Here is a 51,581-nt window from a genome sequence, read left to right as displayed (position 1 = left end):
AAAAGATTCTCGACGACCACCTCGTCGACGGTGAACTCGAAACCGGCGAGGAGATTGGAATCGAGATCGACCAGGTGCTGACACAGGACACGACCGGGACGCTCGTATGGCTGCAGTTCGAGGCACTGGGGCTGGACGAGGTCCAGACGGAACTGGCGGCACAGTACTGTGACCACCAGACCTACCAGTTCGACTTCAAGAACACGGACGACCACCGCTTCCTCCGCTCTGCGGCAGGCACGTTCGGCGCGTACTTCTCGCGTCCGGGCAACGGTATCTGTCACAACGTCCACCGCGAGAACTTCGCCGCGCCCGGCAAGACGATGCTGGGGTCGGACTCCCACACCCCGACGCCCGGCGGACTCGGGGAACTCGCAATCGGTTCGGGTGGGCTGGACGTGGCCGTCGCCATGGGTGGCGGTGCCTACTACATCGAGATGCCGGAAGTCGTCAACGTCCGCCTCGAGGGCGAGCTCCCCGCGTGGGCGACGGCCAAAGACGTCATCCTCGAGATGCTGCGGCGTCTCTCGGTGAAGGGTGGCGTCGACAAGATTTTCGAGTACACCGGGCCAGGCGTCGAGACGCTGTCGGCACCGGAGCGCATGACTATCACGAACATGGGTACGGAACTCGGCGCGACGTCGAGTATCTTCCCCACCGACGAGCGCACGAAGGAGTACCTCGAGAAGGTCGGCCGGGCCGACGAGTTCGAGGAGGTCCAGCCCGACGAGGACGCCGAGTACGCGGACCAAGTCACGATCGACCTCTCGGAGCTTGAGCCACTCATCGCCGAGCCGTCGATGCCCGACAACGTTGTGCCGGTTCGTGAGGTCGCGGGTCAGGACGTCGACCAGGTCATCATCGGCTCCTGTACCAACGGCGGGTACGAGGACGTGCTGCCCGCGGCGAAGATGCTCGAGGGGCGTTCGATCCAGCGTGACATGGAGATGATCGTCGCGCCCGGCTCGAAGAAGGCCAGCGAGATGCTCGCCCGTGAGGGCTGGACGGCCGAGATGATGGCCGCCGGTGTCAACTACTCCGAGTCCACCTGTGGTGCCTGTATCGGTATCGGCCACGTGCCCGGGAGCGACTCCGTCTCGCTGCGGACGTTCAACCGCAACTTCGAGGGTCGCTCGGGTATCGAGGACGACAACGTCTACCTCTGTTCGCCGGAGGTCGCCACTGCGGCGGCCATCAAGGGCGAAATCGTCGACCCGCGTGACCTCGCCGACGAACTCGGCGACCTCGAAGACCCCGGGTTCGAACTGCCCGACGCCTACGAGGGTGCCGAGAACGACATCATCACGCCCGACGACCCCGTCGACGACAGCCTCGTCAAGGGGCCGAACATCGGCGACGTGCCGCTGAAGGACGAACTCGACGCCCACCTCGAAGGACCGGCCCTCCTGAAGATGGAGGACAACATCACGACCGACCACATCATCCCTGCCACGCAGGACATCCTGATGTACCGGTCGAACATCCCGAAGCTCTCGGAGTTCACGCTCTCGCGCGTCGACGAGGACTTCGCACAGCGCGCGCTCGACTCCGACGGCGGCTTCCTCGTCGCCGGCGAGAACTACGGACAGGGCTCCTCGCGTGAACACGCGGCCCTCTGTCCGATGTACCTCGGTGTCGAGGGCGTCCTCGCACAGAGCTTCGCCCGCATCCACAAGGCCAACCTGTTCAACTTCGGTCTCCTCCCGCTGGAAATCGACGAGGCCGACTACGAGAACATCGAACAGGGCGACGACATCGAAGTCGTCGACGACGTGGCCGAGGCCGTCCGCTCCGGGCAGGAAGAGTTCACCGTCCGCGTCAACGACGACTGGGAACTCACCGCGACGCTCGACGCCTCCGAGCGCGAACGCGAGATTCTGGCCGACGGTGGCAAGCTCTCGCACACGAAGAAGAAGGCAGACGACGGTAGCGGCGCGCCCGCAGACGACTAGAGGGAGGACGAGCGGAGCGAGTCCTCCAAACAGAGAGCGGGCCTCGCCCGCGAACCAGCGAGGCACGAGCACTGCGAGTGCCTCGGAACGGCGAACGGGGAGCGTAGCGGGTCGGTTCCCGCACTCGACCACTCACCTCGATTCTTTATCGACACGCCGCCATCGAGCGGCGACTGTACTCAAAAAACGTGCGTTAGACGACGCGACCAGTCCAGCGACAGCCGCGACAGTAGAGGAGTCCCTGTCCGTCGACGACGCGGCCCTCACAGTCCGGGCACGTCGAGCGATGCGTCACCACTCGCTCGCGGTCACGGTGCTGTGTCACTCCCCGAGAGTAGTGTTCGAGTACCATTCGAGCCCTCCGCTGCGCGTCTCCACCCGTAGACACGCTGGTCGGAGTTACGACGCTCTCGCACTTAGCCGTATCTCTACCTGTGACTCCGCCGACCCGACTGTCGTCTGACGGGACGGGCCGGTCACGAGTCGGAGAGGGCGGCTCGGGAAAAAACCTCGTCACACGGGGCTCGGTGGGGGTAACCCTCGTCACTGCCGCCCAGCGAGGGTAGACGGCGGCCGGATTTGGGTGTTGTGCTACCAGTCTCTGCGTGCCCGGTGTTGCTCGGCGACGGCCGCCACGTCGCTGGCGTCCAGCAGGCCGTCCTCGGTGATGACCCCTGCGAGCAGAGGGGCGGGCGTCACGTCGAACAGCGGGGCGTGAACCGACAGGTCGGCCGGGCCGTCGTACACGTCAGCGGAGTCGGCGGACTCGAAACGGGGGTCCGGGTCGGGGCTCACCTTGGCGGCAGCGGCGACGGCATAGACCGGCACACCCTCGTGGTCGGCGGCGAGGGCCACCGCCCGCGTTCCGGCCTTGTTGAGTACGCGCCCGTCCAGGAGGACCGTGTCGGCACCGACCAGCACGGCGTCGTAGGCGTCGGTCGCGAGTTCGTGGGCGAGCGCGGCGTCGGGACACAGCGTCACGTCGTGGTCGGGTGCGAGTCGTTCCGCGACGCCGACGCCCTCGCCGCCGGGCCGGGACTCGGCGACCAGCACGGACTCGGGGTCGGCAAGCGCGAGTGCCCGCTCGACGGTCCCCGACCGAGAGAGCGTGACGAGTCGGTCGCCGCCGACAATCGTGGCGGCCGTCTCGGCCGCGGCGTCGTCGGCGTCGAGCGCGGTTTCGATGGCCGCACTCGCGGCGCGTTCGACGGCGCGCGGCGTCCGGTCCGTGGCCGCCGCCATCGCGCGGTTGACGCGGTTCCCGAGGGCCGTCATCGTCGGCCGGGCCGCCCGGAGTTCGCGGGCCGTCTCTGCGATTGCCGCCCAGTCACCGCCGCGCTCGGTCGCGAGTCCGGCCTCGTCCCGCAAGACTTCGAGGGCGCGGACCGAGATGTAGGCGGACCCGTGGGTGCGGTCGGCCGCAACCGACTCGGCCGTCGGCCGCACGCGGTCGTAAGAGGTCCAGAGGTCCGGCACCGTCTCGCGGCGGAGGATGGCCGTCGGGGACACCCACTCGACGGCCGCCGTCTCCTCGTTGGTGGTCACGTCGCGCGAGTTACAGTCGAACAGGAAGGGGTGGACGAGCCACTCCCGGCCGAGTTCGGCGTCGGTCACGGTGAACGGGTCGCCACGGCGGACGAGCGAACACGCGTCGGCCAGTCCCGTCTCCTCGCTGATTTCGGCGCGTGCGGCGGCCTCGGGGGTCCGGTCCCGGCCCGCGTCGTCGGCGACGTGGCCCGCGACGCCGCCCCACCGTCCGGTGTACGAACCGACGGCCTCGCTCCGTCGGAGGAGGAGAACGTCGCCCCGGTGGCGGAGGAAGCAGGTGACGACGTGCGTCTCGGTCATAGCGGGCGTGGGTGCGGCGCGGAGATAAGTCCCCGGACGGTTTGTCGGTGGGGACCCAACCGGCTCGCATGGATGTCGCACTCGTCAGTGATACGCACGTGCCGTCGCGGGCACCCGAGATACCGAGGTGGGTGCGCGAACGCGTCCGGGCGGCGGACCACACCATCCACGCGGGAGATTTCGACTCCGCCCCCGCGCTCGCCACGTTCGAGGACGTGGCGACCGACCTGACTGCGGTCGGCGGAAACACCGACTACGGACTGGGCCTGCCACGCGTCGCGACAGTCGAACTCGGCGGCGTGGAGTTCGTCGTGACCCACGGCGACGGCGGTCCCCCGGGCTACGAACAGCGGGTGGCCGAGACCGTTCGTGAACACGCCGGCGACGGGCTGACCGTCGGTGTCGCCGGGCACACGCACGAGGTCCTCGACACGACAGTCGGGGGCGTGCGACTGCTCAATCCCGGCACGGCGACCGGTGCGGGGCCGGCGACGCGCGTGTCGATGTTGACTGTACGAGTCACGGACGGGACGCTCACGGTCGAACTGCACGAAGGGGAATAGAGCGTGAATGGGGTGGGGAAAGGGGGTGGTGTTGGGGGAGGTGCGTCAGGCGGTACTGGCGCGCGGTCCTCGGTCGGTGGCGTGCCAGAGGCCGACCGGAATCAACAGGTCCACTGGTGCCACGAACAGCACGTAGAACAGCGCGAAGTCGTCCATCCCGGCCAGCAACAGGACGGGCACGAACAGGACGCGGGCAACCGACAGCACGACGACGGTTTGCCACAGCGTGACGAGTTCCTCCAGCGCGTAGGCCAGCAGGCCGAGGTTCAGTGGCACGAGCCACGCGAGCGGGAGGACAGACTCGGCGCGGTTCAGCATGTACCACGCCTCCGCGGTGAACACGTACGCCACCGGAAGCAGTGTGACCGGGAGCCGCCCCGGCACACACTGCCGAACCCGAGCAACCGTTGACACCTGAAGCACCTCTACCCCTCAATCGGGCCTAAACCCACTTGTACCGACTGCCTTATTTGATAGGTCACGGCCACCGAGTCACCGTCTTTTATATGTCGATAATAAAAACTGCCGTCGTCTTCCGGCCGTATGTAAATTGATAGGTGAGGCGTCCGTGTGGGTCGTCGTCAACGCCAGCAGTGTCACGACGACCCCGCCCGGGTGCCGGCTAAAGTTGCCGGTGTTCGCCGTCCTTGCTCGTAACGCGGCGTTTTTCCCGAGGCATCGCCCAGTGCGGGTATGGAGGTTTTCGCGGTTCCGGGGCTGCCGGAGATTCGGCCGGGCGACGATGTCGGCGCGCTCGTCGCCGAGCAGGTCGACCTCCGACCGGACGACGTGGTGCTCGTCGCGAGTACCGTCGTCTCGAAGGCGGCAGGGCGGCAGGCGGACCTGACGGCGTTCCCGGCGGGCGAACGCGCCCGTGCCATCGCGCGCCGCATCGAAGACGCGACCGGCGAGTCCAAGGACCCGCGGTTCGCGCAGGCAGTCCTCGACGAGAGCGAGGAACTGCTGCTCGAGTGTCCGTTCCTGCTCGCGGTCACGCGGTTCGGGCACATCACTGTGAACGCGGGCATCGACCGCTCGAACGTTCCGGACGCGGACCTGCTCTTGCTCCCCGAGGACCCCACGGCGAGTGCCGAGCGACTCCACGCGGCACTGGGCGTGCCGGTAATCGTCACCGACACGTCGGGGCGGCCGTTCCGCCACGGCCAGCGTGGCGTGGCACTCGGATGGGCCGGGATGCCCGCGAGCAGGGACTGGCGCGGTGAGTCCGACCGGGACGGCCGGGAACTCGGCGTGACCGTCGAGGCGGTGGTGGACGAACTCGCGGCGGCGGGCAACCTCGTGACCGGCGAGGGCGCGGGCGGGACGCCCGTGGCAGTCGTCCGCGACTGGTCGTTCGGCGACCACGACGGCAGCGACGAACTCTTCCGGGACCCGGAGACCGACTACGTGCGGCAGGCACTGCGGAACTGGACTGACGACTCATGAACGCGATAGAACTCACCCCCGAACATCCGATAGCCGAGGTTACCGACTTCGCAGTGACGGCCGAGACGGTCGGCTTCGACACCGTCTTCGCCGCCTGTCACTACTTCAACCGTGACCCCTTCGTCGCGCTCTCGCGCATCGCCGCGGCTACCGACGACGTGGCACTGGGTCCGGCGGCGGCGAACCCCTACGAGACACACCCCGTTCCGCTCGCCTCCCGAGTGGCGACGATACAGGAAGTCAGCGACGGGCGCGCCGTGATGGGCATCGGGCCGGGCGACCGCTCGACGCTCTCGGCGTTGGGCGTCGACCGCGAGAAACCCCTCCGGCGCGTGCTGGAGTCGTTCAAGGTCGCACAGGACCTCTGGGACGGCGAGGCGGTGGACGCCGACGGCACCTTCCGGGCCGACGGTGCGGAACTGGAGTACGACGTGCCCGGGACGGTCCCGGTGTACGTCGGTGCCCAAGGGCCACACATGATACGGATGAGCGCGAAACACGCCGACGGCGTCCTCTACAACGGGTCACACCCCCGCGACTTCGAGTGGGCGGCCGACCAAGTCGAACAGGGGTTGGCCGACCGACCGGCCGAACGGGGCGAGTTCGACTTCGCCGCCTACGCGAGCGTCAGTGTCGCCGAGGACGGCGAGGCGGCCCGGGAGGCCGCCCGCCCGCCGGTTGCGTTCATCGTCGGCGGGGCCGCCCCCCCGGTACTCGACCGGCACGATATCGACCACGAGCGTGCCGAGGCCGTCGGGTCGGCCATCGAGGCGGGCGAGTTCACCGAGGCGTTCGGCCTCGTGACGGCGGAGATGCTGGAGGCGTTCTCCATCGCGGGGACGCCGGACGCGGTAGAAGAGCAGATGGCGGCAGTCTTGGAGTACGCCGACAGTTTCGTCGTGGGCGCGCCGCTCGGCCCGGATATCGAGCAGGCTATCGAGCTCGCTGGGGCGGCTCTCGACTCCGCTCGGGCGTAACGAGGTCGACGGCGGCACCGAGGGCCAGATACGCGAACGCCCCGACGGAGACGGCGATGAACAGCGACCCGAAGGCGAGCGAGACGGCACTCAGTGGGTCGCTCAGTGCGATGTTCGTGAACTGCGTAATCATCTCGGTGATGTTCCCGATGACGTCAACCATATCCGCGCTTACGGCCGCCGGTACTTGTGTCTCGTGGTTCCCCGTCACCTCTAAGAGCCGCGACACCCGACCACCACCATGGACGACGCCTCGCTGGACGAATTTCTCGACGACGCGGACAGCGGCGACGGGGCCGACGCGGTCGAGGACGCCCCGGGCGCGACAGTCGAGAGTGCGGACCCCGCCGTCGACCCCGCGACGACGACCTACGCGTGGTCGGCGTCGGCCGTGACCTGCGACGCCTGCGGGACCGACACCGACCGCCGCTGGCACGACGGCGACGGTCGACTCGTCTGCCCGGACTGCAAGGACTGGTAACAACCCACACAATCCGCACAATTAGGTAATCCCGGCCCGTAGAGGGGGTGTGACCGAGCGCATCTCCGGTGGTGGGGTGGTCCGGGACGCGCTAGCCGGACGGACAGAGACGGGACAAGACACTTGTTGGAGGGACTGCCGTACACGGGTATCCGCCCTCCCCGGACGCGAGACATGACAGATACAGATACATCCGTAACCGGACAGGACCACGACGGTGTCGAGGCGGCGGGTGCGTTGGCCCGCCGGGTCGTCGAGAACGTAGAGCGAGTCATCGTCGGCCACCGCGACGAAATTGCCCACATCCTCACCGCAGTACTCGGCCGTGGCCACGTCTTACTGGAGGACGTGCCCGGCGTCGGAAAGACGATGCTCGCGCGCTCCGTCGCCGCCTCCTTCGACGGGTCGTTCAAGCGCGTCCAGTTCACACCGGACCTGTTGCCCGCCGACATCACCGGCGTCAACGTGTTCAACCAGAAGACGGGGGAGTTCGACTTTCGCCCGGGGCCGGTGTTCGCGAACGTCGTCCTCGGCGACGAAATCAACCGCGCGCCGCCCAAGACCCAGAGCGCGCTCTTGGAGGCGATGGAGGAAGAGCAAGTGACCGTCGACGGCGAGACACACACCGTTCCGTCGCCGTTCACCGTCGTCGCCACGCAGAACACCGTCGAACGCGACCGGACCTACGAGTTACCGATGGCCGAACTCGACCGGTTCATGAAGAAACTCCATCTGGGGTACCCCGACGCCGACGACGAGGCGGCGATGCTCGACAGAATCGTCGGCCAGCATCCGGTCGACGACCTCACGCCGGTTGCGACGGTCGAGGACCTCCGGGACGCCCGAGACGCCGTCTCGACCGTCACCGTCGAGGAACCCATCCGTGAGTACGTGACGCGGTTGGCACGGTACACCCGCGAGGAGGCACAGCTCGGCGTCAGCCCGCGCGGCTCTATCGCCCTCCTGCGTGCCGCACAGGCCCGCGCAGTCCTCTCCGGGCGGAGCTACGTCGTCCCGGACGACGTACAGACCGAAGCCACCGTGGTCATGCCACACCGTATCAGGACCGGCCGCGACGGGCAGTCCGGGACGGAGGTAGTCGCGGCTGCCCTCGACACCGTCAGCGTGGAATGAGACCGACCGTCCGCGGCGTCGCCGTCGCCTTCGTCGCCGGCATCGCCATCGGCATGGCCGCGACATCGGGTGCCCGTGCCCTGAACGCCGTCGCCGCGCCCGCCATCGTCGCGCTCGTCGCCGGTGCGGGCCAACTCGTCCTCGCCGAGACACCGACCGTCGAGCGAACCGACCCGGACCCCGGCTTCCCCGGCGAGACGCGGACCGTCGAGTTTACCGTCGAGGGCGACACACTCGCGCGGATTGACGACGGCGTTCCGGCAGGCGTCACCACCGCCGACCACGGGCGGCGGGTGTCACTCCCGGCCACGGTTGCGTACGACGTGGACCTCACGGAGCGTGGCGCGTGGACGGTCGGGCCGCCGACAGTGACCCTCACCGACGTGCTCGGCCTGTTCGTCCGGCGGACGCGGCCCGACGCGACGGCGACCCTCGTCGTGTACCCGCCGGTTCGCCCGCTCCGGCAGGACGGTGCCATCGCGGCACTGTTCGACCGGAGTCGGGTCGCCGAACGCCAGACGTTCGACAGCATCCGCGAGTACGCGCCGGGCGACCCGCTCAGGGACGTCCACTGGAAATCGAGCGCGAAGCGGGACGCGTCGGACCTCGTGGTCAAGCAGTTCGTCGGCGAGCGAGCGGACAGCGACTTCCACCTGACCGCGAGTGCCGAATCGGGGTACAGTAACGCGATGGCCTCAGCCGCCGCGAGCGTCGCCGACGCCGCGTTGTCGGCGGGACTCGCCGTCGGCCTGACCTGCCCAGCGGGCGAACTGGCGGCCGACCGGGGCGAGCGACACCGTCACCGACTGCTCGAACTGCTCGCACGCACCGGCGACGGCGACCCGGGCGACCACGCCGCGGAGCGTGCCGACGCGACGGTCCACGCCGGGGCGACCGGTGTGACGGCTACCTTCGAGGGCAAACAGCACGTCCTCGCGGTCCCGGCGGACGGGGCAGAGACGGCCGAGGAGGTGCGCGGATGAGCGGGGCCACCGGACGTGGACGTGTCGGACGCCACGCCCGGCGCGTCGGCGAGTGGGCACTCGGCCCGCGGCCGCTCGCGCTGCTGTCGGCCGCCGTCCTCGTCGGGTCGGTGGTGACAGTCCTCTACGACATCGTCGGCGTCGTCGGCGACCCGAGTAACCTGCTGGTCGTCGTCGCCGTCACGCTCGCGGGTGCGACGGTGCTCTCCCGCGTTCTCCGGGGCCGGACGGCGATAGTCGTCGCGCTCGCCGTCCTGCTCGGCGGTCTCGGGTTGTACCTGTCCGCGCTGGACATCGACGTGGCCGCGGCCTACGGGCAGATTCTCGACGACGTGGTCGGCTTGCTGACCGGGCTGTCCGTCCTCCGACTCCAGCGCGTCGACCTGTGGGCACTGGCCTACGCACCCGCGCCGGTGTTCCTGACGTGGTACCTCGCCCTCCGGCGTCAGTACGGCGCGGCCGCCGCGACCGGCGGCACTGGGCTCGGCTTCTTCGTGTTGACCGGCGACGTGGGGACGACGGTGACGCTGTTCGCCGTCCTCGGGGCCGTCGGGACGGCCGGGTTCGGCCGCCTCGACCGGTTTTCGAGCGGGAGTCTGTCCGTCGAGACGCTGGTGGTGGTGCTCGCGGCGATAGTCCTGCTCACGACGACGGTGAGCGTCGTCCCCGGCGGAACCGCCGAGCCGGTGCAGTTGCTCGGCGGCGACGCCGACGGCGAGACACTCGAGGGGAGTCTCGTCAGTGCCGACCAGCGCGTCTCCATCCAGGGAGCTATCGAGCTCTCACCGGAGTTGCGGTTTACCGTCGAGAGCAACCGCGAGAGCTACTGGCGGGCCGCGGCGTACGACCGGTACACGGGCGGTGGGTGGGTCCGAACCGGGTCGGAGGCGAGATACGAGGGACCACTGTCGGGGCCACTGGGGCGGAGTCGGACCATCTCACAGCGGTACACCGTCGAAGCACCGGTGGACGTCATGCCCGCGGCGTGGCGGCCGGTCCGCGTCTCCGGGACGGACAACACGCTGGTGACCGAGGCCCGCGACCTGCGACCGGCCGAACCGTTCACCGGCGGAGAGACTTACGAAGTCGAGAGCCAGCGGCCCGTCGCACGGCCGGCGGCCCTCGCGACCGCCGGGACCGACTACCCAGAGGAGATTGCGGCCACGTACACACAACTCCCCGAGTCGACGCCCGACCGAGTGCGGGAGCGTACCGACCGCATCACGGCGAACGCGGACACGCCCTACGAGACTGCGCGGGTCGTCGAGCGGTGGCTCGAGAACAACCGGCGGTACTCGCTCGACATCGAACGGCCGTCCGGGGACGTGGCCGACGCCTTCCTGTTCGAGATGGAGGCGGGCTACTGCACGTACTACGCGACGACGATGGTGACGATGCTACGCTCACAGGGGATTCCCGCCCGGTTCGTCGTCGGCTACACGTCCGGCGAACAGGTCGGCGACGGCGAGTGGGAGGTCCGGGGCCTCGACTCACACGCGTGGGTCGAGGTGTACTTCCCCGACACCGGGTGGGTCCGGTTCGACCCGACGCCGGGCGGTCCACGCGAAGCGGCCGAACAGGCACGGCTCGGACAGACCAACGGCACCGACCCCGCGAACGCGACGGCGACGCCACCGCCGCTCGGGAACCAGACCGCGAGACAACCGGACGACACGAACGCGACGGTCACCGAGACGCCGGACGGGCAGGCCGGGGGGACAGTCGCCCCGCCGGGCGGAGCGAGCGGCGGCGACGGACTGCCCCTCCCGTCACGGGGGCAACTGGCTCTCGGGGCCGTCGTCCTCGCCGGCTTGGTGGCGGGGGCGCGACGGACCGGGTTGACCGACCGGGCCTACCGCGCACTGTGGCTCCGGTACCAACCGCGAGCGGACCCGGCGACCGACATCGAGCGAGCGTTCGCGCGGTTGGAGACTGTGCTCGCCAGCGAGCACCGACCGCGTCGTCCCGGCGAGACACCGCGCCAGTACGTCGCCGCAATCGACGCGGACGAGACGGTACAGGCGGTGTACGAGGCGCGCGAGCGAGCGCGGTACGCCGGGGAGGTGTCTCGGTCGACGGCCGACGAGGCCGTCGAGACTGTCGACGCCATCGTCGCCGAGCGAGGGTGGTTCAGTTTCGGTCGCTGACCGGTACGAGAGGGGTTTTCGGCCGGATGCGGGGTTTCCCGACAGTGTTTAATAGGTTGATTTCGTAGACCCGACTCGTAATGTCGGAAGTCTGCTCGACGTGCGGGCTGCCCGAGGAGCTCTGCGTCTGTGAGGACGTTGCTAAGGAGTCCCAGGAGATCAGCATCCGCATCGACGAGCGCAGGTACGGCAAAGAGGTAACGGTTATCGAAGGCTTCGACCCGAGCGACGTGGACATGGACAGCCTGTCGTCGGATCTGAAATCGAAGTTCGCCTGCGGCGGAACCGTCGAGGACGGCTCCATCGAGCTTCAGGGCAACCACACCGGGCGCGTCGAGGATTTCCTCCGCGAGAAGGGTTTCAACGTCGCCTGACCAGTCGTCTCTTCTAGAACGGTGCTGTGTCGTCGCCGGCTTCGTCGGACGAGCGACTGCTCTCGCCAGTCTCCACTTGCCCGTCCCACGCCGTGAGCCCGCCAGCGAGGCTCTCGACCCGTGCGTCGTCGATGCCTTCGTAGGATAGAATGATGTTCGCCGCCCGGACGCTGTCGTGGCCGTGGGGACAGACCGTGACGACGTGGTCGGCCCCGGCGAGGTCGGCGACACCGGTTGTCAGTTGCGGGAACGGGATGTTCTCGCTCCCGGGGATGTGCCCGCGGCGGAAGGCAGTCGGGGAGCGGATGTCGACGATGCGGACCGGTTCGTCGTCGTCGAGCACGGACTGGAGTTCGGTGACGGAGATTTCCGCGACCATCAGAGCAGTCCCTCCGCTTTGGCCAGCAGAACGCCCTCGATGGTGGCGTCGTTGGCGGGCCTGCGACGGGCCACGTCCAGCGCGTCGTCGACGGGAACGGTCGTCACCGTGAGGAACTCGTTGTCGTCTAAGTCGGCGTCGACGGGTTCGAGGCCCTCCGCGAAGACGATGCCCCGGCGGTGGCGCAGGACGCCGGTCGAACACCAGAACTCCTCCAGCAGGGAGACGCCGGCAGCCTCGAAGCCGGTCTCCTCGCGGAGTTCCCGTGCTCCGGCCTCGGTGTAGGACTCGCCGTCCTCGACGATACCGGCCGGGAGTTCCAAGCACTGTTCGCGGATGGTCGGGCGGTACTGGTCGACCATGACGAGGTGCTTTCCGTCCGGTCCGTCGGCGAGGGCGACGACGACGGCGGCGGCGGGCAGGTCCGCCCAGTAGTAGTCCTTCTCGGAGCCGTCGGGTTGTTCGACCCGGTCGTAGCCGCCGGTGTACCAGCCAGTCTCGTACTCGGCCTCGGAGGCGAGGACGGTCCAGTCCTCGTCGGGCGGGCGTTCCGGGTGCCGGTCGGGGTCGTACTCCCTGATGGAGTCGTCGGTCATGGTTGCTGTGTCACCGCCAGTCTGTAAAGCGTGCCGTTCTGTCGGACGAACACCCCGTCGCCGTCGACGGCACTCACGTTGCGTGCCCTGACGGCGTCCACCTCGTCGAACGGCGAGTGGGTGAACGCACCCTTGAACCCGAACGGCCCGCGGTAGTAGGCATCCGACCGCCCGGCCCGGTTCGGGGCCGCGTCGGCGAGTGCCGCGCTCGCGTACGGGTAGCGGTCCGTGGTGACCAGCGAGGCGTCGACTGCCGTGTGGTTCCCGTCGGCCGGCGTCGCTGTCAGGTAGTACGGGTCGCCGGTCTGGAGGTAACTCGGAAGGGCACCCAGCGCGAGCAACAGCGCGAGGGCGACGAGGAGCGCGAACGTCACCCGGCGCGTTATCTGTCGCATACCTGCAGTACGGGGGTCACACCCTTGACCGCGTCGGAGTCCGGGCGGCTCCAGCGGGACTGTTAATACCCACGGAGGCGACGGTCGGCGTATGCCCGGCCGTGCCTCAGATTCGAGCGTCCTCCAGTATCTCGGCGCGCTCGTCGCCGTCGTCGCCGTCGTCGGGTACGTCGGCTTTGGCTGGCGGTTCGAGTCGGCCGACGGACCGCTCCCGGTCGCCATCGCGGCAGTCTGTGTCGCCGTCGCGCTGGGCTACACGCTCCTCCGGCGACGAACCGAGTGACTACACGTCCGTGACGACGCGCCGGTAGATGCTGCCGAACGCCTGCCGCCGGAGCGTGCCGACGGCCGCGGTCTCGCGCTCGTGGAACGTGGCGGCGACCACGGTGTCGGCGAAGGGTGCGGCGTGCCAGACCACCCGGTCGACGTTCTCGTTGCCGATGACCTCACGCTCGTAGTCGGGGTTGTCCGCACACCACGTCTCGAACTCCTCGCGGGACCCGACGGTGACTTCGAGCAACGACGCGAAGATGGCCTCCCGGGCCGTCTCGACGACGGCCGACGTGACGCGCTCGTCGTACTCCGCGCTGTCGAAGTCCATCGCCTTCGTCACCTCACGGACGGTCGTCTGTGCGGTCGGCCCGACCGCCTCGAACTGTTCGCGCGCACGCTCGGCCGTCTCCGGCGAGAGAAACCCCTCAGTGTGCATGGTCGTCGGTGGGTCGGCCAGCCGTTACTCCGTTTCGGCTTCGTCCGTCCCGTCGTCCGCATCGTCGTCGGCCCCGGCGTCGTCCATCATCTGTCGCGTCATCTCGCGGGCGTCTTCGAGCGTCTGTCTGGCCTGTGCGTCCAGTTCGGCGTCGCGAGCCGTGTGTTCGCGGGCACCGTCGGGGAGGTCGGCGTCGTGGCCCGCCGTGTGGTGGTCGTGGCCGTCACCGGGCGGGTTGGCGGTGTCCTCGAACACCTGCGGGAACTCGACCTCCTCCGCGTGGTCGGTGACGACGGGTGCGAGGGCGGCGGCGTCGCTCTCGTTCCACTCCGGCGCGTGGTCGTCGAGCCAGTCCTCGTGGGCGTCGTCGCCGAGCATGGCGGTGAACGCGAGGTGGTTTGCGAGGTGGTCCGCGTCGGCCTGCGGGTCGCCACACACCGGGCAGGCATATCCCATACCGGAGGGTGGTGTTCCCGACGGAAATCAGTATCGCGCTTCGGTGGGGTCGGTCACCAGCACCAGCGCGTCCTCGCCGTCGTCGTAGTAGCGGGGAACCGTCTTGCGGTGAGTGAACCCGAACTCCTCGTACAGCGACCGGGCCGCGTCGTTGGACTCCCTGACTTCGAGTTTCACCGACCGGGCACCCTCCGCCGCGAGGACGCCGAGGGCACGGTCCAGCAACAGCGACCCGATGCCCGCCCCGCGGTAGTCGGGGTGGACGGCGATGTCCTTGATGTGCCCCAGCGGGCGGCCGTGGTTGGGCATCGAGTCCGCGACGACGTACCCGGCGACGCCCGGCCCGACCTCGGCGACCAGAAAGCCCGGGTCCCCGACGAACCGCTCGAACGCGGCGAAGGGCCACGGCTGTGGGAACGAGGCCTTCTCGATGCGAAAGACCGCGAGCAGGTCGGCGTCGACGGCCTCTCTGACCGTGGGGACTGGCTGACCGGACTCGGACGCGGGCGTCGTCACGGCGGACGCTACGAGACGGGGGCACTAAGCCCTTTCACCGCTGTGGCCGTCAGAAAAAGCCCAGCAGGTCGTCGCGTTTCTGCTCGTGGAGGTGGTCGCGGACGGCCTCGGTGAGCGCGTCGATGTTCCCCCGCTTCGCGCTGATGGGCGCGATAGTGTCCTGCCACTGTCGCCACGGCGGCGCGAGGCCGAGGCGGTCACACAGCGCGTCCAGTCGTTCGTCCCGGTCGTCCACCTTGTCCATCTTGTTGACGGCGACGACGACGGGAATCCCCAACTCGCGCAGGAAGTGGAACATCTCCACGTCGTGCGGTATCTCGTCCGGGCCGGAGTGACGGTCGATGATGTCGATAACCGCCTTCCCGTCGACGACCAGCACCGCCGCGAGAATCTGCTCGGCGTTGACCTCCAGATACTCCACGATGTTGTCCTTGATTTCCTCCCGCACCTCGTCGGGGACACTCGACATGAAACCGAAGCCGGGGAGGTCCGAGATGACGAAGTCCTCGGCGGTCCAGTCGTAGTGGTTGGGTTGCTGGGTGACGCCGGGCCGCTGACCGGTGTCGAAGGTGTGACCGGTCAGTTCCCGCATCAGCGTCGATTTGCCGACGTTGGAGCGGCCGACGAGGACCACCTCCGCGCTCCGGTCGGGCCGCGAGTCGAACATACTTGCCGTAGCGCGGTCGGCGGGATAAGCGTGACGAGGCGTCCCGTCACGTATTTGCCGCCGCCGTCCGACGGGCGAGTTGTGCGCCTCCTGCAAGTCGCCGTCCCGACGGGCAAGCGCGACACGGTCCTCAAATCACTGGACGGGGAGGGCGTTGACTACGTGGTCACCGACGAGACCAGCGGCCGAGACGTGACGGCGGTCGTGTACGCGCCCCTCCCGACGCCGGCCGTCGAGCCAGTCCTCGAACGGCTACAGGAGGCCGGTATCGACGACTCCTCGTTCACCGTCGTCCTCGACGCGAGTACGGTCGTCTCCCGGCAGTTCGACGAACTCGAAGAACAGTACGCCGAGGACAGAGACGAGGACCGCATCGCCCGGCAGGAACTCTACAGTCGTGCGTCGGACCTCGCGCCGACCACCCGGACGTACGTCGTGATGACGGTCATCAGTGCCATCATCGCGACGGCCGGCCTGTTGCTGGACTCCCCTGCAGTCGTCGTCGGGTCGATGGTCATCGCACCGCTCATCGGCCCGGCGATGGCCGCCAGCGTCGGCACCGTCATCGACGACCAAGAGATGTTCGCCCGCGGCGTGAAACTGCAAGTGGTCGGGATGTCCATCGCAGTCGTCAGTGCCGCCGCCTTCGCGGCGTTCGTGCGCTACCTCCACCTCGTGCCACCGGGCCTCGACATCGTCTCGATTCCCGAGATACGCGAGCGGTTGGCCCCCGATTTCCTCTCGCTCGCCGTCGCCCTCGGCGCGGGCGTGGCGGGCGCGCTCTCGCTGTCCTCGGGCGTCTCGGCGGCTATCGTCGGCGTCATGATAGCCGTCGCGCTCATCCCGCCGGCCGCCACCGTCGGCATCGGCCTCGCGTGGGGCCTCCCGATGGTCAGCCTCGGGTCCGGCGTCCTCGCGTTGGTCAACGGCCTCTCCATCAACCTCGCCGCGCTCCTCGTGCTGTGGTACAACGGCTACCGGCCGGAACACTGGTTCCGGCAGGACGAAGCACGCACCAGCACGCTCAAGCGTGTCGCCGTCCTCGCCGCCGCCATCGCCGTCCTCTCAGTGTTTCTCGGCGGCGTTACGGTCAACTCCTTCCAGAACGCCGCCGTCGAGGAGGACATCCGCGTCGAAGTCGAGGGGGCCGTGGCCGCGACGCCGGACGCGGCACTCTTAGAGACGGACATCGAGTACGACGGCGGTGTCATCCGCCGAACCCCCACGGGCGTCGTCGTCACCGTCGGCGTCCCACCCGGGGAGCGCGTCGGCGGCCTCGCCGACGAGATAGACCGCCGCGTGGACGCGGCCGCCGGGCGCGACATCTCGGCGGAGGTCCGGTACGTCACGACAGAACGAAGCACGGCGTAGCCAGCTATCGGTCGTCGAGTGGCAGTTCGGGTTCGTACCCGACGGCGTCGACGGCCGCGTCCAGCACGCCGTCGACGTTCTCGTCCTCGGTGACGCTCATGTAGTGGTCGGCCTCGACGTCCCGCGAGCGGTCGGCCTTGTTACAGACCGTGAGGACGGGCGCGTCGAAGCGAGCGGCGAGGGCGTCCCGCAGTTCGAGTTGCACGTCGAGCGGGTACCCACACTCGCCGCTGGCGTCGACCAACACGAGGACGGCGTCGGCGAGGTGTTCGAGCGCGCTGACGGCTTGGGACTCGATTTCGTTGCGGTCCTCCGGGGGCCTGTCGAGCAGCCCCGGCGTGTCCACCAACTGGTAGCGGATGTGGTCGCGCTCGATGTGGCCCACCCGGATTTCCGTCGTCGTGAACGGGTACGAAGCCGTCTCGTTGCGCGCGTTCGTGACCTCGTTCACGAACGAGGACTTGCCGACGTTCGGGTAGCCCGCGACGACGATAGTGGGTTCGTCGGGCCGGATGTCCGGCAGGCTACGGAGGTCGTTTCTGGCCGCGCCGACCGCTTCGAGGTCGGCTTCGACTTCCTCGACCACGTCCGCGAACCGGGCGAACGCCTGTTTGCGGAGTTTCTTCGCGCCCTCGGCGTCGACGCCGCGGAAACGGGCCTGGTACTCGTCGCGAATCTCGCTGGTCTTGCGCGAGGCCCACCCGATTTCCGAGAGGTGCTGGCGCAGTTCGTCGACACCGACGACGGCGTCGACGAGTTCGCGGTAGAACGGGTCGAGTTCGTCGAAGTCGGGCCACGACGTCACGACGTTCTCGAGGTTGTCCGAGAGGACGTTCGCCGCCGTCTGGAGCATCGACTGCTGGGCCTCGAACCCGGATTTCGCTCGCCCCGACCGGGCCGCCCGGGAGAAGGCTTGGTCGATTAGCTCCGCCGACGTCGGCGTGGTCGGCAGGTCCTCGAGAATCATGTGCCAGCGGTAACACAGCCGCACATAAAAGCACACGCTTTGGCCCTCGGCCCGACTCCGGCCGGCGATTCGGCCCCACCGATAGCCATTTGCGCCGGGCCGTGGTAGCACCGGGTATGACCAACTGGCGCGCAGTTCTCGTGGGCTTTGGCGTCGAAGTCGTCGTGGGCATCTTCGCGTTCGCCATCCCCGTCATCGGCCACGCCGCGGCGGGGTTCCTCGGCGGCGTCGTCGCCGGCTACATGGCCGACGGTGGCCTCGGGCGCGGCGCGTGGCACGGCCTGCTGGCCGGCGCGCTCGGTGGCATCGTCCTCGCACTCCTGTTCGGCCTCGTCGTCACTCTCGTCGGCTCTGTCGGCCTCGGCCCCGTCGGTGGCCTCCTCGGTGCCGGTGCCGTCGTCGTCGGCCTGTTCGTCGCGCTCGCGCTCGCCATCGACTCTGCCATCGGCGGCGTCGTCGGCGCGCTCGTCGCCTGAGACCTACCGCCGGTCCCGCAACTCCGCCCGCAAGTCCGCCACGTCCATCCCCTTCATCGAGAGCAAGACGAGCATGTGATAGACGATGTCGGCAGCCTCGTGGGCGATTTCTTCGTGGTCGTCGTCTTTCGCAGCCAGCAGGAGTTCCGTCGTCTCCTCGCCGAGTTTCTCCAGCACCGCGTTCTCCCCTTTCTCGTGGGTGAACAGCGACGCGGTGTAGGAGTCCTCCGGCAGCGTCTCCTTGCGGTCCTCGACGACGGCGAACAGTTCGTCGAGTACCTCGTCGGTGTCGCTCATCCGCCCATCGCCTCCCGGATGTCGTCCAAGTCGTCGAACTCTTCGGGGTCGCGGCGGCCGTCCTCGAAGACAGCTTCTGCGACTTCGATGGGGGCGTTCGTGCGGGCCGCGAGCGCGAGTGAGTCGCTCGGGCGCGCGTCGACGACGAGTTCCTCGCGGGGGCTGTCGATGTGGAGGTCCGCGATGTAGGTGCCGTCCTCGACGGCCGAGACGACGACGCGGGTGACGCGCCCGCCCAGTTCTTCCACGATGTCGAGCGTGAGGTCGTGGGTCAGCGGGCGGCCGATGCCGTCGGCGTCGAGGCCGCGGGCGATACTGACTGCCTCGTCGAACCCGACGAAGATGGGGAGTACGTCGTCCTCCTCGGGGGTAGCGAGGAGAACGACGGGGACGGGGCCGGTCGGCGTTCCGGCGACCCGCACGGCCTCGATAGTAGCATCCATACCCACAGTCACGGCGACGCGGGGCAAAAACCCTCCCGACTTCCGGGTCAGGCGGGCGTGCGGTCGAAGAAGGCGAGACGGTGGAGACGCGCGTCGTCCGTGAGTTCGGGGTGGAACGACGTGCCGACGACGGGGCCATCCCTGACGGCGACGGGGCGGCCGTCCCACTCCGCGAGTACTTCGACGCCGTCGGCGTCCGTGCGTGAGTCGTCGCCGTCACCGACCTCACCGATGAGGGGTGCGCGGATGAACACGGCGTGGAACGGGTCGTCGAGACCCGCGACGGAGAGCGGTGCCTCGAAACTGTCCTTCTGTCGGCCGAAGGCGTTGCGTTCGACGGTCACGTCGAGGATGTCGAGCGTGTCCACGCGTTCGTCGTTCGCGTCCGTCGAGGCGACGATGAGACCGGCGCACGTAGCCAGAACTGGCTTCCCGGCGGCGACGTGGTCGCGGATTTCCGCGTCGATACCCTCGCGTTCGAGGAGTCGCGAGATGGTCGTGGACTCGCCGCCGGGCAACAGGAGGATGTCACAGTCGGGGACCAGTCCAGACGTGCGGATTTCGACCACTTCGGCCGTCTCGCCGTGGGCCTCGGCCGCACGGCGGACGGCGGCGGCGTGTTCGCTCACGTCGCCTTGGACCGCGACGACGCCTGCTTTGACGGTCATTACCCAGTGTATGGGCGGCACGTCAAAAACCGCTCCGCTTCCGGCGTGGGTCGCGTCGGAACAGGCCGACCAAAGCGTTAGGTGCGCGCCCCCCGTCCGGCGAACCATGGGCGAGCGACGGGACCCGGTCGAGGCCCGAGACGACGGGACGATGGACCTCTACGAGATATCCCAGTGGGAAGTCCGGTCACGGCTCGACCGATTCTCCGTCTGGCTCTACGGGACCGCCGTCGCCGCAGTTCGGTTGTTCGTGGTCGGCCTCGCCGTCCTCATCCTCGTCGGCCAGTTCGCGCTCGGCGGCCTCGGCCTCGTGACGGACCCCGTCGTCGGGGCGTTCGTCGTCCTCTCGGCAGTCCCGGCGGGCTTGCTCGCCGCGTACCTCTGGTACGCCGACGTAACGACGTCCGAACCGCTGGAACTGCTCGTCGCGACGTTCCTACTCGGCGTCCTCTTCGCCAGTTTCGCGGGCATCCTCAACACCGAGTTGGGACCGTACGTCGCCGGTATCGGCTCCGGGTTCGGGGCCGTCCCGATTTTCGGGGCCTTCGCGCTCTTTTTCCTCGTCGTCGGCCCCGTCGAAGAGGCAGTGAAACTGCTCGCGGTCCGCCTGCACGCCTACCGCTCGCCGTCGTTCGACGCCGTCATCGACGGCGCGGTGTACGGCGCGGTCGCTGGCCTCGGCTTCGCGACCATCGAGAACGCGCTGTACATCACCCGCTCCATCGAGGGCGCGGCACAGATGGTCGGGGTGGTCACCGCGGGCAGCGACATCGCCGCCGTCCGCGCGCTCGCCGGGCCAGGCCACGTCATCTACTCGGCGTTCGCGGGCTACTACCTCGGGTTGGCGAAGTTCAACCGCGACCACGCCGGCCCGCTGGTCGTGAAGGGTATCATCGTCGCCGCCGCCGTCCACGGAACGTACAACGTCTCGGCGACGGTACTGGTTCCGGGCATCACCGAACTGTTCGCCGTGGGCGAGTTCGTCGCGTTCCTCGGGTTCGTCGTCCTCTACGACGGACTGTTCGGCTATCTCCTGCTCCGAAAGCTCGCGAAGTACAACGCCGCCTATCGGCAGGTCAACCATCCGAACGGCGGCGAGGCGATACAGCCCGACCGGACGGAGTTCGAGTGACTACTCCCGGTCTGCGTAGGGCGTCTGACTCGCCGTCACGTCCTCGCCGGCGGTGAGCAGTCGTTCGACGTACTTGGCCACCACGTCGACTTCGAGGTGGACCGGGTCACCGACCGACTTCGCCGAGAGCGTCGTGAGGTCGTAGGTGGCCGGGATGATGGCCACACCGAAGTCGTCGGCCCCGCGGTCCGCGACGGTGAGACTGATACCGTCGACGGTCACCGATCCCTTCTCGACGAGGTACCGGCCGAGTCCGTCCGGGACCGAGAACCGGAACTCCCAGTCGTCCCCCAGTTGCTCCACGGCAGTCACTTCCGCCGTCCCGTCGACGTGACCCTGCACGATGTGGCCGTCGAGTCGCCCGTCGGCGGGCAGTGCGCGCTCGACGTTCACACTGTCCCCGACGCCCAACTCGCCGAGATACGTCCGTTCGAGGGTCTCTCGGGAGAGAAAGAGGTCGAACCAGTTCCCGGGAGACTCCGTCTCCCGACGTGCCGAGTCGTCGGACTCGGCACCCGTCCCGAACTCCTCGACGGTCAGACAGGCACCGCTGATGGCGATGCTCTGCCCGTGGTGTAGGCCGTCGAGGGCGGCCTGTACGCGGACCCGCCGCCCACCCTCGTCGTCGGTCACGTCGACGATTTCACCTGTCTCCTCGACGATGCCAGTGAACATACCCGGCCTAGGGAGTGTGTGCCTAAACGCGTTGTTCATTCGTCCCCGACGAGGGTGGCCCGGTACTGCTCGCGGGCGGTGATGCCGACCGGGACGGCGAGGAGGGCACACGCCACGCCGAGGAGTCCCCACCGCTCCGGCGGGCCGGTGTTGACCGCCGTCCCGAACACGACCAGTGCCGACAGCCCACAGCCGGCCCAGACGTGCCGGCGGACCATCGCCTCGTCGTCGCTCCGCCACGCGAAGTACGCCTGTGGCAGGAGGAGGGTAAAGCCCGGAAACACGAGCAAGCCGACGAGCAACTCGCCGAACGGCAACGACGCCGAGATGCCGAGGGCGGCGTCGGCCACGACGACGAACAGGGCAGCCAGAAACGAACTGAGTATCGTGCGGTTCGCGGGGGAGACCATACCGGCCTCTCGGCGCGGGTGGTTGTCAGCGTTGCGGGGCGGTCGAACTGTTTTTGCCCGCAGACCGCAAACGCCCGTCCGAGATGGGTCGTGGTATCCTCGGGAGCGTCGGCTTGCTGGTGACGCTCGTCCTCGCCGCCCACGTGGCGTTCGTCGGCGTCGACTTCCTGCTCCGCGGGGAGACGCTGTTCGGTGCCGGGTTCCTGCTCCTCGCGGGGCTGATGATTGCAGTCGAGGAGTACGTCCTGACGCCCGGCGACCTCCCGGGACTCGTGGCCGGACGGGTCGTCGACGCGGTGGTCAAGGAACCGGACGACGGGGAGTGACGGAGAAAAGACGGCCCGAAACGCGGTCTACTTCACGGCGACGGCGTTCTCGGCTTCGTCGACGAGTTGCTCGATGGATTTCTCGCTCGGTTCGTTCTCCAGCAACACGTCGATTGGGAGCGTGGGCGCGCCGTCGACCAACCCCTCCAACAGGACGAGGCGTTCGCGGGCACGGCTCATCCCGACGTAGAATACGCGGCGTTCGTTGTCGGTCAACGTCGGAACGGGGTCGGTGTGTTTGGTGAACTCGTCGGTCCCGGGTACCTCCCGGTCCTCCTGTTCGACGGTGGCAGCCATCTGCTCGACTACCTTCTCGGTGAGGTCGGTGGCGACGAACACGTGGTCGGCCTCGCGACCCTTCGCGGAGTGGATGGTACCGAGACGCACTCGGTCACGGTCCACGTCGCGGTACTCGCCCGAGAAGTACGCGTCCACGGAGCGTTCTTGGAAGTTGGTGACTTTCCGGAGCATGTCGGCGGCCGAGCGCGGGTCGGGCGCGAACGGAACGTGGTCGCGGACGAACTCGGGGTCGACGAGTATCTCGGCGAGGTCGTCGGTGTCGGCCGCCTCCTGACGCTCGTCGATGGCGTCGAAGAAGTCGTCGCGTTCGCCGGTGCCGAACGCCGAGTCGGCGAGCATGTCCGCCAGCCTGCGGGCCTGCAGGGCGGTGATGGGTTCGTCCTCCGCCATCCCCTCGACGGCGTCGACGTACTGGGTGAGGCGGTCGGTCCACATCCGCTGGTCAGTGAGACACTGGAACGGAATCCCCTCGCCGATGAACTCGTCGATGAACTGGAACATCTGGTACCGGGCGCGGAACAGTATCATGGCCGTCCCGTCGGCGTCCTCCTCGACGGTCGAACGGACGTTGCGGACCAAATCGAGCATCGACGGGCCACGGACGGCCGTGACTCGGCCCCCCTCCTTTCGCGGTTCGAGGTCTTTCTCTTGGCGTTTGTCGATGTGGCTTATCTCCCGGTTGACGACGTTGAGGATGCTGGAGGGCAGGCGATAGGAGTTGGGCAGGACTTCGTCTTCGGTCACGTCCTCGTCGAGCAGGAGGTCCGGGTCGGCACCCTGCCACGCGTAGACGACCTGGTCGTCGTCGCCCGCGATGAGTACCTTCTCCATGTGTGATTTCCACTCCTCGTACACGTCGTACTGGAGTGTCGTGATGTCCTGAAACTCGTCGATGACCAGATAGTCGACGTTCGGGAGCATGGAGCGTTGCTTGACCCGTTCGAGCATGTCGGCGAAGCCGATGAGGTCGTGTTCGCCCTTGTAGGCGCGCCACGCGCGAATCGACTCCGGCACGTCGGTCCGGTCGTCGTCGGTGGGCCACGTCGGCGTGTACTTGTTCCCCGTCTGGGCGTTCTGGTCGATGTCCGGCGGGAGCCGAACCTCCTCCTCGTCCCACTTGAACGGAACGTCGTACCAGTCGGCCACGTCGCGGCGCGTCCGCTGGAGCCACTGGCTGGTGGCGATGACCTTGTTCCCGATGGTCGTCGAGCGCGCGCTCCGGCGGCGCGCGCCCTTGTTCTCGTCCTCGTACTCGATGCCGTACTCCTCACAGAACTCCTCTTTGTCGGACTCGCCCACCACGTCGCCGCGGGAGAGGTTGAGGAGTTCGTAGGCCTTGGCGTGCATCGTGCAGACGTTGCCACGGAGGGCACGGGGCGTCGTGTCGAGTCGGTCGGCCAGTCGTTCGCGTATCTCGGCGGCGGCGGCGCGGGTGTACGAGACGACGAGGATGTCTCGCACGTCGACACCGTCGGCCTGTAGCTCCTCGACTCGGTCCAAGAGAGCCGTCGTCTTCCCACTCCCCGGCCCCCCAAACAGCCGGACTACTTCGGGCGTTGCGTCGGTCATTGAACCATTTATAGGCCTGCTAACTCATAAACGGCGTGGCTTGGCGTCGCTACCGGTACAGCGAGAGGTACAGCATCGTGAAACCGACGATGAACGGAATCGTCTCCGTCATCTGGAGGAACACGAGCGGGAGTTCGTTTCCGCCAGCCTCCGCACCGAGTTGCGTGATGACGTTGGTGACGGCAACGCCCATACTGATGAACGCGAAGCCGATGAAAGCCGTCTGGAGTTTGTCCGAGCGTTTCTTGCGATAGGCTTGGAAACTGATGAGCGTCAGCCCGAGCGTTAGTCCGAAGGTAACGAGCCGCATCAGAATCAAGACTCCGCGGGCGATTGCCACCACCTCGACCATACAGTTGGTTGCTCGTGCGCCCGGTATAAATATAAGCAGTTCGGCCGCGAGTCAGGTCAGTCTGTAAGCAGTTCAGCCACGGGTCGGGTCAGTCGGGATTGAGTTCGTCCCAGAGTTGGCTGAACCGGTCGGGCAGGTTCTCTTCGCGGTAGATGCGGACGCGGTACTCGCCCTCCTCTTCGAGCGAGATGACGGTCGAGTCGAAGTTCGACTCGTATATCTTGTAGTGGTTGCCGTCGTCGGCGACCAGCGTCCGGTCTTTGACGAGTTCGTGTTCTTCGAGTATCTCGATGCGACGGTAGACAGTCGGCAGCGACAGTCCAGTCTCCTCGGCGAGTTCCTTCGCCGACTGCGGCTCGATGCTTATTGCAGCGAGTATCGCACGTGCGTGTTCGTCCCCGATGGTGTCGAGGACTTGTTCGATGCTACGTTCCTCGTCCACTATCGGGACATACTGGCCACCCGCGTAAAAAGATATTGCGTATGGGTTCGCCCCCCTTCAGCCGGTCACCGACCGAGCCTAGCTACATCAAAGGCGGGGTGTTTTCAGCGGCTGAAATCGCCTTTATATACCCGTTTTCGCGGGGAGAAGTTGCGGGATGGGGGTTATGTGTGTCGGGGGCAGAGGGGAAGACGTGGTGCGAGTCCACGTGATGTGTCATGTCCGGAGATAACGTGAGTACGAGTCGGCTGGTGAACACGCTGATACGAGAACTCTCTGCTGGCGGCGACACCGCGTCGCCCGGTGAGCCGGGAGCAGACGAGAGAGAGCCCGAGCAGGTGTTGTCTTCGGTCATGGAGACACTCGCCGTCGAGGAGTCGTTCGCGTTCGACGACGAGATCGTCAAACAGAATCTCGACGAAATATTGGTCGCGCTCATAACGCTTCGGGATGGAACGCACGGAAAGGCACTCATCGACGACCTGTCGCGGCTGTTCGACGCACAACTCAGCCCCGGAACGGTCTACCCGCGACTGCACGACATCGAGAGCGACGGCGTCCTCTCGATGCACGAACTCGTTCGGACCAAAGAGTACTCCGTGGACGACACGACCGACGCGCGCGAGCGCGTCGAGAACGCGATGTACCATCACCTCGCGCTGGGCCTGTTCCTGCACGACTCGCTCGACGACCTGTAGCGGTACGCCCCTCCCCCCATTCTCCCATTCGCGCGACGCTCGAGCGGCTGCTCTCCGTAGACGTACGAGTCAGTCCATCGGCTACGAACGACACGACGACGAAGAGGGGGGGTACCTACTCGTCCGGGACCCACCCACACACCGAGCACTCTGTCGCCGCCGTGTCGTGGAGTCCGCCGCAGTCGGGACACTGGAGTTTGTTGTAGCTCTGGTCCCAGCCGACTGCTTCGGTTTCGTGGCCACGGTTCGAGAGAAACTGGTCGAACATATCGTCGTCGCTCGGTGCTGACGCCATACATGGTATGCTATACCACACCAGCATATAGCTCTTGTGCCACACACGAGCGTCGAGGGGTGCTAGCGATGGGCTTTAGCGACGGAGGGGCCAAGGCAGAGACGAGATGGTCGAGCGGATATCCGACGCGACGCTCCAGGAGAAACTCGCGCGTGGTGACGACGTGCAGGTAGTCGACACGCGGTCGCCGGACGCCTTCGCGGCGGGGCACATCCCCGGCGCGAGGAACCTCCCGTACGCGGAACTCGCGGACCGCATCGACGACATCGAGTGGGCCGAGGAGGTCGTTCTCGTCTGTCAGGAAGGGGAGAGTTCGGTCCAGGCGGGCCGCATCCTCGAATCGTACGAGGGAGTCGACGACGATGCTGTCGTCGCCAGTCTCAGCGGCGGCTACGACGAGTGGGAGTACGACCTCGAAACGGCGTGAGTCACTCCTCGGCCTCGAACACCTGCAGTTGCAGTTCGAGGTCGGTCACCACGTCCTCGGAGACGAGGAGTTCGACTTCCACCCGCTCCCCGAGGTGGTCGCTCGCCCGGTCGGTGAACTCCCGGGCACGGTCCGGCGGCATCGAGAGCGGGAGGCGGACGCTCCCCCGCATCGCGGCGAGGTGTGCGGTCAGTAAGCCGACCAACGCGTCCCGTTCGACCCCGGCCGCCTCGGCGTCGGCGAACAGGTCGGTGAGTCGGTCACGTACGTCGTCGATATCTGCGACGGTGTCGTCCGAGTCGGTCATCGCGGCCGACTACGGGGGCGCGGTGGAAAACGGTACGGAACGCGTGTCGCGGGCGGCGTGTGGCTTAACACCACGACCGGCGTACACACCGGTATGGGACTGTTCGAGACACTCGGACGCGTGTTTTCGCCGTCCCGGGAGGAGGCCGTCCGGTACCGTTGTCCGAACTGTGGCCGCGAGTTCGTCTACCGGGCCGACCTGCGCGACCCCGCGTGTCCGTACTGCAGTACCGACGCGCTCGAACGGGTCGAGTGGGCCGGTTAGCTCTCGACTTCCGGCTCTGCATCGTCCTCGTCGACGACGAACCCGCCGGCGAACAGGAAGGAGACGAGCGCGAGGAGGAAGATGAGTATCCGGCCACCCGGCGGGACTATCGCACCACGCGCGCCGTAGGCAACTGCCAGTTCGACGGCGAACCCGAGCACGAACACGACACCGCCGCCCAGTGCGATGGCCGTCGCCGGTTCCGACGGTGGATACCGGGCGAGCACCGGCGGCAGGAACGAGGAGGGCGACCGGTCAGATACGTCGATGTACACCTCCACGAGCGAGGCGACGATGAGCAAGACGATGGACGCGTCGAGCAGTATCCGTGCCGCCTGGCTAAAGACCATCGGCACCTCCTCCGGCAGTTCGGTGCCGTCCAGCGAGAGATGCAGTCGTCGGGCGTGTGCGGTAACTCATCGGTCGGTTCTACGTTTCAGTGGCGACGGTAAAACGTATGAAACTTTGGGTCCGAAACAAACCGGTGACCCGCGCCGTCCGCGCTCAGTGTATCCCGACCGTGTCGGGTGTGGACCGACTCACTCGTAGATGAGGACCGTCGCGAGGTCGCTCTCGACGACTGCGACCTCCTCACCGGATTCGGCGCGGTGTTCCTCGACTATCTCCACGGCGTCGCCGGGGACGGTCACCGTCTCCCCGTCCACGTCGAGTGCTATCTCGCCGTCGAGCCGCTGTTGTTGTTTGATGTCTTCGGGGTCGGCTCGTTCGAGCGCGCCGACGACAGCACCGGCGCGGTCACGGAACTCCGGCCCGATGACCGAGTGGTCCGGGTCGACTTCGACCGGGACCAGCGAGACGGCGGGTTCGCCTTCGAGGACGTGGACGGGCGCGTTGACCCCTTCGCTCAAGTCGTAGGTGTCGACGTGATTCTCCGGCGTGTCGTCGGGGTACACCTCGACGTTTTCGAGGTCGGTGTTCAGTGCCATCCCCTCGTCGGACTTCCAGCCACGCACCGTCGACGCCACGTCCGCGATGAGTGCCCCGACTTCCTCGGCCGCCTCGTCGGCCATGTCGATGTCCGGCCAGTCGGCGGCGTGGACGCTCCCCTCCGTGTCGGGGAGAGCGTCGTACGCCTCCGCCGTCAGGAAGGGGGCGAACGGCGAGAGCATGCGCAGCGACGCCGAGAGCGCGGTCGAGAGTGCCTGCCGGGCGGCGTTGCGCTCGCCGGGACGCCCCTCGTAGAGGCGACCCTTGATGAGTTCGAGGTAGTCGTCGGCGAGGTCGTGCCAGACGAACTCCCGCAGTTCGCGTAGGGCGGCGTCGAAGCGGTACTCGTCCATGTGCTCGGCCACGCTGTCGGCGACCCGCGACGCCCGCGAGAGAATCCAGCGGTCCGCGTCGCGGTAGGCCGGGTCCTCGATGGCCGGGTCGGGGTCGAGGTGGTCGGCGGCGAAGCGGGTGATGTTCCAGACCTTCGTGCCGAACTTGCTGGCCGACTTGACCTCCTTCCACTGGAACTGGATGTCGCTCCCGGGTTGGCCGCCCATCGCCATCGCCTGCCGGAAAGCGTCGGCGGAGTACTCCTCGACGGCCTCCTCGGGTTGGACGAAGTTGCCGCGGGACTTGGACATCTTGTTGCCGTCCTCGCCGAACACCATCCCGTTGATGAGTGCCTCGTCCCACGGAATCTCGTCCTCCAGTGCCGCCGTTCGGAGGATAGTGTAGAACGCCCACGTGCGGATGATGTCGTGTCCCTGCTCGCGGAGGCTGGCCGGTTGGAAGTCGCCCTCGGGCCAGCCCTGCACGTACAGCGGCGTGATGGACGAGTCCATCCACGTGTCCATCACGTCGGTTTCGCCGTGCCAGTCGGTCCCGCCACACTCCGGGCAGGCGTCGATGGCGGGGTCCTCGTCGGTCGGGTCGACGGGGAGTTCGTCTTCGGTGGCGACGTGGATGTGGGCACACTCGCCGCAGAACCACGCCGGGATGGGCGTGGCGAAGACGCGCTGGCGGGAGATGACCCAGTCCCACTCCATCCCCTCGGTCCAGTCTTCGAGGCGGTCGTACATGTGCTCGGGAATCCACTCCACCTCGCGGGCGCGGCCGAGGATTTCGTCCTGCCGAACCTCGACGAACCACTGCTCTTTCGAGAGGATTTCGATGGGTGTGTCACACCGCCAGCACTGCCCGACGTTCTGTTCGGTCGGTTCGGTGTCGGTCAGGTACCCCTCGGCGTCCAGGTCGGCCGCAATCTCCGCTTTCGCCTCGTCGATGGAGAGGCCCGCGTACTCGCCCGCGTCGTCGGTGAGGTGCCCGTCCTCGGTGAACACCATCCGCAGGTCGAGGTCGTGTTCCATCCACCAGTTCACGTCCTGTTTGTCCCCGAAGGTGCAGATCATGACCGCGCCGGTCCCGAAGTCGGCGTCGGCCTCATCGTCGGCGATGAGTTCGACCTCCTGCCCGAACAGCGGCACCTCGAACGTGTCGCCGATGCGGTCCTCGTATCGCTCGTCGTCGGGTGCGACCGCCATCGAGACACACGCCGCCAGCAGTTCCGGGCGGGTCGTGGCGATTTCGATGTCGTCGTTGCCGACGCCCTCGAAGGTGACGTAGTACAGCGTCCCCTCGACGCCCTCCTCCGTCTCGACTTCCGCGTCGGCGATGGCCGTCTCACATCGCGGACACCAGTTGACGGGGTGTTCGTCGCGGTAGACGTACTCGGACGCTTCCATCTGGACGAACGACCGCTGGGTCTCGCCCCAGTACTCCGGGTCCATCGTCTTGAACTCGTGGGACCAGTCCTGTGAGAACCCGAGGGTGTGCATCGTGTCCTTCATCGCCGCGATTTGCTCTTCGGTGTGTTCGATACACATCTCGCGGAACTCGTCGCGGGGCACGTCCGTCCGGTGAATATCGTTGTTCTCCTCGACTTTCACCTCGGTCGGGAGGCCGTGACAGTCCCACCCCTGCGGGAAGAGAACGTTGTCGCCGACGAGGCGGTGATAGCGGGCGGCGAAGTCCATGTAACACCACCCCAATGCGTTCCCGATGTGGAGGTTCCCCGTGGGGTACGGCGGGGGCGTGTCCACCACGTAGTCGGTACTCCCGTCGGCAGACTCGCTCTCGTCGTACTCGTAGAGGTCGGTCTCCTGCCACTGTTCACGCCGTTTCGGCTCTACCCGGTCGGGGTCGTAGGTATCCGGTAAGTCACTCATGATTCAGACTCCGCTGATGCGTCGTGTGGCGGTCGAAAACAGTGCGACCGTACGCTACCGTACTACCGACGACATCAGGCCCATATCATAGGGTTCGGTCGGTCCTGTGTATAACTTTTCGCTTCGAGCGAACCGCAACCACTACCACCGCCGGCACCGACGCCGCGAGTATGCACCTCGGCGTCATCGGACTCGGACGGATGGGACGAATCGTCGTGGACCGCGTCCTCGACGCAGGCCACGACGTGACGGCGTTCGACGTCGACGAAGCGGCCGTCGCGGACGCCGCCGACGCGGGCGCGACTGCCGCCGACTCCATCGGCGACCTCGCGGAGCGTCTCGGTTCGGAGAAACGAATCTGGCTGATGGTCCCGGCGGGCGACCCGGTCGACGCCGCGCTGGACGAACTCGCACCCCACGTCGACGGCGACGACATCGTGGTCGACGGCGGGAACTCGAACTTCCACGACTCCCTGCGCCGGGCCGAGGCGACCGAGGCCGCGTTCCTCGACTGTGGGACCTCCGGCGGCCCCGCGGGCGCGGAACTGGGATTCTCGCTGATGGTCGGCGGCCCCGAGTGGGCCTACGAGGAGTTGTGCCCCGTCTTCGACGCCGTCGCCACCGGCCCCGACGGCCACGACCGGATGGGACCGGCCGGGTCCGGCCACTATGTCAAGATGGTCCACAACGGCGTCGAGTACGCGCTGATGCAGGCCTACGGTGAGGGGTTCGAGTTGCTGGCCGACGGCCGGTTCGACCTCGATTTAGAGGCCGTCGCGCGCACGTGGAACAACGGGGCGGTCATCCGCTCGTGGCTGCTGGAACTCTGCGAGGAGGCGTTCCGCGAGGAGGGGAGCGACCTCGGCGACGTCGCCGACCACGTCGCCGGCGGGTCGACCGGGACGTGGACCGTCCAGGAGGCACTCGAACAGGAGGTCCCCGTGCCGCTCATCTATCAGGCACTCGCCGAGCGGTTCGGCAGTCGGGCCACCGGCGAGGGCGAAGTGCCTGGTCGGTTCGCCCGCCGTCTCGCTAACCGCCTCCGGTACGGGTTCGGACGGCACGAAGTCGCACGCCGAGAGTGAGTGTCCGCCGGGGTCCGCGAGCGAGCGACGGCGAGCGTGGCGGGAGAGCGTCAGTTAGTTAAACCCGTACTCCATACCGGCGCGTATGGTCGATCCACTGGGTATCGCAGCCGGGGCCGTGCTGACGGCGGTCGTCGTCGCCCTGCACTACTCGTCGGGAACCGGGTGGGAACCCAACGAGGACATCGCACAGGAAGTCCTCGAGAAGCGTGCCGAGAGCGTTCCCGAGACGGAGTTCGCCGAGCCGATGAACCGCTCCATCGGCGGTGGCGGCGTCCCCGCCGGTGCCGTCGAGGCCGGGAGCGAGGGCGAACTCGCGGAGGGCGAGGAGACCGAGGAAGAGGAAGGGTTCGACCCCGACGCCATCCCCGAGGACGAGGTCGAAGTCTACGAAATCGAGTTCGCCAAGGAGGGCGAAACTATCGAAATCGCCAACAACGAGAACATCCTCGACATCGGCGAGGACGAAGGCTGGGACCTGCCCTACGCCTGCCGTGAAGGGTCGTGTCTCTCCTGTGCCGGCCACATCGAGGACGGCGCGGCCGACGAGTACATCCGCCACTCCAACAACGACACCCTCAACGACGAGGAGATGGACAACGGCTACTGCCTGACCTGCACGGCCTACCCGACCGCGGACTTCACGCTGGAGACGGGCGAACAGCCCTGAGTTCACAACGGTTATACCGGCTCTTCTGTTACCCACATTCGAGGGCGGCTAGTTCAGCGGACAGAACGCCTGGTTCCGGACCAGATGGTCGGGGGTTCAAATCCCTCGCCGCCCGCTCCGTTCTGCTGCGAGCAATCCGCGAGCAGCGAACGGTCTCCGGCGAGGATTTGAAGCAGGGAGTGGAGCGACCGACGGGAGCGGAACGAGTGGGGTTCAAATCCCTCGCCGCCCGCTCGATTTTGCGCCGAACAACTCGTGAGGCGCAAATGTGCGCCGCGAGGGTTTGAATTACGCGAGACGAGCGAAGCGAAGTCTCGCATTCGGGTTCAAATCCCTCGCCGCCCGTCGACAGCGTATCGCCGAAATTTCGGCCCAGCAGCCACTCTCTGTGGGGTTCCTGTGACTGCTGGCGAAGTGGTCTTCATTTCGTTCAGCGCAACCCCGGTGAACGCCCGCACTCGGTGAGAAGTTTCAGCACGCTTGCTGTATACAGAGCGCGTCTCCAACAGTCACGGACTCCCGAGGCGTTTTCAGGTTCGGTCAAGTACTGAGGCACATGGCACGGGCTGACGCCGGCGATTCGGATTCGGGACAGCGGAAGATCCGTCTCGTCGAGGAGGAAGACGGCCGGTGGTCAGCAATTGACGAAGGCGTGGGCGTGGCGAGTCAGGGCGAGACACGCTCCGAGGCACTTGCCAATCTGGACGAAGCAGTCGCACTGCACAGGGGAGATATCGGGGAACCAGTAACGGATGCCGATTTGCGTGATCTCGGGGTCGCTCCCGACGCTGTCCCGGACGAACCGCAGGAGCCCGACGCACCGTGGTTTTCTGAGTAGCTGTGCCGGCCCCGTATTCGTCCCGGGAACTGGTGAACGCACTTACCGAAATGGGATATCAACCAGTCGACCGAGCGGGGAGCCATCTCAAACTCCGGTACATCCATCCAGAGACTAGTGAAGTCTGAAACGTCACAATACCTATGGGTAAAGAAATCAGTGGCGACACGCTCTGAACAGTGGCGACACGCTCCGAAATATCGCCAATCAATGTGGGGCTGAGGACTTCCAGCAGTGGTGTGACTGGATCGGTGACATTCTCTGACGCCGTGCTGCATACATCCTCTGAAGTCAGCACGGGCTTTGCGTGTAGACAGCCGAAGTGTACTATCGAATGACAGAACAGGTGTACGTCGCCTATGACGTCGAGTTCCTCCCAACCGGGAGTGCGGTCACGGTGGCGACGGTGGTGGCCAGTTTCGTGGTTCTCGTATTCGGCGAGATAGTCCCGAAATCGTACGGTCTCGGAAACGCTGGACAGTGGGCACGCAGAGTCGCGGTCCCCATCTCCCTCGTGGAGCGACTACTCTACCCACTCGTCGCCGTCTTCGACTTCATCACTCGGTGGCTAAACGCACGTCTCGGTGGCGACTCCGGCATCGAACAGCCCTATCTCGACGAGTGACAACCCGGTCAGGTGCCCCGTTGCGGCCACCGGACTTGCCCGACCACGAGAAACGGCACCAGCCAGCCACAGACCACGAAGAATCCGACGAGCATCGCGACCACGGCGTCCCGAGTTCGCTCGCTCTCGAAGCAGAGAGAGAGAAGGGGTACCGAAACGGACGGTAACACCCGCGTAACCACCGGACACAGGTGTCCGCGAGCGACTATGTGGTTCCCGCCACTACGGGTGTATGCGAACCAATTCCCCATGTCACAACAAAAGTCAGACTACGTAGACGACGCAGAAATCGACACAGCACTGGACGAACAGCCGGACGAGGAGACGCTCGAAGAGACCGTCGCCAACCTCGAAGCCAACGGGTTCGAGGTCGTCGTCGTCGAGTCGGCCGCGGAAGCACTCGACACCATCCAGTCCCACATCCCTGCGGGTGCGTCCGTGATGAACGGACACTCGACGACCCTCGAAGAGGTCGGGTTCGTCGACTACCTGAACGAAGGAGACCACGAGTGGGAGAGTCTCCCCGACGAAATCTGGGGCATCGACGACGACGAGAAACGCCAGACTGCACGTCGAGAGGCACAGACGGCGGACTACTTCCTCGGCGGCATCAACGCCATCGCGTCGACGGGTGAACTCGTGGCGGCCGACCGGTCGGGAAGTCGCATCGGCGCGTACCCCTTCGCCGCCGGGAACGTCGTCATCGTCAGCGGCGTGAACAAAATCGTCCCGACACTCTCGGACGCCTTCGCCCGACTCGAATCCGTCGCGTACCCGCTGGAGAACGAGCGGGCGAAGGAGGCCTACGGCGTCGATTCGGCCATCGCCAAGCAGCTCGTCTTCCGGCAGGAACTCGAGGATGGCCGGACGACGGTCGTTCTCGTCCGCGAACAGTTAGGGTACTGACGACGGGACGAACACCCCTGTCGTCGCCCCACTCGGTGGCCGCGAACCACACGCCGACCGACAACCGACGCCAGTCCAGCGACGGGGCCGCCGAGCAACTACTGGATGTCCGGGTCGACGGCCTGCTCGAAGGCGTAGCCCGCCCGGAGGACAGTCGCGTCGTCGAACCGCTCGCCGACGAACATCAGGCCGACCGGGAGGCCGTCAGATTCGCCCGCAGGTACCGACAGTGCCGGGTGGCCGGTCACGTCGAAGGGTGCAGTGTTCGGGAGCATGCTCAGTGCCCTGTCGATGACTTCCAACCGGGAGAGGTCGGTGCGGTGTTCGTGGGCCGTCTGTGGCGTCGTCGGCATCGCCAGTACGTCGACGTCGGCGAGGGCCTCGTCGTACGTCCGCGCGAGGTCGCGGCTGAGGTTCTGTGCCTTCGCGTAGTAGTGGCTCCGGTACTCGTCGGCGAGGTACTGCCCGAGGATGAGCGTCAACTTCACCGTCGAGAGGTAGTCGTCGGCACGGGTGCGGCGTGCTTGGGCGAACGCCTCCATGAACTGCGTGTCGTATCTACCGGACCCACCGTACCCGACGCCCTCGCCGTTGACCGTGGCGGTGGTCCCCTCGATGGCGACGCCGTTCCAGATGGGGAGGCCGTCGAGGTGCATCGGCACCGAGACGGCGGTGACATCGGCACCCAGTTCCTCGAACTCGTCGAGTGCGTCCCGGACCGTGGCGTCGACGCCGCGCTCGCTCTGGTCGTGGCCGAACCCCTCTTCGAGGACGCCGACGGTGAGGGTGGATGCGGAGTCGTCCAAGGCGTCCGTGTACTGGTCGGTCGGAACGGCACCCTGTCGGGGGTCGGCGGGGTCTTTCCCGGCGATAACGTCGAGAACGCGGGCGCAGTCTTCGACGGTTCGTGCCATCGGGCCGGTGTGGTCGAACGTCCGGCCGAGGCCGGCGATGCCGGTGTAGGGCACGAGGCTGTGGGTCGGCTTGTGTCCGACACCGCCGCTCCAGGACGCCGGAATCCGGACCGACCCGCCCTGGTCGCCGCCGATGGCGACATCGACATCCCCGTTCACGACGGCGGCGATGGACCCGCTGGAGGAGCCACCGGCGATGTAGTCGGTGTCACGCGGGTTGCGTACCGGCCCCGTCGCCGAGAGTTCGCCGCTCCCGGAGAACGCCATGTCTTCCATGTTGAGTTTGCCAGTAATCGTCGCGCCAGCGTCGAGCAGCCGCGTGACGAGTGTCGCGTCCGTCTCCGGGACGTATCCCTCGAACAGTTTCGACCCGCACGTCATCTCGATGCCGGCGACTGCGATGTTGTCCTTGAGGCCTACCTCGTAGCCCGCGAGCGGCCCCGAGTCGGCACCCGCGACCGTACACTTCCGGACGAACGCGTTGAGCGGGTCCTCGTCGGGACCGGGTTGATACCCCGGGTCACGGTCCGTGTACTCAAGTCCCGGTTTCGGGTCAGCGAGTTCGTCCAACCGCTCGTACCCGGCGAGCGTGTCCGCGATGGCCGCGGTGAAGTCCTCGACTTCCTCCTCTGAAAGGTCCATGTGGTGTTTCGCCGCTTTCTCCCGAACTTCCTCGGGCGTCGGTGCGTGAATGTTCGGTGGAATCTCCGACATACTGTCTAGTCCAGAGACAAAGTGTGAACATAAATATACGCATATTCAAAGTTTTCAACCAATTTACCTCGGTATACCCGAACATGCATTGTTTTATTGCCGCTATAGGAGTTGGTAATCATATTTTTATCGCCCGTGCGTCGGCGGCAGTCAGTTGACGCGCGCGGCGGGGCTACAGTGAGGGGGTGGGCGGGAACTCGGCGTCGGTCGCCGGTCGGTTCGTGTCGAGACGGTCGGGCCGCCGTCAGTGGTTGTGTTCGTTCTGAATCGACGCGCCGTGAATCGTCGTGTAGTCGGGGACCCGGAGGTCGATGCCGGTCAGTTCGTCACCGTTGGCGATGTCGGCCGCCGAGCAGGCGGAGACCGCGACCAGCGCGTCTCGGTCGGCCTCGAACTCGACCACGTCGCCGGGGTCGGCGGGACTCCGGCCCAGTTCGAGTTCCTGTTGGTCGCCGCTGATAGTCGACTTCTGGAAGACGTTCAGCGTGTTCGGTACCTCCTCCTCGGAGATACCTTCGGGTTGGACCGCCACCCAGAGGTTCTCCCGACAGCCGCCGGGTTCGGACTGGAAGAGGTCGTTCAACAGCCACTCGTTACACGGCCCGTACAGGATGTCGTGGACCCCACAGTCGTCGTGGGTGATGGTCAGAATCGGGTTCCCTTCGTTCGTGTACAGGGAGTCGCCCTCCGAGATGCGCAGTTTGTCGTTGAGGTGTCTCGTGTACGCTTGGGAGTACTTCTCCGAGAAGTCCTCCCGGGTGAACGCCACGAGGTCAGCTATCTGCTCGCCTTCCGGGTTGCTCACCTCGAAGCACTCCCCCTCGTCCACGTAGAACGAGGCCCCGCTTTTTTTGGGTATGCTGTACTCTTGCATCCACGTCCGACAATAGACGGGCTTTACTTTACTTTGTTGGTCATTTAGCCATAATGTTAGACAATTGAACGTGTTTTACCGAAAATTCTTTGTGTAGTTGTTGATTACTCGGCTACGAGTTCAAACATGGGCAAAGTAGACGAGTTGGAGAACTACTACTACACGACCGGAAAGGTCGAAGGCGACTACGTCACTGACACGGAGGGCGGCGGGGAGTCGTTTCCCTCGTCGTTGATTTCCGGCATCCCGACGTTCCTGAAGTCGGAGGTACTCCCGCCCGAGACCGACATGATGGAGGACGCGGGTGTGAAGGCGGCGATGCTTGGGTTCCCGTGGGAAGCGACCAACACGTGTCGCCCCGGGACGAGTTACGGACCGCGTGCGGTCCGTCTCGCCTCGGAACACTACTTGGGGTACCACGCCGAGTACGGGACGGACCTCCACGAGTCGCTGAACCTCGTCGACGCGGGCGACATCGGCATCGTCCCGGGGAGCATCCCCAAGACGTTCGCCCGGGCCGAAAAGTGCGTTCGGAACATCGTACAGGCCGGAGCCTTCCCGGTCGTCTTCGGCGGCGACGACTCCTGCCCGATTCCCATCGTGAACGCCGTCGCCGGCGAAACCGACGGCGATGTCGGGTACATCCACGTCGACTCGCACATGGACACCGCCGAGAGCGTCGGCGGCATGAAGAACAACCACGCGACGACGGTGACACGGGCGATGGACAACGACAACGTCTCGCCCGAGAACGTCGCCCTCGTGGGTATGAATGGGCCGCTGAACCCACCGGGTGGCCGGGAGTTCGCGGAGGAGACGGGCATCACGATGCGGTCCATCTGGGACATCGACGACAGAGGTATCGAAGACGTCGCCGAGGAGGCCATCGAGGTAGCGAGCGACGGCACCGACCGCGTCGTCCTCCACACCGACCTCGACGTCATCGACCAAGGGTTCGTCCCCGGCGTCACGACACCCGAACCCGCCGGTCTGACGCCGCGGGAGGCACTCAAGATGATGCGTGTCTTCGCCGAGGGCGGTATCGACGCCCACGTCATCGTCGAGTGTAGCCCCGTCCACGATATCGCGAACATGTCCGCCCGCGTCGCGGTCCGGCTGGCGATGGACGTTCTGGGCGTCAGAGCGAACCCGGGCGGGTCCGGGCGACTCTGACACTGCCGCCGTCGCCAGTCAGTCGTAGCGTGCGACTGCCCTGACGGGCGCGCCGTCACAGCCCCCGAGTTTCAGGGGGAACGCGAGCACCTCGAGCCGCTCGGGGAGTCCCGACAGGCCCGTGAGGTTCTCGAAGATGAGACAGTCGTTGCCCAGCAGTGTGTGGTGGGCCTGAAACCCGTCCGGTTCGCCGGGCCGGGCGTTTTCGGTCGGCGTCGGGTCGACGTTGAGCGCGTCGACGGCGACGTCGTACCCCTGCCCCTCACAGAACGCGGCCGCCTCGGGCGTCAGGAACGGGTGGTCGAAGTACGTCGAGTCGCCCCAGTGTGCGTCCCAGCCGGTCTGGACGACGAGCAGGTCGGCGTCGGTCGCCGGGAGTGCGTCGGGGCCGATGGGGGTCCGTGGGTCGAGGCCGCGGCAGTCGGCCCGAACGGCGTCGAACGCGAACCGGTCGACCCCGACGGCGTCGATAGCCCGGCCGTCGCTCTCGGTGTGGCTCGGCGCGTCGACGTGTGTGCCGGCGTGACTCCCGCACTCGACCGCCGAGACGCGGTACCCGTCCTCGGGCACGGTGGTGTGTGGGCCGACCACCACAGGGGGGTCGCCGGGGAACACGGGCATGTCCGTCTCGACGGTGTGTGAGAGGTCTCGGTGTCGCATACGCTCTGTTCGAAAAGCCCCCATAATAATTCGTCGGATAGAGTGATTTTGAATACAATATCCACGCATTTGTTAGTCATTTCTGTGAAAATGCTTAATACATTTCGTCAATAGTCCAAATGTAACGCCGTGTCGGTTCACGGTCGCGTAGGTCACAATGTCAGACAAACAGACTCACTCGCGGAACGACGCTGTCGTCGCCGGGTACGACGACTACGTGATGCCGATATGGAAGCACCTCGACGTACCGGTTCGGCGCGCGTCGGACTGTACGCTCGAAGACTACGACGGCAACGAGTATCTGGACCTGTTCGCCGGAATTTCGGTCGCGAACGTGGGCCACAACAACGAGGCAGTCGTCGAGGCGGCCAAGGCACAACTCGACGAGTTCGTTCACGGGTGTTCGTACGTACACCCGAGCGGCCCCGTCGCCGAACTCGGGGAGCGTCTCGCGGACATCACGCCGGGGGACCTCGAAAAGTCGTTTTTCTGTAACTCCGGGACCGAGGCCGTCGAAGGCGCGCTGAAACTCGCTCGCAAGCACACGGGGAGTGCGGAGGTCGTCGCGCTGGAGATGGGGTTTCACGGCCGGACGCTGGGGAGCCTCGGACTGACCGGCAACAAGGCCTACAAGAGCGAGATGGCACCCACCATCAACGACGTGGCACACGTCGCACCGCCGTACGCCTACCGGTGCCAGCTGTGTACCGGCGGCCCGTGTTCCTGTGCGTGTGCGGACGACCTCGAACGGGTCATCGGCACCCACACGTCCGGGGACTTGGCCGCTGTCGTCGTGGAACCAGTCCTCGGCGAGGGCGGTATCGTCGTCCCGCCGGAGGGGTGGCTTCGGGAGGTCCAGGAGATTACACACGACCACGACGCGTTGCTCGTGGTCGACGAGGTACAGAGCGGCTACGGCCGGACCGGCGAGATGTTCGCCACCGAGCACTTCGACATCGTTCCCGACATCATGCCACAGGCGAAGGGCATCGCCAACGGCCTCCCATTGGGTGCGTTCACCGCGAGCGCGGAGGTCGCGGACAGTTTCGAGGCGGGCGACCACCTCTCGACGTTCGGGGGCAACCCGGTCAGCTGTGCGGCGGCACTGGCGGCAATCGACGAACTCGAAGGCGGCATCGTCACCGACGCCGCCGAGCAGGGTGCGTGGCTCGAAGACCGCCTCGCGGCTCTCGAATCCGAGTTCGAGGCCGTCGGCGACACCCGAGGACTGGGACTGATGCACGGCGTCGAACTGGTCACCCCGGACGGCGAGCGCGGACCGATGGACGTCGCTCCGGCACCGGCCCCGAAACTCGCGACGGCAGTCGGCGACCACCTCCGGGAGGCCGGCGTCATCGTCGGCGTCGGTGGGTACCACGGGAACGTGTTGCGGATTCAGCCACCACTGACCATCGAACGCGACCAACTCGCACACGGAGTCGACGCGCTCGAAGACGCCCTCCGGGCGGTGGTAGCGTGACGGGGGACCCGAGCGAGTTCGTCCGCCGTGCGGCCGAAGCCCATCCCGGCGCGGAACTGCCCTACGCGGGCGTAGATACCTTCCTGAACGGGGACGCGCGTGCCATCGACGAGGTGGCCGACGCGGACGCTGCTGTCCTCGGTGTGCCCTACGACGGCGCGGTGAGCAACCGCCCGGGTGCCCGCTACGGTCCCCGGGCCATCCGGCGAGCCAGCGGCTGGTGGGCGTACCTCTCGGGGTACAAGGGAGGACTGACCAACATGCGCACCGGACGGCAGGTCGACTTCGGTGACCTCTCGGTGGCCGACTGCGGTGACGTGCCGGTCTTCCCGATGGACCACGAGCGGACGGCCGAGAGCATCGAGGCCCACGTCGCGGCCGTGGCGGAGCAAACCTTCCCCCTCGTCCTCGGTGGCGACCACTACTGCACCGCACCCTCCTTCCGCGGGTTCGCCGCCGGGTCGGGCCACGAGACGGTCGGGGTGGTCCAGATAGACGCACATACGGATACGAGCAGCGGCAGTCCAATCTTCGGCGAGGAGTTCCACGGGTCGAGCACCGCGTTGATAGCCGACTCGGCGTACAGCGACTACGAACACGTCAGTCAGGTCGGCATCCGCGGCTACGAGGCCCCCGGCTTCTTCGAGTTCGCCGACGAGACGGGACTCCACCTCTCGACGATGCGTGACGTGAACGAGCGCGGCATCGGGCCAGTCGTCACGGAGGCCATCGACGCGGCCGCCGCAGGGACGGACGCGGTGTACGTCACCTTCGACATCGACGCCGTCGACCCCAGCGTCGCGCCGGGAACTGGCACGCCGGAACCGGGTGGGCTCTCAGCCGACCAAGCGTTGACCGTCGTAGAGACCCTCGGCACGCACGACGCCGTCGGTGCGGCCGACCTGATGGAGGTGGCCCCGAACTTCGACGACAGTGAGGGGACGCAACGACTCGCCGCGTACCTCCTCGTGACCCTGTTGGAGCGGCGGTTCGCCGAATAGCCCCGACCCCGGAGGGGAACTCACGTCGACTTTTCGCTGGTATTTCAGATTGTATTGTACAAAGATTACACCTTTTGTCTTAGTTCCATATTCCAAGGATTGTGTTGATTACCTGTATGTTCGTGCAATCCCAGGATTTAATCTTATTTTTTGTTGTGTCTCGCCTCATTTCCATCCGAACGTAGTGTTAAAAGTCCAAAACTTGGTTGTATGAAGAGTAAAAGTTAATACTTGTGTGCGTTTGTTTCGCATTGATGCAAGAATCATCGGAGATTGGAAGCGGTCGCCGAACACGTCGGACGTTCATCAAGACGACCGGGCTCGGTCTCGGTGGTGCGGTCGCACTCGCAGGGTGCAGCGGTGACGGCGGCAGTGACGGCGGCGGGTCACAGGGCACGGGGAGTGCCAGCGGTGACGGTGGGTCCGGCGGGAGCGGTCCCCTCCAAGTCGCGCTTACCTCGACGAACTTCCTCGACATGTACGTCGAGCACGTGCTGGACCCCTTCACCGAAGAGACGGGAATCGAGACCGAACCCATCGAGATATCGAACCCGACACAGGCTCTGCCGCGGTTCGCGACGGCGGTCCAGAACGGGGACGCGCCGGCGGACATGATTCTGAACACGGCCATCTCGACGATTCGCGGCACGAACCTCGACATCTGGGCCTCGTACCCGTCCGACCGGTTCAGCAACTTGGAGTACTTCGACGACAGTTTCGTCGAGAGCGTCGACGGCGAGGTCGTCGGCGCGCCGGCACAGGGGTGGTTCCTCACGCTCGGCCACAACGACGAGATGTCGAATCCGCCGACGGCGTGGGCGGATATGTGGGACAGCACCTACGAGGACACGCTCGGTGTCCAGAACTCCATCGCCTCGAACTTCCTGCCGGACATCACCGCGGAGGTGTTCTTCGACGGTGCGGACACGCTGCAGAGTGAAGACGGCCTCGACCAAGTGTTCGGCAAGATGGAGGAACTCCGCCCGCAGGTGCAGTTGTGGTTCGAGACTGGCGCGACGTTCATCCAGCGACTCAAGCAGGGGGACGTGCCCGCCGGCGAGTACTACCACGACACGATGTTCCTCGAATCGGAGGGCGGTGCGGACATCACGAGCGTCTTCCCGGAGGAGGGTGCCGTCATCTCGTACGGCCACTTCTCCGCGCTCAAGACATCCGACAGACAGGAGGACGCGGCGTCCCTCATGGAGTTCTCGATGCGGCCCGAGATTCAGGACGGCCTCGCGGAGAACCTGTTCACCTCGCCGCTCATCGAGTCACAGCACTCGGAGTTGTCCGACGAGGTGTACCAGAACATCGCGGGCCCCGGCCCCAACGCCGCCATCTCGCCGAACTTCTCGCTGTACATCGGCGACTCGGGCGAGCAGATACGCGAACGCTTCCAGCAGTTCCTCGTTCAGTAGGAGCGACGATATGAGCGAGATTACACTCTCGGAGGTCAGAAAGGTCTACAACGGCGAGACAGTCGCCGTCGAGGGCGAGTCACTGACGATTCGAGACGGCGAATTCGTCACGCTGGTCGGACCGAGCGGTTGCGGGAAGACGACGACGCTACGGATGCTCGCCGGGTTCGTCAAACCCACGAGCGGGCGGATTTCCATCGGCGAGACGGACGTAACGACCCTGCCACCGTACCAGCGTGACATCGGGATGGTGTTCCAGCACTTCGCGCTGTTCCCGCACCTGACCGTCGGCGAGAACGTCGCCTACGGTCTGCGGAGTTCGGGCGAGTACACCGACGAGGAAATCGAGACCCGCGTGCGCGAGATGCTCGCCCTCGTGCAGTTGCCCGACACCGGCCACCGGAAGCCCGACGAACTGTCCGGCGGCCAGCAACAGCGAATCGCGCTCGCCCGGGCACTCGCACCCGAACCGGAGGTCCTGTTGCTCGACGAACCGCTGGCGAGCCTCGACAAGAAACTCCGGGAGGAGATGCAGAAGGAACTCAAGGAGATACAGGACCGCGTCGGCATCACCACGCTGTTCGTGACCCACAACCAGACGGAGGCGATGGCGATGTCCGACCGCCTCGTCGTGATGAACGACGGGGAGTTCGAGCAGATCGGCGAACCGACCGAGGTGTACGACAACCCGACGAGCGAGTTCGTCGCGGACTTCCTGGGCACGTCGAACATCTTCGAGGGGACGACCACCTTCGACGACCCGGACACCGTGGTCGCCGAGGACATCGAACTCCGGGTCGGTAGCCGCCCGACGACGGAGCGAAGTACCGTCGTCGTCCGCCCGGAGGACGTCCGCATCGCACCGCCGGACGGTGAACACAACGGCGCGAACGTCATCAGCGGCACCGTCGATTTCAAACGGAACCTCGGCAACGCCGTCCAGTACCACGTGAAGACGGACGCGGGCCGCGAGATGCTCGCCCTGTCACAGCGGCGCGACTCCGTGTTCGACGAGCGCGCGCGGGTCGACCTGCTCGTCGACCCGGACGACTGCCTGCTGATACCGGGGTGAAACCACATGTCAACGCTACTCTCGACGCTCACGTCGACCGTCGCGTCGCGCCTCAAGACCACGGCCGGCCGGGTCGCCCACCGCGGGAGAGCCATCGCCATCGGCCTCCCGCTCTCGTTCATCCTCGTCTTCTTCGCCGTACCCTTCCTCTTTCTGGTGGTGTACAGTTTCTTCACGCCAGTCGTCGGCGGCATCGAGCAGGTGCTGACGATATCGAACTACGTCGACTTCTTCACCACCGAGCTGTACTACAACCGGCTCGTCTTCACGCTCCAGCTCTCGCTGTTCGTCACCCTGCTCGTGACGGCCATCGGCTACCCGGTCACGTACTTCCTCACCAGAATCAGGAACCTGCTGGTCCGCCGGGCGGTCATCATGATATTCCTCGTGAGCATGTTCACGACGTACGTCGTCCGGTCGTACGCGTGGACCGTGCTGCTCTCGAAGGAGGGCGTCGTCAGCACCGTCGGCGTCGCGCTGGGCGTGTTCGCGGAACCGACAGCGTTCGTTCCGGGGTACTGGGCAGTCGTAGTCGGGTCGGTGTACATCCTGTTGCCGTTCTACGTGCTCACGCTGTACCCGAGCCTCCGGAACATCGACGAGTCGCTCATCGAGGCGTCGAAGAACCTCGGTGCCGGGCCACTCCGGACGTTCTACCGCGTGACGCTCCCGCTCTCGAAGTCGGGACTGATAGCCGCCGCGCTCCTGACGTACATCCTGACTGCGGGCATCTACGTCGTGCCGCGGATGCTCGGGAACCCGTCGAACTGGACCATCGCGGTCCTCATCGGCCGCCAGATAAACGAGAACCTGAACATCCCGTTCTCGGCCGTCATGGGCCTCGTCCTCGTGGGGGCGGTGCTTGCCACTCTCCTCGTGGTGTTGCGCGTCACCGACGTGGACCTCGGCGGCCTCGGGGGTGAGCAGGCGTGACCTCGTACGCGCGGTTCTACGGACCGGCCCTGAAGTCGTTCGTTGGCATCGTCCTGTTCCTGATGCTGTTGCCCATCGTCGTCATCTGCGTCGTGGCGTTCACGCCGACGGAGACGCTCTCGTTCCCGCCGACCGGGTTCTCGGTTCGGTGGTTCGAGGCGTACCTCAGCTCGCCCGACTGGATAAACGCGACCAAAAACAGCCTGTTCATCGCGGCGGGTGCGACGGTCATCTCGACGGCGGTGGGCGGCATCGCGGCGACGGTCATCGACCGTCTCGATTTCCGGTTCTCGAACCTGCTCGGCGCGTCCTACGTCGTCCCGATAATGCTCCCGCCCATCGTCATCAGCGTGGCGTTCGTGAGTTTCTTCTACACGCTCAACTTGACAGGGTCGGTCTGGGGCGTCATCCTCGCTCACAGCGTTTTCTTCGTCCCGTTCCCGTTCATCCTGATTTCGCAGGGCCTCGGCGAGTTCGACCGGAGTTACGAGGAGGCGTCGATGATTCTCGGGGAGGGAAAACTCGGGACGTTCCGCCGCGTCACGTTCCCCATCATCAAAGCGAACGTACTAGCCGGAGCCATCTTCGTGTTCATTCTCTCGCTCAACGAGTACGTCATCGCGTGGCTGTTGGCGGGATTCAGCATCAAGACGGTCCCCATCAAGGTGTTCGCGGGGCTCCGATACAGTTACTCACCGCTGGTCGCCTCCGCGAGCGTGGTCATCATCCTCATCACGGCAGTGCTCGCGCTGGCCGTCGACTACGCCACCGGCGGGATTTGGGAGTAACCGCTCGATGAGCGAGCGGCACTCTCCCCCAGTAGTCGACCGCATCACTGCCACGCTGTCGCTGTTCGAGTGGCGGCTCGTCCTCGGCGGCTGGGTGATGGTCACCGCCGTCTCGGCCTACGAAATCGTCCCGGCGAGCGTGTTGCCCGTCCTCATGGCGGACCTCGGCCTCCGACCGTCCGCCGCCGGGACGGTCATCAGTGCCTCGATAGCCGCACAGGCGGTGGTCGCGATTCCGGTCGGAATCTTCCTCAACCGGTTCCGGACGCGCTCGCTCGTCGGCGGAGCCACCGCCCTGTTCGTCGTCGCCGGCGTCGGCGGGTACGTCGCCGCCGTGGACGGCCGATACTGGCTGCTGTTACAGTCACGGGCGGCGGGCGGACTGGCGTCGGTGTGCATCTGGACGGCCTACCTCGAACTCATCCGTCGACACGTCACCGTCAGGACGCGGGCGACGACGCTCGGCCTGTTCACGGCCGGCATCCCCGCGGGGTTCGTCGTCGGGCAACTGTCCGGACCGCTCGTCGCGGACCTCCTCTCGTGGGAGTGGATATTCGCCGTGTTCACCGTCCCCACTGTCGTCGGCTACCTACTGTTCAAACTGCTCGCGCCGGACTGGTCGGCACCGGCGAACGGCGAGCGTTCCTCGACGCCCAGACTGGGGGATTTCGCACAAATCCTCTCGAACGGCGCGGTGTGGAGTATCTGCCTGATGGGGTTCGTCTCGACGTCCGTGTTCCTCTTTTTCAACTCGTGGATGCCGACGTTCCTCACGGAGACGTTCGACGTGTCGCTGGCACAGAGCGGGGCGTTCGTCGCGCTTTTCCCGCTCATCGGCCTCGTCGGCCGGACCAGTAGCGGCGTCCTCTCGGGGACCGTGTTCGGCGCGCGCCGTCGGCCGATAACCCGGCTGTCGTTCCTCGGGAGCGCGCTCAGCATGGTGTTGGTCGTCGCCGTCAGCACGTCGCTGGTCGTCGTCCCGCTGGCACTCGCGGCCGGGTTCTGTATGCAGGTGGCCATGGGCATCTACTTCACGTACGTCTCGGAGACTGCCGACCCCGTGGTGGCGACGACGGCACTCTCTCTGCTCACCTTCTCCGGGTTGGTGGGTGCGGCCAGCGCGCCCGTCGTCACGGGCGCCCTCATCGAGCGATTCGGTACCTACGCGGCGGCGTTCTCGTTCGTCACCGCCCTCCTGTTCGCGGGCCTCGTGTTGGCGTGGCGGACGCCGGAATCCAACCCCGACGGTGCGTGAACGGCGACGGGACGAGCGGCCGTGACAGGCGGGCGTCAGTACCCGGAGTCCATCCGCATCGTCTCGACGCCGTCGGTGAGTTCGGCCCACCGCGCGTCGATTTCTTCGGCGGTCCAACGGCCGTCTTCGCCGACGTTCTTCGAGAGGGACTGCTCGCGTTCGGGGCCGAGACGACGGCAATGGTGCCGCCGGCGAGCGCGAGCGTGTATATTTCCCGACAGCAGGGATAGAATAAGGTGACCCGCGTCCGAACGAACGGCAATGGGTAACGACAACAACCCGCTTGCACCGTTCACGAACTTGTTCGAGGCGTTCGACACGGGGAGCGACGTGCTGACGGCGATGGGGCCGCTGTCGCCGCTGTCACTGGCCGGCGGCGGCGGGACGGCGTCGCCGGAGGAGGGGACGAAACGTGCCATCCGACAGCTGTACGCCGTACTCGTGGGACTGGACGAGGGGTCGATGGACACGTGGAAGCAGTTGTTCGACACCGCCACGTTCGACGGGCCGTTCTCGCTGGAGACGTTCACCGGCGTCGCCGAGACGACATATCGGGTGTGGTTCCACGGCCTCGCGCAACTGCTCGTCGAGAGTTTCACGCTGCGCATCGTCCACGAGGAGCTGGTCGCCGACGGCCACAGACACACGACGGAGACGGGGCGGTGGCTCTGGCGGATGCCACAGGCCGACCGGGAGCAGTTGCTGCTCCGCTGTACCGACGTTGACGACGACCTCGTCTCCGAGATGCAGGAGGCGCGCCGGCACCGCGACGAGCTGCTCTACGACTTCGGGTCGTGGGGGGAAGCCGACGCCAAGTCGACACTCGCCGACGCGCGACAGCACCTCGAAGTGCTGACCGCGCTGGAGCGGCAGGCGGTCGAGGGGTCGGTGTTCGCGTACTTCCCGAGCGACGCTGCGGAGTGAGTCACTGGTCCACGACGACGACTTTCACCTGCTGGACACCGCCGAGGGCGCGGAGGCGGTTGGCGAGTTCCGTGATGGCCGTCCCGGGACCGTCGACCACCAGCGTCTCCATGCACGTATCGTGTGAGAGGTGGATGTGCTGGACGGAGGTGATGATGTCGGCCATCTCGTGTTGAATCGTCTGGAGGCGGTCGGCGATGCCCTCGGCGTGGTGGTCGTGGACGACGACGATGGTTCCGTGGTGGCGCGCCGTCTCGTCCGACTCCCACTCGTAAGTGGCGAAGAAATCACGGAGCGCGTCCCGTATCGCCTCGGACCGACTCGCGTACTCCCAGTCCTCGACGATACCGTCGAGTCGGTCCGTCATCGACGGCGGGAGAGTGAGACTGATACGGTCTAAGTCCTCGCTCATACCGGCGGCTACACGGGCGGCCGGTAAAAGCCCTGACTCCCGCACCGGGACGGCGACACGGCGGCACACACCGCGGCCCACAGTAATACTGTATCGACAGAAAGTATTATTGTCTGCGTGTGTGACGGCTGTGACGAGATGCACATCCCGGACGGATTCCTCGATTTGTCTGTCGCGGCACTGTTCGCCGCGCTCTCGGTTGCCGTCCTCGCCGTCGCGGCGCGCCGCGCCGACGGCGAGTTGGCGGGCGCGCGCGCCCCGTTGCTCGGCGTCGTCGCCGCGGGCGTGTTCGCGGCGCAGATGCTCAACTGGCCGATTCCAGGCGGTACGAGTGCCCACTTCGTCGGCGGGGCGTTCACCGCCATCCTGCTCGGGCCACATCTGGGCGCGCTGTGCGTGGCGACTGTCGTCGTCGTGCAGGCACTCGTGTTCGGTGACGGCGGCGTCCTCGTCCTCGGGGCGAACGTGTTCAACATGGCCGTCGTGCAGGTGTACGTCGGTTACGCCGTGTACCGCGTCGTCGCACCCTACAACGAGTTCGCCGGGGCCTTCGCGGCCGGGTGGCTCGGCATCACCGCCGCCGCCGTCGCCGCCGGCGTCCAGTTGGGCGTGTCCTCGGCGTTCGCCTACGAACTCGGGACGACGCTCGCCATCATGGGCGTCGGCCACCTCGTACTCGGCGTCGTCGAGGGCGCGGTTACCGCCGTCGTCTACCGCTACCTGACGGACGCACGGCCGGACCTGCGCCACGCCGCGACCAGTGCGGAGGTGAGTGCCTGATGGACGCGTGGCTCCGTGACACGCGCGTGCTGGCCGTCGTCGCACTCGTCGTGCTGGTCGCACTGGCACCCGTCTTCGCGTGGGCGGCCGGACAGGTCGGCTACGCCGAACCGCTGGAGAACGCCGCGGAGGAGACCGGGGCGGCCGACGACGCGCGCCCGGTCCACGACGGCCTCCTGCCGGACTATGGGGTTCCGGGCCTCGGGTCAGCGGCGGGGACACTGGTCGCCGCCGCCGTCGGGACGGCCCTCACGCTCGCCGTCGCCACCGGAATCGGGCGTGTTCTGGGCGGGCAACATGACCCGGACTGACCTGCTCGGCCGGACCGTCGCGGAGGTTGCGGCCAAAGCGCGGTGGTTCCTGCTCGCCGAGGGGACGACGGAGCGGAACGGCTTCCTGCAGGCCGTCACGCCGAGCGTGACGCTCGTCGGCCTCCTCGTACTCGTCGGTCTCGCGGCCACCCGCCGAACACCCCACGAGGCGGCCGCGCTGGCCGCCGTCGCCGCTCTGCTCGCCGTCGCCTCGCGGGTCCCGGCCCGTGCCTTCCTCGGCCGGACGGTCGGGCCACCGGCACTCGCGTTCGTCGTCGTCGCCCCGCAGGCCATCCTGATGGAGGGGGCGACGCTGGCCGGGCCGGTGACGGTTCCCGGAGCGGCGTACGTCCTGACGTTCGTCGTCCGGGTCGGTGCCTGCGTCGGCTTCCTCGCCTTACTGCTGGCGACGACGCGGTTCAGCGACGTACTCGGCGCGCTCGCACGGCTCCGGGTCCCCCACATCGCCGTCACGCTCGTCGCCATCACCTACCGCTACCTGCTCGTGTTCTTCGCCGAACTCGGGCGGATGGCCCGCGCCCGCCGGAGCCGGACGATTCGAGAGCCGACGCTCCGGCGCGCGTGGCGGGACTCGGGCAGGTTCCTCGGCACCTTCTTCCTGCGGAGCATCGAGCGCGGCGAACGCGTCCAGCGGGCTGCCCGTGCCCGTGGCGGCGGCGACGTGCGGGGGTACGACCGGCGCGAGCGACCCGGCGTCGCGGACGCGGCGTTCGCGCTGGTCGTTGCCCTCGTCGGCATCGGGGTGGTCGTGGCGTGACGGCCATCGAGGCACGGGACCTGCGCTACGCCTACCCCGACGGGACGCTCGCCCTCGACGGCGTGGACGTGTCCATCGACTGCGGCGAACGGGTCGCGCTCCTCGGGCCGAACGGGGCCGGGAAGTCGACGCTGTTGCAGGTGTTGGGCGGCGTCTTGGACCCCGACAGTGGGGAGCGACGCTACTTCGGGACCGACGCCCCGGCGGACGAGTTGCGGGACCGACTGACGGTCCTCACGCAGGACCCCGCCGAGTACCTGTTCAACCCCACGGTCAGGGAGGACGTGGAGTACGGCCCGGCGCAACTGGACATCCCCCCTGCGGAAGCCGACGAGCGCGTCGCACGGCTGGCCGACCGACTCGGGTTGGAAGCACTCCTCGACAAGCCGCCGTTCAGGCTCTCGGGCGGCGAGCAGCGACGGGCCGCCCTCGCCAGCGCGCTCGCCGTCGAACCCGACGTTCTCCTGCTCGACGAACCGGTGAGCAACGTGGACGCGACACACCGGGCGGCCATCCTCGACGTGCTGGACGAACTCGCGGCGGCGGGCGTGACGCTCGTCGTCTCGACGCCCGACACGGAACTCGTCCCGCGCGTCGCCGACCGGGTGTACCTGCTCGACACCGAGGGGTCGGTAATCCGCGTCGGTCCGACGCGCGAGGTGCTGACCGACCGCGCGCTACTGGAGCGGTGTGGGCTCCGCCCGCCGCAGGTGGTCGAACTGTTCGACCGACTCGGCCGGGAGGAGCGGCCGCTCACCGTCACGGAAGCGGCCGATTTCTTCGAGTGACGGATGGCGTCTAGCCCGCCGCGTTCGTGTAACAGCCACGCACGAACACGTTCGGGGATAGGCTCAATCCGCTCTTGAATCCAGTCCCGAACATGGAGGGAGAGTATGCCGTCGGATAGCAATCCTACAGACGGGACGACGGAACCGTGGCCCCAGCAGTTGCTCGAGAGTCCGTGGCTACTCGCCGTCCTCTACCGTCACCGCGAGGTCGTATCCGCAGTCGAAGTCGTGGTTGCGCACGGCGAGGTCCGCGGCAGTCCGGCGGACCGTCGGGTCACCGCCGCGCGGAGCGTCGTCGTGCCGGTTCCGAGCGTGTTGCATACCTACTCCTCGTTCCCGTCGAAAAAAGTACCCACTCAAGCCTCAAACGGCGACTTTAGTTACGTTCTGTCAGGCCGCGCCTCGGGCACACAGTCGGAGCCACTCCCGGAGGCAGGCCGTCCCGCAGTGGACGTGTTCGGCCCGGGAGTCGTCGGCCCGGTCGACCACTGTCGCGGCGACGGTCCACTCGTCGTCGGCGACGTATCCGCCACAGGTCGGGCAGTCCCGGACGGTGTCGGCGTCGGGGTCGCGACCGACGGAGACGGCAGTGACGTAGTAGTCTCCGCCGAGGTGATGCGGCGTTGCCAGTTGCACGCGCCCAGTTCGGGGACGAACGGACAAGAGCACGTCGGCCCTGCAGTCCGGGGCGGACACGCTGTCACCGACCGGCCAAGGGTCAAGTCGGTGTAGCCCGTCACCGAGGCATGGACCGCAAGCAGGTCAAGGAGTCGTGGGAAGTGCTCTCGGACGCGTACGCGCGAACACGGCCGACCGACGGCAACGACGTCGACCTCCTCGAAGAACTGGCGGCCCTGCTTCCGGCGGACGCGACGGTGCTCGACGTCGGGTGTGGCGACGGGCGACGGACGCTGGCGAACATGCCGGAACTGGACCGTGTTGGCCTCGACTTCGCCCGTCG

67 protein-coding genes and 1 tRNA gene (2 of these 68 running past the window's edge) are annotated in these 51,581 nt (G+C 66.7%); 38 read left to right on the top strand and 30 right to left on the bottom strand.

Going from position 1 to position 51,581, the window contains the following annotated elements:
- Positions 1 to 1,952: the 3' portion of an aconitate hydratase gene (locus MUG95_RS09465; RefSeq protein WP_247005981.1), read on the top strand. It extends 19 nt beyond the left edge of the window; the window shows 1,952 of its 1,971 coding nt (coding positions 20-1,971); its start codon lies beyond the left edge, outside the window; the stop codon is at positions 1,950 to 1,952.
- A 193-nt stretch (positions 1,953 to 2,145) separates the two neighbouring features.
- Here MUG95_RS09465 and MUG95_RS09460 read toward each other — a convergent pair whose 3' ends face one another.
- Together MUG95_RS09460 and MUG95_RS09455 are read right to left on the bottom strand one after the other, a co-directional pair.
- Entirely contained in the window at positions 2,146 to 2,304 is a 159-nt protein-coding gene (locus tag MUG95_RS09460; RefSeq protein ID WP_247005979.1) for a hypothetical protein, read from the bottom strand.
- 239 nt (positions 2,305 to 2,543) lie between these two features.
- A complete protein-coding gene (locus MUG95_RS09455; RefSeq protein WP_247005977.1) occupies positions 2,544 to 3,800 on the bottom strand; it encodes an eIF2B alpha/beta/delta subunit family protein in 1,257 nt (418 codons plus the stop codon).
- A gap of 68 nt (positions 3,801 to 3,868) precedes the next feature.
- On the opposite strand from MUG95_RS09455, the gene MUG95_RS09450 reads away from it, so the two are divergent.
- Positions 3,869 to 4,363: a metallophosphoesterase family protein gene (locus MUG95_RS09450; protein WP_247005975.1), complete on the top strand. Its 495-nt coding sequence runs from the start codon at positions 3,869 to 3,871 to the stop codon at positions 4,361 to 4,363.
- A 45-nt stretch (positions 4,364 to 4,408) separates the two neighbouring features.
- On the opposite strand, the gene MUG95_RS09445 is transcribed toward MUG95_RS09450, so the two are convergent.
- Positions 4,409 to 4,786, bottom strand: coding sequence for a hypothetical protein (locus MUG95_RS09445; protein ID WP_247005974.1), 378 nt, complete (start codon positions 4,784 to 4,786; stop codon positions 4,409 to 4,411).
- Between the two features lie 270 nt (positions 4,787 to 5,056).
- Here MUG95_RS09445 and MUG95_RS09440 point away from each other — a divergent pair, with 270 nt between their 5' ends.
- Together MUG95_RS09440 and MUG95_RS09435 are read left to right on the top strand one after the other, a co-directional pair.
- Positions 5,057 to 5,809 (top strand): coenzyme F420-0:L-glutamate ligase, encoded by a 753-nt coding sequence (locus MUG95_RS09440; protein WP_247005972.1) that lies wholly within the window; start codon positions 5,057 to 5,059, stop codon positions 5,807 to 5,809.
- Positions 5,806 to 6,786, top strand: coding sequence for a 5,10-methylenetetrahydromethanopterin reductase (locus MUG95_RS09435; RefSeq protein ID WP_247005970.1), 981 nt, complete (start codon positions 5,806 to 5,808; stop codon positions 6,784 to 6,786). Before MUG95_RS09440 ends, MUG95_RS09435 begins: the two co-directional genes overlap by 4 nt.
- On the opposite strand, the gene MUG95_RS09430 is transcribed toward MUG95_RS09435, so the two are convergent.
- The gene (locus MUG95_RS09430) at positions 6,743 to 6,949 is read right to left on the bottom strand and encodes a DUF8024 family protein (RefSeq protein WP_247005968.1); all 207 of its coding nucleotides are present in this window, start codon (positions 6,947 to 6,949) and stop codon (positions 6,743 to 6,745) included. The two genes, MUG95_RS09435 and MUG95_RS09430, sit on opposite strands and share 44 nt — an antisense overlap.
- Positions 6,950 to 7,027: 78 nt before the next feature.
- Here MUG95_RS09430 and MUG95_RS09425 point away from each other — a divergent pair, with 78 nt between their 5' ends.
- From MUG95_RS09425 to yciH, 5 genes are all read left to right on the top strand, one after another.
- A complete protein-coding gene (locus MUG95_RS09425; protein WP_247005966.1) occupies positions 7,028 to 7,267 on the top strand; it encodes a DUF7573 domain-containing protein in 240 nt (79 codons plus the stop codon).
- 174 nt (positions 7,268 to 7,441) lie between these two features.
- Complete coding sequence (locus MUG95_RS09420; RefSeq protein WP_247005964.1) at positions 7,442 to 8,401, top strand: AAA family ATPase; 960 nt, start codon at positions 7,442 to 7,444, stop codon at positions 8,399 to 8,401.
- Positions 8,398 to 9,384 (top strand): DUF58 domain-containing protein, encoded by a 987-nt coding sequence (locus MUG95_RS09415; RefSeq protein ID WP_247005962.1) that lies wholly within the window; start codon positions 8,398 to 8,400, stop codon positions 9,382 to 9,384. Before MUG95_RS09420 ends, MUG95_RS09415 begins: the two co-directional genes overlap by 4 nt.
- Positions 9,381 to 11,531: a transglutaminase TgpA family protein gene (locus tag MUG95_RS09410; RefSeq protein ID WP_247005960.1), complete on the top strand. Its 2,151-nt coding sequence runs from the start codon at positions 9,381 to 9,383 to the stop codon at positions 11,529 to 11,531. The genes MUG95_RS09415 and MUG95_RS09410 overlap by 4 nt, the downstream gene beginning before the upstream one ends.
- An 80-nt stretch (positions 11,532 to 11,611) precedes the next feature.
- Positions 11,612 to 11,905 (top strand): stress response translation initiation inhibitor YciH, encoded by a 294-nt coding sequence (gene yciH, locus MUG95_RS09405; protein WP_247005958.1) that lies wholly within the window; start codon positions 11,612 to 11,614, stop codon positions 11,903 to 11,905.
- Between the two features lie 13 nt (positions 11,906 to 11,918).
- Here the strand turns inward: yciH and MUG95_RS09400 are convergent, their stop codons facing one another.
- From MUG95_RS09400 to MUG95_RS09390, 3 genes are read right to left on the bottom strand one after another with little or no spacing between them, the layout of a single operon-like run.
- Positions 11,919 to 12,284, bottom strand: coding sequence for a rhodanese-like domain-containing protein (locus MUG95_RS09400; protein WP_247005956.1), 366 nt, complete (start codon positions 12,282 to 12,284; stop codon positions 11,919 to 11,921).
- Positions 12,284 to 12,880, bottom strand: a complete 597-nt coding sequence (locus MUG95_RS09395; protein ID WP_247005954.1) for an NUDIX hydrolase — start codon at positions 12,878 to 12,880, stop codon at positions 12,284 to 12,286. Before MUG95_RS09395 ends, MUG95_RS09400 begins: the two co-directional genes overlap by 1 nt.
- Positions 12,877 to 13,275, bottom strand: coding sequence for a hypothetical protein (locus tag MUG95_RS09390; protein WP_247005952.1), 399 nt, complete (start codon positions 13,273 to 13,275; stop codon positions 12,877 to 12,879). The genes MUG95_RS09395 and MUG95_RS09390 overlap by 4 nt, the downstream gene beginning before the upstream one ends.
- Positions 13,276 to 13,366: 91 nt before the next feature.
- Here MUG95_RS09390 and MUG95_RS09385 point away from each other — a divergent pair, with 91 nt between their 5' ends.
- Positions 13,367 to 13,558 (top strand): hypothetical protein, encoded by a 192-nt coding sequence (locus tag MUG95_RS09385; protein WP_247005949.1) that lies wholly within the window; start codon positions 13,367 to 13,369, stop codon positions 13,556 to 13,558.
- On the opposite strand, the gene MUG95_RS09380 is transcribed toward MUG95_RS09385, so the two are convergent.
- The 4 genes from MUG95_RS09380 to engB are packed head-to-tail and all read right to left on the bottom strand — an operon-like array spanning position 13,559 to position 15,623.
- A complete protein-coding gene (locus MUG95_RS09380; protein WP_247005948.1) occupies positions 13,559 to 13,984 on the bottom strand; it encodes a DUF5809 family protein in 426 nt (141 codons plus the stop codon).
- Positions 13,985 to 14,008: 24 nt separating this feature from the next.
- Positions 14,009 to 14,440 carry a DUF5810 domain-containing protein gene (locus MUG95_RS09375; protein ID WP_247005946.1) on the bottom strand — a complete coding sequence of 144 codons (432 nt, stop codon included), beginning with the start codon at positions 14,438 to 14,440 and terminating at the stop codon, positions 14,009 to 14,011.
- A gap of 27 nt (positions 14,441 to 14,467) precedes the next feature.
- On the bottom strand, positions 14,468 to 14,956 hold the full coding sequence (rimI, locus tag MUG95_RS09370) for a ribosomal protein S18-alanine N-acetyltransferase (RefSeq protein ID WP_247005944.1): 489 nt from the start codon (positions 14,954 to 14,956) through the stop codon (positions 14,468 to 14,470).
- Between the two features lie 49 nt (positions 14,957 to 15,005).
- The gene (engB, locus tag MUG95_RS09365) at positions 15,006 to 15,623 is read right to left on the bottom strand and encodes a GTP-binding protein EngB (RefSeq protein ID WP_247005942.1); all 618 of its coding nucleotides are present in this window, start codon (positions 15,621 to 15,623) and stop codon (positions 15,006 to 15,008) included.
- Between the two features lie 81 nt (positions 15,624 to 15,704).
- Between engB and MUG95_RS09360 the strand changes: the two genes are divergently transcribed.
- Positions 15,705 to 16,994, top strand: coding sequence for a TIGR00341 family protein (locus MUG95_RS09360; RefSeq protein ID WP_247005941.1), 1,290 nt, complete (start codon positions 15,705 to 15,707; stop codon positions 16,992 to 16,994).
- Positions 16,995 to 16,998: 4 nt separating this feature from the next.
- On the opposite strand, the gene MUG95_RS09355 is transcribed toward MUG95_RS09360, so the two are convergent.
- Positions 16,999 to 17,961 (bottom strand): NOG1 family protein, encoded by a 963-nt coding sequence (locus tag MUG95_RS09355; RefSeq protein ID WP_247005935.1) that lies wholly within the window; start codon positions 17,959 to 17,961, stop codon positions 16,999 to 17,001.
- 116 nt (positions 17,962 to 18,077) lie between these two features.
- Between MUG95_RS09355 and MUG95_RS09350 the strand changes: the two genes are divergently transcribed.
- Entirely contained in the window at positions 18,078 to 18,437 is a 360-nt protein-coding gene (locus tag MUG95_RS09350) for a DUF5518 domain-containing protein (protein WP_247005933.1), read from the top strand.
- A 3-nt stretch (positions 18,438 to 18,440) separates the two neighbouring features.
- Here the strand turns inward: MUG95_RS09350 and hisE are convergent, their stop codons facing one another.
- Genes hisE through pdxT form a run of 3 tightly spaced genes read right to left on the bottom strand, consistent with a single transcriptional unit; the run spans position 18,441 to position 19,845 of the window.
- Positions 18,441 to 18,734: a phosphoribosyl-ATP diphosphatase gene (gene hisE, locus MUG95_RS09345; RefSeq protein ID WP_247005931.1), complete on the bottom strand. Its 294-nt coding sequence runs from the start codon at positions 18,732 to 18,734 to the stop codon at positions 18,441 to 18,443.
- A complete protein-coding gene (locus MUG95_RS09340; protein WP_247005929.1) occupies positions 18,731 to 19,177 on the bottom strand; it encodes a bifunctional nuclease family protein in 447 nt (148 codons plus the stop codon). Before MUG95_RS09340 ends, hisE begins: the two co-directional genes overlap by 4 nt.
- 47 nt (positions 19,178 to 19,224) lie before the next feature.
- Complete coding sequence (gene pdxT, locus MUG95_RS09335; protein ID WP_247005927.1) at positions 19,225 to 19,845, bottom strand: pyridoxal 5'-phosphate synthase glutaminase subunit PdxT; 621 nt, start codon at positions 19,843 to 19,845, stop codon at positions 19,225 to 19,227.
- Between the two features lie 106 nt (positions 19,846 to 19,951).
- Between pdxT and MUG95_RS09330 the strand changes: the two genes are divergently transcribed.
- Positions 19,952 to 20,977, top strand: coding sequence for a PrsW family intramembrane metalloprotease (locus MUG95_RS09330; RefSeq protein WP_247005925.1), 1,026 nt, complete (start codon positions 19,952 to 19,954; stop codon positions 20,975 to 20,977).
- Here the strand turns inward: MUG95_RS09330 and MUG95_RS09325 are convergent, their stop codons facing one another.
- Both MUG95_RS09325 and MUG95_RS09320 read right to left on the bottom strand, forming a co-directional pair.
- Complete coding sequence (locus MUG95_RS09325) at positions 20,978 to 21,652, bottom strand: riboflavin synthase (protein WP_247005923.1); 675 nt, start codon at positions 21,650 to 21,652, stop codon at positions 20,978 to 20,980.
- 35 nt (positions 21,653 to 21,687) lie between these two features.
- Complete coding sequence (locus MUG95_RS09320; RefSeq protein WP_247005921.1) at positions 21,688 to 22,062, bottom strand: hypothetical protein; 375 nt, start codon at positions 22,060 to 22,062, stop codon at positions 21,688 to 21,690.
- 83 nt (positions 22,063 to 22,145) lie between these two features.
- Here MUG95_RS09320 and MUG95_RS09315 point away from each other — a divergent pair, with 83 nt between their 5' ends.
- A complete protein-coding gene (locus MUG95_RS09315; protein WP_247005919.1) occupies positions 22,146 to 22,388 on the top strand; it encodes a DUF7533 family protein in 243 nt (80 codons plus the stop codon).
- 27 nt (positions 22,389 to 22,415) lie between these two features.
- On the opposite strand, the gene MUG95_RS09310 is transcribed toward MUG95_RS09315, so the two are convergent.
- The 3 genes from MUG95_RS09310 to MUG95_RS09300 all read right to left on the bottom strand — a co-directional run bounded on the left by MUG95_RS09310 (position 22,416) and on the right by MUG95_RS09300 (position 25,051).
- Entirely contained in the window at positions 22,416 to 24,257 is a 1,842-nt protein-coding gene (locus tag MUG95_RS09310; RefSeq protein ID WP_247005917.1) for a UvrD-helicase domain-containing protein, read from the bottom strand.
- Positions 24,258 to 24,306: 49 nt separating this feature from the next.
- Complete coding sequence (locus MUG95_RS09305; RefSeq protein ID WP_247005915.1) at positions 24,307 to 24,609, bottom strand: DUF7521 family protein; 303 nt, start codon at positions 24,607 to 24,609, stop codon at positions 24,307 to 24,309.
- Positions 24,610 to 24,697: 88 nt separating this feature from the next.
- Positions 24,698 to 25,051 (bottom strand): ArsR/SmtB family transcription factor, encoded by a 354-nt coding sequence (locus MUG95_RS09300; protein ID WP_247005910.1) that lies wholly within the window; start codon positions 25,049 to 25,051, stop codon positions 24,698 to 24,700.
- Between the two features lie 233 nt (positions 25,052 to 25,284).
- On the opposite strand from MUG95_RS09300, the gene MUG95_RS09295 reads away from it, so the two are divergent.
- The gene (locus MUG95_RS09295) at positions 25,285 to 25,749 is read left to right on the top strand and encodes a helix-turn-helix domain-containing protein (RefSeq protein WP_247005909.1); all 465 of its coding nucleotides are present in this window, start codon (positions 25,285 to 25,287) and stop codon (positions 25,747 to 25,749) included.
- 115 nt (positions 25,750 to 25,864) lie between these two features.
- Here MUG95_RS09295 and MUG95_RS09290 read toward each other — a convergent pair whose 3' ends face one another.
- Complete coding sequence (locus MUG95_RS09290) at positions 25,865 to 26,044, bottom strand: HVO_0416 family zinc finger protein (protein WP_247005907.1); 180 nt, start codon at positions 26,042 to 26,044, stop codon at positions 25,865 to 25,867.
- A 106-nt stretch (positions 26,045 to 26,150) separates the two neighbouring features.
- Between MUG95_RS09290 and MUG95_RS09285 the strand changes: the two genes are divergently transcribed.
- Positions 26,151 to 26,471, top strand: coding sequence for a rhodanese-like domain-containing protein (locus MUG95_RS09285; RefSeq protein ID WP_247005905.1), 321 nt, complete (start codon positions 26,151 to 26,153; stop codon positions 26,469 to 26,471).
- Between the two features lies 1 nt (position 26,472).
- Here MUG95_RS09285 and MUG95_RS09280 read toward each other — a convergent pair whose 3' ends face one another.
- Positions 26,473 to 26,778, bottom strand: a complete 306-nt coding sequence (locus MUG95_RS09280) for a hypothetical protein (RefSeq protein WP_247005904.1) — start codon at positions 26,776 to 26,778, stop codon at positions 26,473 to 26,475.
- Between the two features lie 93 nt (positions 26,779 to 26,871).
- Between MUG95_RS09280 and MUG95_RS09275 the strand changes: the two genes are divergently transcribed.
- Positions 26,872 to 27,042, top strand: coding sequence for a TFIIB-type zinc ribbon-containing protein (locus MUG95_RS09275; protein ID WP_247005902.1), 171 nt, complete (start codon positions 26,872 to 26,874; stop codon positions 27,040 to 27,042).
- On the opposite strand, the gene MUG95_RS09270 is transcribed toward MUG95_RS09275, so the two are convergent.
- Positions 27,039 to 27,392 carry a hypothetical protein gene (locus tag MUG95_RS09270; RefSeq protein WP_247005900.1) on the bottom strand — a complete coding sequence of 118 codons (354 nt, stop codon included), beginning with the start codon at positions 27,390 to 27,392 and terminating at the stop codon, positions 27,039 to 27,041. The two genes, MUG95_RS09275 and MUG95_RS09270, sit on opposite strands and share 4 nt — an antisense overlap.
- A gap of 189 nt (positions 27,393 to 27,581) precedes the next feature.
- Positions 27,582 to 30,218 (bottom strand): valine--tRNA ligase, encoded by a 2,637-nt coding sequence (locus tag MUG95_RS09265; protein ID WP_247005898.1) that lies wholly within the window; start codon positions 30,216 to 30,218, stop codon positions 27,582 to 27,584.
- Between the two features lie 170 nt (positions 30,219 to 30,388).
- Here MUG95_RS09265 and MUG95_RS09260 point away from each other — a divergent pair, with 170 nt between their 5' ends.
- From MUG95_RS09260 to MUG95_RS09235, 6 genes are all read left to right on the top strand, one after another.
- A complete protein-coding gene (locus MUG95_RS09260) occupies positions 30,389 to 31,303 on the top strand; it encodes a decarboxylating 6-phosphogluconate dehydrogenase (RefSeq protein ID WP_247005895.1) in 915 nt (304 codons plus the stop codon).
- Between the two features lie 85 nt (positions 31,304 to 31,388).
- Positions 31,389 to 31,973, top strand: a complete 585-nt coding sequence (locus MUG95_RS09255; protein WP_247005894.1) for a 2Fe-2S iron-sulfur cluster-binding protein — start codon at positions 31,389 to 31,391, stop codon at positions 31,971 to 31,973.
- A gap of 42 nt (positions 31,974 to 32,015) precedes the next feature.
- Positions 32,016 to 32,088, top strand: a tRNA-Arg gene (locus tag MUG95_RS09250).
- Positions 32,089 to 32,529: 441 nt separating this feature from the next.
- Entirely contained in the window at positions 32,530 to 32,811 is a 282-nt protein-coding gene (locus MUG95_RS09245; protein WP_247005892.1) for a type II toxin-antitoxin system HicB family antitoxin, read from the top strand.
- A 334-nt stretch (positions 32,812 to 33,145) separates the two neighbouring features.
- The gene (locus MUG95_RS09240; protein WP_247005891.1) at positions 33,146 to 33,436 is read left to right on the top strand and encodes a CNNM domain-containing protein; all 291 of its coding nucleotides are present in this window, start codon (positions 33,146 to 33,148) and stop codon (positions 33,434 to 33,436) included.
- Positions 33,437 to 33,685: 249 nt separating this feature from the next.
- Positions 33,686 to 34,342 (top strand): lactate utilization protein, encoded by a 657-nt coding sequence (locus tag MUG95_RS09235; RefSeq protein ID WP_247005889.1) that lies wholly within the window; start codon positions 33,686 to 33,688, stop codon positions 34,340 to 34,342.
- 98 nt (positions 34,343 to 34,440) lie between these two features.
- Here MUG95_RS09235 and MUG95_RS09230 read toward each other — a convergent pair whose 3' ends face one another.
- Positions 34,441 to 35,970 carry an amidase gene (locus MUG95_RS09230; protein WP_247005887.1) on the bottom strand — a complete coding sequence of 510 codons (1,530 nt, stop codon included), beginning with the start codon at positions 35,968 to 35,970 and terminating at the stop codon, positions 34,441 to 34,443.
- Positions 35,971 to 36,214: 244 nt separating this feature from the next.
- Positions 36,215 to 36,844 (bottom strand): DUF1989 domain-containing protein, encoded by a 630-nt coding sequence (locus MUG95_RS09225; RefSeq protein ID WP_247005885.1) that lies wholly within the window; start codon positions 36,842 to 36,844, stop codon positions 36,215 to 36,217.
- Positions 36,845 to 36,970: 126 nt separating this feature from the next.
- Here MUG95_RS09225 and MUG95_RS09220 point away from each other — a divergent pair, with 126 nt between their 5' ends.
- Positions 36,971 to 38,017 carry an agmatinase family protein gene (locus MUG95_RS09220; RefSeq protein ID WP_247005883.1) on the top strand — a complete coding sequence of 349 codons (1,047 nt, stop codon included), beginning with the start codon at positions 36,971 to 36,973 and terminating at the stop codon, positions 38,015 to 38,017.
- 18 nt (positions 38,018 to 38,035) lie between these two features.
- On the opposite strand, the gene MUG95_RS09215 is transcribed toward MUG95_RS09220, so the two are convergent.
- On the bottom strand, positions 38,036 to 38,677 hold the full coding sequence (locus tag MUG95_RS09215) for a cyclase family protein (protein ID WP_247005881.1): 642 nt from the start codon (positions 38,675 to 38,677) through the stop codon (positions 38,036 to 38,038).
- Between the two features lie 157 nt (positions 38,678 to 38,834).
- On the opposite strand from MUG95_RS09215, the gene MUG95_RS09210 reads away from it, so the two are divergent.
- From MUG95_RS09210 to MUG95_RS09170, 9 genes are all read left to right on the top strand, one after another.
- Positions 38,835 to 40,157, top strand: a complete 1,323-nt coding sequence (locus MUG95_RS09210; protein ID WP_247005880.1) for an aspartate aminotransferase family protein — start codon at positions 38,835 to 38,837, stop codon at positions 40,155 to 40,157.
- Entirely contained in the window at positions 40,154 to 41,158 is a 1,005-nt protein-coding gene (gene speB, locus MUG95_RS09205; protein WP_247005878.1) for an agmatinase, read from the top strand. Before MUG95_RS09210 ends, speB begins: the two co-directional genes overlap by 4 nt.
- 254 nt (positions 41,159 to 41,412) lie before the next feature.
- Positions 41,413 to 42,579, top strand: a complete 1,167-nt coding sequence (locus tag MUG95_RS09200; protein WP_247005876.1) for an ABC transporter substrate-binding protein — start codon at positions 41,413 to 41,415, stop codon at positions 42,577 to 42,579.
- A gap of 10 nt (positions 42,580 to 42,589) precedes the next feature.
- Positions 42,590 to 43,651 carry an ABC transporter ATP-binding protein gene (locus MUG95_RS09195; protein WP_247005874.1) on the top strand — a complete coding sequence of 354 codons (1,062 nt, stop codon included), beginning with the start codon at positions 42,590 to 42,592 and terminating at the stop codon, positions 43,649 to 43,651.
- A 6-nt stretch (positions 43,652 to 43,657) separates the two neighbouring features.
- Positions 43,658 to 44,584 (top strand): ABC transporter permease, encoded by a 927-nt coding sequence (locus MUG95_RS09190; protein WP_247005872.1) that lies wholly within the window; start codon positions 43,658 to 43,660, stop codon positions 44,582 to 44,584.
- Positions 44,581 to 45,372: an ABC transporter permease gene (locus tag MUG95_RS09185; protein WP_247005870.1), complete on the top strand. Its 792-nt coding sequence runs from the start codon at positions 44,581 to 44,583 to the stop codon at positions 45,370 to 45,372. Before MUG95_RS09190 ends, MUG95_RS09185 begins: the two co-directional genes overlap by 4 nt.
- A 7-nt stretch (positions 45,373 to 45,379) precedes the next feature.
- Positions 45,380 to 46,627, top strand: coding sequence for an MFS transporter (locus MUG95_RS09180; protein ID WP_247005869.1), 1,248 nt, complete (start codon positions 45,380 to 45,382; stop codon positions 46,625 to 46,627).
- The gene (locus MUG95_RS09175) at positions 46,624 to 46,857 is read left to right on the top strand and encodes a hypothetical protein (protein ID WP_247005868.1); all 234 of its coding nucleotides are present in this window, start codon (positions 46,624 to 46,626) and stop codon (positions 46,855 to 46,857) included. Before MUG95_RS09180 ends, MUG95_RS09175 begins: the two co-directional genes overlap by 4 nt.
- A gap of 31 nt (positions 46,858 to 46,888) precedes the next feature.
- On the top strand, positions 46,889 to 47,551 hold the full coding sequence (locus MUG95_RS09170) for a hypothetical protein (RefSeq protein ID WP_247005867.1): 663 nt from the start codon (positions 46,889 to 46,891) through the stop codon (positions 47,549 to 47,551).
- A 1-nt stretch (position 47,552) separates the two neighbouring features.
- Here the strand turns inward: MUG95_RS09170 and nikR are convergent, their stop codons facing one another.
- Positions 47,553 to 47,963 carry a nickel-responsive transcriptional regulator NikR gene (nikR, locus tag MUG95_RS09165; RefSeq protein ID WP_247005866.1) on the bottom strand — a complete coding sequence of 137 codons (411 nt, stop codon included), beginning with the start codon at positions 47,961 to 47,963 and terminating at the stop codon, positions 47,553 to 47,555.
- Positions 47,964 to 48,101: 138 nt separating this feature from the next.
- Here nikR and MUG95_RS09160 point away from each other — a divergent pair, with 138 nt between their 5' ends.
- Genes MUG95_RS09160 through MUG95_RS09145 form a run of 4 tightly spaced genes read left to right on the top strand, consistent with a single transcriptional unit; the run spans position 48,102 to position 50,620 of the window.
- Positions 48,102 to 48,743, top strand: coding sequence for an energy-coupling factor ABC transporter permease (locus MUG95_RS09160; RefSeq protein WP_247005865.1), 642 nt, complete (start codon positions 48,102 to 48,104; stop codon positions 48,741 to 48,743).
- Positions 48,743 to 49,054, top strand: coding sequence for a PDGLE domain-containing protein (locus MUG95_RS09155; protein ID WP_247005864.1), 312 nt, complete (start codon positions 48,743 to 48,745; stop codon positions 49,052 to 49,054). Before MUG95_RS09160 ends, MUG95_RS09155 begins: the two co-directional genes overlap by 1 nt.
- Complete coding sequence (gene cbiQ, locus MUG95_RS09150) at positions 49,041 to 49,832, top strand: cobalt ECF transporter T component CbiQ (protein ID WP_247005863.1); 792 nt, start codon at positions 49,041 to 49,043, stop codon at positions 49,830 to 49,832. The genes MUG95_RS09155 and cbiQ overlap by 14 nt, the downstream gene beginning before the upstream one ends.
- Positions 49,829 to 50,620, top strand: coding sequence for an energy-coupling factor ABC transporter ATP-binding protein (locus tag MUG95_RS09145; protein WP_247005862.1), 792 nt, complete (start codon positions 49,829 to 49,831; stop codon positions 50,618 to 50,620). The genes cbiQ and MUG95_RS09145 overlap by 4 nt, the downstream gene beginning before the upstream one ends.
- Positions 50,621 to 50,797: 177 nt before the next feature.
- Here the strand turns inward: MUG95_RS09145 and MUG95_RS09140 are convergent, their stop codons facing one another.
- Together MUG95_RS09140 and MUG95_RS09135 are read right to left on the bottom strand one after the other, a co-directional pair.
- Positions 50,798 to 50,941: a hypothetical protein gene (locus MUG95_RS09140; RefSeq protein WP_247005860.1), complete on the bottom strand. Its 144-nt coding sequence runs from the start codon at positions 50,939 to 50,941 to the stop codon at positions 50,798 to 50,800.
- Positions 50,942 to 51,010: 69 nt separating this feature from the next.
- Positions 51,011 to 51,256, bottom strand: coding sequence for a DUF7576 family protein (locus MUG95_RS09135; protein ID WP_247005858.1), 246 nt, complete (start codon positions 51,254 to 51,256; stop codon positions 51,011 to 51,013).
- 110 nt (positions 51,257 to 51,366) lie between these two features.
- On the opposite strand from MUG95_RS09135, the gene MUG95_RS09130 reads away from it, so the two are divergent.
- Positions 51,367 to 51,581: the start of a class I SAM-dependent methyltransferase gene (locus tag MUG95_RS09130; RefSeq protein ID WP_247005856.1), read on the top strand. Its footprint extends 394 nt past the window's final position; 215 of the gene's 609 nt are visible here — the first part of the coding sequence; it begins with the start codon at positions 51,367 to 51,369; its stop codon lies off the right edge, out of view.

The sequence above is a fragment of the Halorientalis litorea genome, from assembly GCF_023028225.1.
GTDB lineage: Archaea > Halobacteriota > Halobacteria > Halobacteriales > Haloarculaceae > Halorientalis > Halorientalis litorea.
Note: the sequence above shows the minus strand (reverse complement) of the source record. Positions and strands in the feature narration are given on the sequence as shown.

Coding starts and splice junctions, on each gene's coding strand:
- MUG95_RS09380 (WP_247005948.1), bottom strand. CDS start 13,984: ATGCACACTGAGGGGTTTCTCTCGCCGGAGACGGCCGAGCGTGCGCGC.
- MUG95_RS09420 (WP_247005964.1), top strand. CDS start 7,442: ATGACAGATACAGATACATCCGTAACCGGACAGGACCACGACGGTGTC.
- MUG95_RS09325 (WP_247005923.1), bottom strand. CDS start 21,652: ATGTTCACTGGCATCGTCGAGGAGACAGGTGAAATCGTCGACGTGACC.
- MUG95_RS09240 (WP_247005891.1), top strand. CDS start 33,146: ATGACAGAACAGGTGTACGTCGCCTATGACGTCGAGTTCCTCCCAACC.
- cbiQ (WP_247005863.1), top strand. CDS start 49,041: ATGACCCGGACTGACCTGCTCGGCCGGACCGTCGCGGAGGTTGCGGCC.
- MUG95_RS09305 (WP_247005915.1), bottom strand. CDS start 24,609: ATGGTCGAGGTGGTGGCAATCGCCCGCGGAGTCTTGATTCTGATGCGG.
- MUG95_RS09460 (WP_247005979.1), bottom strand. CDS start 2,304: ATGGTACTCGAACACTACTCTCGGGGAGTGACACAGCACCGTGACCGC.
- MUG95_RS09265 (WP_247005898.1), bottom strand. CDS start 30,218: ATGAGTGACTTACCGGATACCTACGACCCCGACCGGGTAGAGCCGAAA.
- MUG95_RS09160 (WP_247005865.1), top strand. CDS start 48,102: ATGCACATCCCGGACGGATTCCTCGATTTGTCTGTCGCGGCACTGTTC.
- MUG95_RS09140 (WP_247005860.1), bottom strand. CDS start 50,941: ATGCAACACGCTCGGAACCGGCACGACGACGCTCCGCGCGGCGGTGAC.
- MUG95_RS09435 (WP_247005970.1), top strand. CDS start 5,806: ATGAACGCGATAGAACTCACCCCCGAACATCCGATAGCCGAGGTTACC.
- MUG95_RS09255 (WP_247005894.1), top strand. CDS start 31,389: ATGGTCGATCCACTGGGTATCGCAGCCGGGGCCGTGCTGACGGCGGTC.
- MUG95_RS09315 (WP_247005919.1), top strand. CDS start 22,146: ATGGGTCGTGGTATCCTCGGGAGCGTCGGCTTGCTGGTGACGCTCGTC.
- MUG95_RS09440 (WP_247005972.1), top strand. CDS start 5,057: ATGGAGGTTTTCGCGGTTCCGGGGCTGCCGGAGATTCGGCCGGGCGAC.
- MUG95_RS09400 (WP_247005956.1), bottom strand. CDS start 12,284: ATGGTCGCGGAAATCTCCGTCACCGAACTCCAGTCCGTGCTCGACGAC.
- MUG95_RS09285 (WP_247005905.1), top strand. CDS start 26,151: ATGGTCGAGCGGATATCCGACGCGACGCTCCAGGAGAAACTCGCGCGT.
- MUG95_RS09425 (WP_247005966.1), top strand. CDS start 7,028: ATGGACGACGCCTCGCTGGACGAATTTCTCGACGACGCGGACAGCGGC.
- MUG95_RS09290 (WP_247005907.1), bottom strand. CDS start 26,044: ATGGCGTCAGCACCGAGCGACGACGATATGTTCGACCAGTTTCTCTCG.
- MUG95_RS09320 (WP_247005921.1), bottom strand. CDS start 22,062: ATGGTCTCCCCCGCGAACCGCACGATACTCAGTTCGTTTCTGGCTGCC.
- MUG95_RS09385 (WP_247005949.1), top strand. CDS start 13,367: ATGCCCGGCCGTGCCTCAGATTCGAGCGTCCTCCAGTATCTCGGCGCG.
- MUG95_RS09190 (WP_247005872.1), top strand. CDS start 43,658: ATGTCAACGCTACTCTCGACGCTCACGTCGACCGTCGCGTCGCGCCTC.
- MUG95_RS09390 (WP_247005952.1), bottom strand. CDS start 13,275: ATGCGACAGATAACGCGCCGGGTGACGTTCGCGCTCCTCGTCGCCCTC.
- MUG95_RS09200 (WP_247005876.1), top strand. CDS start 41,413: ATGCAAGAATCATCGGAGATTGGAAGCGGTCGCCGAACACGTCGGACG.
- MUG95_RS09395 (WP_247005954.1), bottom strand. CDS start 12,880: ATGACCGACGACTCCATCAGGGAGTACGACCCCGACCGGCACCCGGAA.
- MUG95_RS09235 (WP_247005889.1), top strand. CDS start 33,686: ATGTCACAACAAAAGTCAGACTACGTAGACGACGCAGAAATCGACACA.
- MUG95_RS09230 (WP_247005887.1), bottom strand. CDS start 35,970: ATGTCGGAGATTCCACCGAACATTCACGCACCGACGCCCGAGGAAGTT.
- MUG95_RS09260 (WP_247005895.1), top strand. CDS start 30,389: ATGCACCTCGGCGTCATCGGACTCGGACGGATGGGACGAATCGTCGTG.
- MUG95_RS09330 (WP_247005925.1), top strand. CDS start 19,952: ATGGGCGAGCGACGGGACCCGGTCGAGGCCCGAGACGACGGGACGATG.
- MUG95_RS09350 (WP_247005933.1), top strand. CDS start 18,078: ATGACCAACTGGCGCGCAGTTCTCGTGGGCTTTGGCGTCGAAGTCGTC.
- MUG95_RS09450 (WP_247005975.1), top strand. CDS start 3,869: ATGGATGTCGCACTCGTCAGTGATACGCACGTGCCGTCGCGGGCACCC.
- MUG95_RS09220 (WP_247005883.1), top strand. CDS start 36,971: ATGGGCAAAGTAGACGAGTTGGAGAACTACTACTACACGACCGGAAAG.
- MUG95_RS09195 (WP_247005874.1), top strand. CDS start 42,590: ATGAGCGAGATTACACTCTCGGAGGTCAGAAAGGTCTACAACGGCGAG.
- MUG95_RS09310 (WP_247005917.1), bottom strand. CDS start 24,257: ATGACCGACGCAACGCCCGAAGTAGTCCGGCTGTTTGGGGGGCCGGGG.
- MUG95_RS09210 (WP_247005880.1), top strand. CDS start 38,835: ATGTCAGACAAACAGACTCACTCGCGGAACGACGCTGTCGTCGCCGGG.
- MUG95_RS09270 (WP_247005900.1), bottom strand. CDS start 27,392: ATGGTCTTTAGCCAGGCGGCACGGATACTGCTCGACGCGTCCATCGTC.
- MUG95_RS09180 (WP_247005869.1), top strand. CDS start 45,380: ATGAGCGAGCGGCACTCTCCCCCAGTAGTCGACCGCATCACTGCCACG.
- MUG95_RS09415 (WP_247005962.1), top strand. CDS start 8,398: ATGAGACCGACCGTCCGCGGCGTCGCCGTCGCCTTCGTCGCCGGCATC.
- MUG95_RS09275 (WP_247005902.1), top strand. CDS start 26,872: ATGGGACTGTTCGAGACACTCGGACGCGTGTTTTCGCCGTCCCGGGAG.
- MUG95_RS09375 (WP_247005946.1), bottom strand. CDS start 14,440: ATGGGATATGCCTGCCCGGTGTGTGGCGACCCGCAGGCCGACGCGGAC.
- MUG95_RS09245 (WP_247005892.1), top strand. CDS start 32,530: ATGGCACGGGCTGACGCCGGCGATTCGGATTCGGGACAGCGGAAGATC.
- MUG95_RS09280 (WP_247005904.1), bottom strand. CDS start 26,778: ATGACCGACTCGGACGACACCGTCGCAGATATCGACGACGTACGTGAC.
- MUG95_RS09155 (WP_247005864.1), top strand. CDS start 48,743: ATGGACGCGTGGCTCCGTGACACGCGCGTGCTGGCCGTCGTCGCACTC.
- MUG95_RS09170 (WP_247005867.1), top strand. CDS start 46,889: ATGGGTAACGACAACAACCCGCTTGCACCGTTCACGAACTTGTTCGAG.
- pdxT (WP_247005927.1), bottom strand. CDS start 19,845: ATGACCGTCAAAGCAGGCGTCGTCGCGGTCCAAGGCGACGTGAGCGAA.
- nikR (WP_247005866.1), bottom strand. CDS start 47,963: ATGAGCGAGGACTTAGACCGTATCAGTCTCACTCTCCCGCCGTCGATG.
- MUG95_RS09455 (WP_247005977.1), bottom strand. CDS start 3,800: ATGACCGAGACGCACGTCGTCACCTGCTTCCTCCGCCACCGGGGCGAC.
- MUG95_RS09340 (WP_247005929.1), bottom strand. CDS start 19,177: ATGGATGCTACTATCGAGGCCGTGCGGGTCGCCGGAACGCCGACCGGC.
- MUG95_RS09355 (WP_247005935.1), bottom strand. CDS start 17,961: ATGATTCTCGAGGACCTGCCGACCACGCCGACGTCGGCGGAGCTAATC.
- engB (WP_247005942.1), bottom strand. CDS start 15,623: ATGTTCGACTCGCGGCCCGACCGGAGCGCGGAGGTGGTCCTCGTCGGC.
- MUG95_RS09410 (WP_247005960.1), top strand. CDS start 9,381: ATGAGCGGGGCCACCGGACGTGGACGTGTCGGACGCCACGCCCGGCGC.
- hisE (WP_247005931.1), bottom strand. CDS start 18,734: ATGAGCGACACCGACGAGGTACTCGACGAACTGTTCGCCGTCGTCGAG.
- yciH (WP_247005958.1), top strand. CDS start 11,612: ATGTCGGAAGTCTGCTCGACGTGCGGGCTGCCCGAGGAGCTCTGCGTC.
- MUG95_RS09430 (WP_247005968.1), bottom strand. CDS start 6,949: ATGGTTGACGTCATCGGGAACATCACCGAGATGATTACGCAGTTCACG.
- MUG95_RS09225 (WP_247005885.1), bottom strand. CDS start 36,844: ATGCAAGAGTACAGCATACCCAAAAAAAGCGGGGCCTCGTTCTACGTG.
- MUG95_RS09215 (WP_247005881.1), bottom strand. CDS start 38,677: ATGCGACACCGAGACCTCTCACACACCGTCGAGACGGACATGCCCGTG.